Consider the following 49526-nt stretch of genomic DNA (forward strand, 5'->3'; position numbering starts at 1 on the left):
CTGAGGTGGCCTGAGGTGGCCCGTACGGCTCCGGGGCGATGGCGGTTGCGGGGGTGTGTGGGGCTCGCGCTGCCGGCCGTCTTGCGGAACCGGCGCTGCTGTTCGTCTGCGGCGGTGTGTTGGGTGGCTGCGGGGACGGGGGTCGGGTGCCGTCCGCCTGGTCGGCGCTGCCCTCGGTGGGGTGCGGTGCCCTCGGGGTTGCGGCGCTCCGGGCATACGGTCCCCGGGAATGCAGTGCCGCCCCCGGCCTGACGCCCCGCCCCCGACCTGCGGTGCCGCCCCGCCTCGGCCTGCGGTGCCCCCGGACAAGTCGGCCCGCCCCGGACCTGCGGTGCCCCCCCCGGACCTGTCGGCCCGCCCCGGACCTGCGGTGCCCCCCCCGGACCTGTCGGCCCGCCCCGGACCTGCGGTGCGCCCCGCCTCGGCCTGCGGTGCCCCCCGGACCTGTCGGCCCGCTCCCGATCTGTGGTGCCCCCGGACAAGTCGGCCGCCCGGACCCGCTGCCCCGACCTGCGGTGCCCCCCCCGGACAAGTCGGCCGCCCCGACCCGCCGCCCCGCCCCGACCTGCCGCCCCGCCTCCGTCCCGTCCCCAGGTTCGTGTCGTACTCTCCGGTGGACTAGACCTGTAGGCCCTGTGGAGGGAGTCGGATGAGTGCCGTCCTGGAGGTCATCGCGTTGGGGGGCGCGGATGCGGTGGGGGCTCAGGCGGGGGGTGCGGATCGGGTGGAGCTGGTTGCGGAGATGGCGGCGGACGGGCTGTCGCCGGCTGTCGCCACGTTCCGTTCCGTCCGGGCCGCCGTCGACATCGACGTACGGGTCATGCTGCGGCTCGAAGCGGGGTTCGGCGCCGGGGATCTGCGTCAACTGGAGCGGCTGGCCGGGGAGTTCCGTGCGGCCGGGGCCGATCAGTTCGTGCTCGGGTTCCTCGACGCGGCCGGCGCGGTCGATCTGGGGGCCGTCGAGAGGGTCGTAGGGATGCTGGACGGCTGCCGGTGGACTTTCCACCGCGCGCTGGACCACTCCGCCGACCGGGGGGCCGTGCGGGAGGTGTTGCGGGGGGTGCCGGGGCTGGACACCTACCTCACGGCGGGGTCCGCCGAGGGGGTGGCGGCGGGGCTGCCGGTGCTGCTGGAGGAGGCCGGACGATACAGCCAACAGCTCCTCGTCGGGGGCGGGTTGAGCCTGGAACACGTGCCCCGGCTGGTGGCGGCCGGAGTGGACGCCTTCCACATCGGGAGCGCGGCCCGGCCTGGGGGGTGGGGGGAGCCGGTGTCGGCGGAGGCGGTTGCGCGGTGGCGGGGGGTGGTGGACGGGGGCGTGTAGGGGAGCGGGGCTGGAACGGTGACTGGAGCGGGGGCTGGAACGGGGGACTGGAACTGGAACTGGCCTCGGCTTGGGCCGACTTGGCCGAAGCCTCGGCTTGGGCCGACTTGGCCGGCCCGCACCGAATCACCCCCTAATCACCCCACCCGCGCCGAAAAGCTCCCCCAATCACCCCACCCGCACCAAATCGCCCCCCCAATCACCCCACCTGCACCGGCAGTTCCCCCACATGCGTCACAACCAGCCCCGAAACAGCCCGAGTCAGCGCCACATACAGCCTCCGCAGCCCCGTCCGCTCGTCCGGCTCCCCCTCCACCACCGCCTGCGGCTCGTCCAGGACCACATAGTCGTACTCAAGTCCCTTGGCCAGCGAGGCCGGTACGAGGGTCAGGCGGGTCTCCTGGGTCGTCTCCGTGCCGGGGGGCAGGTGGGTGAGGCCCGCCTTCGACAGGGCCTCCTCCAGCACCGGGATCCTCGCGTCCGCCGCGATCAGGCCCACCGAACCCTCGTTGCTCAGCAACTCCTCACAGGCCGCCACGACTTGCGCCGTCTCCTCGATCGCGCGGACCTCGAAGAAGCCGGGGTTCTCGCGGACGGAGGCGACCGGGGTGAGGCCGGGGGCGATGTGGGGGAGGAGGCGGGAGGCGTAGGTGATGACGTCTGTCGGGACGCGGAAACCGGCGGTCAACTCCTCGATCACCGCCTCCGGTTTGCCCAGGTGGGCGAGGGCCTCGGCCCAACTCCTCGTCGCCCAGGGCGTCGTACCCTGCGCGAGATCGCCGAGCACGGTCACCGAACCGGTCGTGCAGCGGCGGCCGACGGCCCGGTACTGCATGGGGGAGAGATCCTGGGCCTCGTCCAGGACGACATGGCCCAGGGAGTGCGTGCGCTCGATGAGATCGGCGGCCTCGTCGATCAACACCGCGTCCGGCGAAGACCACTTGGCGGACTTCGGGGAGCGCGCCGGCTTCGCCCAGAGGATGCTCCGCTGCTCGTCGGCGGTGAGGACGCCGTCCGCGTGGGCGGACAGGAACTCCGGTTCGCTCAGCAGGCGTTGGACCAGTTTCACCGGGTCGACGGCCGGCCAGACCCCCTTCACCGCCGCCTTCACCGCGCTGCCCCGGGCCACCGCGTCCTGCACCCGGTCGTCCGGCGCCTCCCCGGCCCGCTCCATCTGCACCAGCACCGCGTGCGCGATCCGCTGCGGCAACGCCTCGCGCGCGGCGCCGTACCGGATGTCGCGGTCCAGCAACTCCCTTACGATCTCCTCCAGTTCATAGGCCGCCACCCGCCACCGCCGCGAGCCTCTGACCACCACGACCGGCTCGGCCGGCATGCTGACGTGCGCGTACACCGCCCGCCGCAGCACCTCCGCCATCCGGGCGTCGCCCTTGACGACGGCCGCCGCCGCGTCGTCCACGGACCGCACCTCGACGTGCGCGACAAGGTCGTCCACCGTCGCCTGACGTACCGTCAACTCACCCAGCGCGGGCAGCACTTGCTCGATGTAGTGGAGGAATGACCTGTTCGGCCCGATGACCAGCGTGCCGGTGCGGGCCAGCCGCTCGCGGTGGGCGTACAGGAGGTAGGCGACGCGGTGCAGGCCGACGGCCGTCTTCCCCGTCCCCGGACCGCCCTGCACGCACACGCTGCCCGCGAGCCCGCTGCGGACGATCTCGTCCTGCTCGGGCTGGATGGTCGCGACGATGTCCCGCATCGGGCCGACGCGCGGGCGCTCGATCTCCTGCTGGAGCAGCTTGCTGGTGCGGGCCGTCTCCGCCGGGTCGGAGAGGTGCTCGTCCTCGTACGCGGTGAGGTCGCCGCCGGTGTAGCCGAAGCGGCGGCGCAGGCCGACGTCCATCGGGTCCTTCTTGGACGCGCGGTAGAACGGCTGGGAGACCGGGGCGCGCCAGTCGATGACCATGGGGTCGCCGTCGCCGTCGTGCACATGGCGGCGGCCGATGTAGAAGCGTTCCCCCTCCGCGCCCTCCGCCTGCTCGGCGCCCGGCGCGTGGAGGTAGTCCAGGCGGCCGAAGAACAGCGGGGTGTCGCTCAGGTCGGCCAGCGCCTTGATGCGGTCCTCGATCTGGCGGGTCAGGACCTCCGCGTTGACCCAGTTCGCCGTCACGTCCCGGATGTCCAGCGACTCCACGTCCTGCCGCATCGCCGTGAGCGCGGAGCGGGAGGCGGAGAGGTGGGAGCGCTCGCGGGAGAGGGGGTCTTCGGCGGCGGGCAGGGGTGCGGGCTGGTGGGGGGACTGCGTGGACAAGGGGGTGCCTCCGGGCGGACGTACACGGGTGGTCGTGCGGCTGCTGCTGGGAGCCGTCCGGTTTCCGGCCGGGGCGGCGGCACTCCGGGGTGGGAGGCGGGGAGCGGAGAGTGTAGGCGAGGGGGGTGGGGGGAGGCCAACGGATTTACGGAGGTCCGCAGGATTACGGGGCTCCCCTAGGGGGCTGCCCCTGTCAGGGGGTTCCCGTACGGGCTGACCCTGTCAGGGAGCTCCCGTACGGGCCGACCCTGTCAGGGCTCCCCGTACCCCTCAAGTCGTACGCCCCCGCGCCGGAAGTCGTACGAGCGCCCCCCGAATTCGCCCCCGAGACCGATGCCCCCTTTATGTCCGGTAACGCACCATGGAGACATGAGCGCAGCGACCCTGAACCCAGTCCAGGCCCCCGGTCGTCGCCCCTCCGGAGCGACCCCCTCGGCCGCACCTCACCGGCACCGGCTGGGCGACGCCCTGCACGCGATCCGCGTGTACGCGGGCGCCGCCTTCGATGTGGTGATACTCGGCGAGTACGGCGAAGAGGCCGGCGTCCGCCGAAGGCGCTACTGACCCTCCCCGGCCAGCAGCTCGTCGGCGTCCACGATCCGGTACGCGTACCCCTGCTCGGCCAGGAACCGCTGGCGGTGCGCGGCGAAGTCCTGGTCGATGGTGTCGCGGGCGACGACGGAGTAGAAGTGGGCCTGATGGCCGTCCGCCTTGGGGCGCAGCACGCGGCCGAGCCGCTGGGCCTCCTCCTGGCGGGAGCCGAAGGTGCCGGAGACCTGGACGGCCACGGTCGCCTCGGGCAGGTCGATGGAGAAGTTCGCGACCTTGGAGACGACGAGCACGCTGATCTCGCCCTCCCGGAACGCGTCGAACAGCTTCTCGCGCTGGGCGTTGCTGGTCTCGCCCTTGATGACCGGCGCGTCCAGGTGTTCGCCGAGCTCGTCGAGCTGGTCGATGTACTGCCCGATGACGAGGATCTGCTGCCCGGCGAACCTTCGTACGATCGCCTCGGTGACCTTGCGTTTCGTGGCCGTGGTGGCGCAGAACCGGTACTTCTCCTCCGCCTCGGCGGTCGCGTACGCCAGCCGCTCGGAGTCGGTGAGGTTGACGCGGACCTCCACGCAGTCGGCGGGCGCGATGTACCCCTGCGCCTCGATCTCCTTCCACGGCGCGTCGAACCGCTTGGGCCCGATGAGCGAGAAGACGTCCGACTCCCGCCCGTCCTCGCGCACCAGCGTCGCGGTCAGCCCGAGCCGGCGGCGGGCCTGGAGGTCGGCGGTGAACTTGAAGACGGGCGCCGGCAGCAGGTGGACCTCGTCGTAGACGACCAGCCCCCAGTCCCGCGAGTCGAACAGCTCCAGGTGCGGGTAGACGCCCTTCCGCTTGGTGGTGAGGACCTGGTACGTGGCGATGGTGACGGGCCGGATCTCCTTCTTCGTCCCGCTGTACTCGCCGATCTCGTCCTCGGTCAGCGAGGTCCGCTTCACCAGCTCGTGCTTCCACTGCCGGGCGGAGACGGTGTTGGTGACGAGGATCAGCGTCGTCGACTTCGCCTGCGCCATCGCCCCCGCCCCGACCAGCGTCTTGCCCGCCCCGCAGGGCAGGACGACGACCCCGCTGCCGCCGTGCCAGAAGTTCTCGACGGCCTGCTTCTGGTACGGCCGCAGCGCCCACCCGTCCTCGGCCAGCTCGATCGGGTGCGCCTCGCCGTCGACGTACCCGGCGAGGTCCTCGGCCGGCCAGCCCAGCTTGAGCAGCGTCTGCTTGATCTGGCCGCGCTCGGAGGGGTGCACGGCGACGGTGTCGGGGTCGATGCGGGTGCCCACGAGGGGGGCGATCCGCTTGGAGCGCAGCACCTCTTCGAGCACCGGGCGGTCGGTGGAGGTCAGGACCAGGCCGTGCGCGGGGTGCTTGCTGAGCGTGAGCCGGCCGTAGCGGTCCATCGTCTCGGCGATGTCGACCAGCAGCGCGTGCGGCACCGGGTACCGGCTGAACTGCACCAGCGCGTCGACGACCTGCTCGGCGTCGTGCCCGGCGGCGCGCGCGTTCCACAGCCCGAGCGGCGTCAGCCGGTACGTATGGATATGCTCCGGCGCCCGCTCCAGCTCGGCGAACGGCGCGATGACCCGCCGGCACGCGTCCGCCTGCTCATGATCGACCTCAAGCAGCAGCGTCTTGTCCGACTGGACGATCAGGGGTCCGTTCACGGGGGCACGTCCTCTCCGCCGGGGCCTCGGGGGAGGCTGGGGGCAAACGTCCAGTGTGCCTCATGGGCGGGGGGTCGTGCGGGGCGAGCCGCGTCCCCTAAGGGTTCCGGCCCCTAAGGGCCCTGCCCCTAGGAGTCCCGCCCTTAAGGGTCCCGTCCCCTAGGGGGCCGTCGGTGGCTTACTCCTCCGCCAGTTCCGCCACCCCCGTCACCCGATGCAGCGGGTACGTGCGGACCTCGTCCGCTGTGTGGTCGTAGGCCGTGACGTAGCCGCCCTCCACGCGGACGGGGGCGATGAGGCGTTGGGTGGCGGTGCCCTCGGCGTTGACGTAGCCGATCCAGAGGGCGTCGCCGGTGAGGACGGCGGCCTGCATGGTGGCGAGGGTGTCGGCGGGGGTGGTGCGGGGGAGGGCGCCGGGGGCGGGGGCGCGGTCCGGCTCCGGGGTGTCCGCAGCCGGCGGCGGCTGCTTGCGCGGGGCCGTCGACGCCAGGTCGCCCGCCCTGATCGCCCTGATCGCCGCCGTCAGCAGGACCGGGTCGGGGAGCGGGGGGCCGTCGGGGACCGGCTCGGGGGGTGTGCGGGGCGGGGTGCGGTGGGCGTCGGGGCGGGTGATCAGTACGTCGCCGGCCGGGGACTCCGCCGCCGGCGCGTAGCCCATCGTCCGCAGGCCGTCCAGCAGCGTCGCCGGGTCCGCCTGCGCCGCCAGCACCGTCGGGGCCAGCCGGCGCAGCCGCAGCGGCGCCGAGCGGCGGTCCGCCAGGATCTCGTTCAGCAGCGCGTCGTCGTCACAGCGCACGTACGCCGACGCCACGCCGACCTTCAGATGACCGTGCCGGCGGGCCACGTCGTCGATCAGGTACGACAGCGGCTGCGGCACCGGGGTCCGGGAGTGGGCCGTGAGGAAAGCGTGCAGGTCGGAGGCGGTGCGGCCGGCGTCGAGGGCGCGGCGTACGGAGGCCGGGGTGAACCGGTAGACCGTCGCGCCGCCCTTCGACTCGACCTCCGCCAGCACCCCGAGCAGCTGCGCCAGCGGACGCTCCAGCGGGCCCGGCGCCACCGCCGTGAGGTCGGCCTGGAGGAGGACGTGGTCCAGCGGATCGGGAAGCAGCGGCGCGAGCAGCTTCGCCGCCGTCGCCGCCGCCACCGACTGTTCCGCCGGGGTGAGGGGGGTGTGGGGGGCGAAGGGGTGGTGCGGTCTGTGGTGGGCGGGGAGCTTGTCGCCTGCGGCGGAGGGGGCGAGCCCGGCCAGCCCCTGCGCCGGCCCGCCGCCTCCGAGTACGTTCCCTTGCGGCCCGCCGCTCTCGCGTACGTTCCCTGCGGTCGGCCCTTGCGACTCCGGCCCGCCGCTCCCGCGTAGGTTCCCTGCCGCCGGCCCGCCGCTGCCGCCTACGGTTCCTGCGGACGCCGCTTCCGCCTCCGGCCCGCCGGCTCGCCGAACGGCTCCTGCGGCCGGCCCCTGAGACTCCGGCCCGCCGGCTCGCCGGACGTTCCCTGCGGCCAGCCCTTGCGATTCCGGCCCGCCGCTCCCGCGTAGGTTCCCTGCGACCGGCCCCTGAGACCCCGGCCCGCCGCTCCCGAGTACGGCTCCCGCGGCCAACCCCTGCGACGCCCCGCCTCCCCCTCGAACCCCGACCCCCACCAACACCCGCCCGACCCCGGACAGTGCCCCCCTCCCCGTGACCCCCAGCAGCTCCGCCTCCGCCAGCGTCCACCGGGCCAGCTGGCCCCGCAGGTCACCGTCCCGCTGCGGGCCCCTTAGGGGGCGCTCCCAGCGCAGTCTCGCCAGGAGGGAATCGCCCGTAGGGGACACCCCCTCCGGGAGGTCCGCCAGGAGGGCCAGTACCCGGTGGCGTACCTCGGGGGCGATCGAGCGGTCCAGGCCGGGGCCTAGGGCCGAGAGGGGGTGGTCTTTGGAGTCGCGGCTGCCGACCAGACCGGACGTGCGGGTCGCCGACAGCCAGGTCCGCGCCAGCAGCGACCACCGCTCGGCGGCCGGCAGCGCCAGCCACTCGTCGTACACGGGCGTCGGCGCGTACCGCTCGTCCGCCTCGCCGTCGGAGGCCAACAGGCCGCAGGCGTAGGCGAGTTCGACCCAGAACGCGGCCATCGGCTCGGGCACGTCGAGGGCGGTGGCGGTCCGTTTCAGGTCCCGCACGCTCAGGCCCCCGGCGCGCAGCACCGCAGGACCCCCCTCGTCCCACTCCTTCAGCAGCTCCTCCACCATGGCCAGCGAGGCGTGCGCCTGGGCGGCGGCGGTGGCGTCCACAACCTGTGGATGGTGGGTGCCGGCCGCCTCGACGGCGGGCGGCAGCGGCTCGGGGGTGCGGTGCGCACGCCCCTCCCGCAGATGCAGCGCGACCTCCCTCGGCAGGACGACCGTCCCGGGCGCCGTCGGCAGCAGCAGCCCCCGGTCCAGCAGCCACCGCAGCCTCGCCGCCGGATCGGCCGTGACCTGCCCGTACGGGGGACCCCAGACCAGCCGGGCGAGCACGTCGAGGGAGTCGGCCGGGGCCTTCGCGAGGAGCGCCCGCAGCTTGCGGCGGCTGGAGAAGAGCGCGGTGAGACCGGCGATCGCGCTGACCGAGTCATGCGTGGAGGGCAGCCCGGCCCGCGCGACGATCTCCTGGATCCGACCCGGAGACATCCCCGAGGCCGCCTCCTGCACGCTGGGCCCGAGTCCCGTAGGGGACGGGTGCTGCTGGGAGGGGACCAGCAGCTCACGGGCGGTCCGCACCAGCCGCAGCTGCTTGTCGTCCCCCCACACCAGCGCCTGACCCTTAAGGAGCCCCAGGGCCCGGGGCAGCGCCGCGACGACGACGGGGTCCCGCTCGTCCCCGGCCATCAGCCCGACCAGCTCGGCGTACGACGCCGGCTCCCCGGCGACGGCCAGCGCCTCGGCGGTCTGGAGCGTGAACCGGTCCAGCCGCTCCAGCGCCCGCACGACCGACGCCCGTGTCCCCGCCCTGGTCGCCAGCTGGGTGAGGTCGGCCGGCACCGGGCTCACCAGATCGGGCCGGTCGCGCAACAGCGCGGCCAGCGAGTCGTCATCACCGGCGCGCAGCGCTTCCGCGAGGGAGCGAGGGGTGCTCATCTGGCCCACGTTAGCGGGTACGGGGGCCGAGGGGTGGCCCCTAGGGGGAGGGGCGGCGGCTCGGGAGCGGCCGGCGAGGAGTCCCGGGGGCGGCTCGGGGGCGGCTCGGGGGTGGCCCTGGAGGAGTCGCCGCTTCCCCTAGGGACGTCCTCGCCGCTTCCCTAGGGGACGCCTCCGCTCCTGCGCCCCCTCCCGAACTCCCCGCCCGGCAGACCCCCTTGGCGCGATAGCTTCTTTTCCGTGGGTATCGAGAGCGACCAAGTCGTCTACGAGTATCTGAGCCGTGTCGGGGACGTGGCCCAGCAACAGCAGCTGGCCTCCGCCACCCGTATGCGGCTGGTCTCGGAGCTGCGGGACGAGATCGACCGGCGGCGCGCGAAGACCTCCGTCGACAGTCCCGCCGCCGTCCGGCGCATCATCTCCCGGCTGGGGAGCCCGGACGACGTCGTCGCCGCGGCGGGGGGTCCGGCCGGGGCGGGTGCGCCTGGCGTCCCCGCCGCCGCGATCCCCGCCCAGCCGCTCGCGCCCGCGTCCCCTAAGGGCGATCCCTCAGCGTCCCTCCGGAAGGACCCCGCCCCTAAGGGCTCCCCTAAGGGCACCGTCCCCGAGCCCCGCGCCACCTCCGACCACCGCCCCCTAGGGGGCTTCCAGGACTGGTGGCAGAAGGACTCCGGCCTCCCCGGCGACGGCGGGCCGGGCGGCCCCGGTGGCCCCGGAGTATTCGGCGGACCGGGCGGATTCGGCGGGCTCGGCGGCCCCGGCAACCCCTTCGGCTACGACGACGAAGTCCCCGGCTTCATCGGCGGCGTGGAGATCCCCGAACTCCTCAAGCGCCCCACCCTGGAGAAGGACCCCGCAGAGGCCGAGGCTCAAGCCCCGGCGACGGAAGCCACCCCGGACGCCACCGGCACCGCCGACGACACCCCCGCCCCCCGCAGACGCCGCTTCCTCCCCCTCCCCGCCCGCGCGAGCGCCCTTACCCCCGGCTGGACCAACCCCCTCCTCCTGCTCGCCGCCGCCTGCCTCGTCGCCGGCGCGGTGCTCGGCAACTTCCTCGCCCTGCTCGCCGGTTGGCTCATCGCGTACGCCTCCCGCCGGCTCACCGACCGGGAGACCAAGTGGGCCGTCTTCTACCTGCCGGGCAGCGCGCTGGCGGCCGGGCTCGTCTGGCTGTGGGGGCGGACCGACGGGCGCTGGGGCGACCCCATCGCCGACGGGCACATGAACGACGCGATCGCACAGACCTGGCCGTGGGTGGTCAGGGGAGCGGCGGTGCTGTCCGCGCTGTTCCTGGTGTGGAGGTCACAGCGCGGCAAGTAGGCCCTGGCGGCCGGAAACCCCACGGCGGCCAGCGGCCAGGGCCCCTCAGCACCTAGGGCCTGTCCGGCGGATCCTGCTGGGGTCGCGGGGTCTGGCACGCCCTCCAGGGGGTACCCCCAGGCGTTGTCGTCGGTTGCCGACGTCCCCCAGCCTTCGGCCGGGAGGTGCCCCCACCGCGTCGCCCGCTGCGGCAGCGGCAGATGTCAGCGTCTCCTCCGCCTTGCAGCCGCACGCACCAGACCCCGCTCACGCCAGCCGGCCGACACCGTTCGCTGCCGGCTGGCCTGATCCGCCGGACAGGCCCTAGGGGCACGCCCGTAAGGCACCGCCCACACCTAAGGGCACACCCTTAAGGGGCCGTCCACCTAAGGGCATGCCCGTAAGGGCCGCTCACCTAAGGGCACGCCCTTAAGGGACCGTCCACCCAAGGGCACGCCCTTAAGGGACCGCCCGCCCAGGGCACCCCTTAAGGGATCGCCCACGGGACACAATGACCGGTATGACCTCCTCGCCCTCCTCGCCGCCCGCCCCCTCCCCCTCCGCCCCCGTCGTCGGCTTCGACCTAGACATGACCCTCATCGACTCCCGCCCCGGCATCCACGCCTGCTACACGGCCCTCGCCGCCCGCACCGGCACCCCCATAGACGCCGACCTGGTCGTCTCCCGTCTCGGTCCGCCCGTCGAGGACGAGATGGCGAACTGGTTCCCCCAGGACCGCGTCGCCGAGATGGCCGCCCTGTACCGCGCGATGTACCCGGCGCACGCGATCACCGGTACGTACGCCCTCCCCGGCGCCCGTGAGGCGATCGAGGCCGTCCACGCGGCGGGCGGCAAGGCCGTCGTCGTCACCGCGAAGCACCAGCCGAACGCCCAGCTGCACATGGAGCACCTAGGGCTGAACCCGGACGCGGTGATCGGGGATCTGTGGGCCGAGCGCAAGGCGGTGGCGCTGAAGGAGCACGGCGCCGGGATCTATGTGGGGGACCACGTAGGGGACGTCAGGGGCGCCCGTGCCGCCCGCGCGCTCTCCGTAGGGGTCACCACCGGGCCCTGTGATGCGGAGGAACTGCGCGGGGCGGGTGCGGATGTCGTGCTGGCCGGTCTGGCTGAGTTCCCGGGGTGGCTTTCGGCCTATCTGGCGGCCGTGCCCGGCAGCGGCGAGGCCCCTGCGGCCCCTTAGGCGGACCCCCGGGCCTGACGGCGGCCGGCGGCGATCGAACGCAGGACGCCCGCGCCCGCGATGAGGAATCCGACCCCCATGAGCATGCTCAATCCGAACATGTACGTCGGAAAAGGCGTCGTACCGAGGAACAGCGGGGTCACGGTGACGAGAGTGGCCGCGGCCCCCGCGAAGAACACGAGGGCACCGGCGCGGATCAGTCGGTCACCGGGAACGGCGGAATTCGTTTGGGTTTTGTCGCGCACCGGACCAGGGTAGTTCCCGTCCCGAAGGAACAGCCGGGGGACGTCTTGTCACCCGGGCACAGACCATTAGCCTTGGTACCGGCGGGTCATGGACGACCCGCTGTACTGCTGTCCAGAGCTGTTCCGCGGGTGCCGAGGGGTTCCGGGTCCAAGGGTTCCGAGGTCCAAGGACGGTTTTCAGAAGCGGTTTTACGACAGAAGCAGTTTTCCGACGAGTACGAGGACGAGGACAGACGTGCCTACCGGCAAGGTCAAGTGGTTCAACAGCGAGAAGGGCTTCGGCTTTCTCTCCCGCGACGACGGCGGTGACGTCTTCGTCCATTCCTCGGTCCTCCCCGACGGAGTCGATACGCTCAAGCCCGGCCAGCGCGTGGAGTTCGGCGTGGTCGCCGGGCAGCGCGGTGACCAGGCGCTCTCCGTCGTCGTCCTCGACCCCACCCCGTCGGTCGCCGCCGCCCAGCGCAAGAAGCCGGACGAACTGGCCTCCATCGTCCAGGACTTGACGACCGTCCTGGAGAACATCACCCCGATGCTGGAGAAGGGCCGCTACCCCGACAAGGCCTCCGGCGCGAAGATCGCCGGCCTGCTGCGCGCGGTCGCCGACCAGCTCGACGTGTAAGCGAGGGAACGGCCCCTACGGGAACGTCCCCTAAGGAAACGTCCCTTACGGGAACACCCCTTACGGGAACGTCCCCTACGGGAACACCCCTACGGGAACACCCCTACGGGAACACCCCTACGGGAATTCGAGCGCGTCCGGGCCGAGGGGCGGAAGCAGTCCCTCGGCCGCCGCGCGGGTCAGCAGCCCGCGCACCGCCGCATAGCCGGCCTCACCGAGATCCGCCGTGAACTCGTTGACGTACAGCCCGATGTGCTGGTCGGCGACGGCCGGGTCCATCTCCTGCGCGTGCTCCATCACATAGGCCCGCGAGGCCTCCGGATCGTCCCAAGCGGCCCGTACGGACGCCCTGATGGACCGCGCGAGCCGCTCCAGCCGCTCGGCGCCCAGCGACCGCTTCGCGATGATCGCGCCCAGCGGGATCGGCAGCCCGGTCGTGCTCTCCCAGTGCTCGCCCATGTCCGCGAGCTTGTGCAGCCCGTAGTTCTGGTACGTGAACCGGGCCTCGTGGATGACGAGTCCGGCGTCCACCTTCCCGTCCCGCACGGCCGGCATGATCTCGTGGAACGGCATCACCACGATCCGCCCCACCCCGCCCGCCACAACGTCCGCCGCCCACAAGCGGAACAGCAGATAAGCCGTCGACCTCTCGCTCGGCACGGCGACCGTACCCCCGGTCAGATCCACCCCCGCCTCGCGGGTGAGCACCAGCGGCCCGCACCCCCGCCCCAGCGCCCCCCCGCACGGCAGCAGCGCGTACGTGTCGAGGACGTACGGCAGCACCGCGTACGACACCTTCAGGGCGTCCAACTCGCCGCGTTCCGCCATGCCGTTGGTGATGTCGATGTCCGCGAACGTCACGTCCAGCGGAGGGGCCCCGGCGATCCGGCCGTGGGCGAGGGCGTCGAAGACGAACGTGTCGTTCGGGCAGGGCGAGTACGCGATCCGCAACGGCCCGTCGAAGGGGGTGTCACTGCTCATGCCGGTTCCAACTCTCCAGTGCGGGGCGGAGCTTCCCGAACCCCTCGGTCAGGGCCGCCAGCGCGGCGGGAACGCGCCAGGCCGAACGGTCGCGCGGGCCAACGGGGTTGGAGACCGCCCGGACCTCCAGAACCTCAACTCCGTGCGCCACGGCGGCTTCCGCGACCCCGAAGCCCTCCATCGCCTCCGCCAGCGCGCGAGGGTGGCGCGCACGCAGCAGCGCGGCCCGTGAAGCGGTACCGGTGACCGTCGAGACCGTGAGGACCACGCCGGTACGGGCCCCGGAGACGGCTGCGGCGCCGCGTACGAGGGCTGGGGGCGGGCGGTGGGTGACCTGGCCGAAGCCCAGCTCCGTGACCGGGAGGAAGCCGTCTGCGGTCTCCGCGCCCAGGTCGGCGGCGGTGATCTCGTCGGCGACGATCAGGGCCCCTAGGGGGGCGTCAGGGGCGAAGCCGCCCGCGATGCCGGCGCTGACGACCAGGCCGTAGGGGGTGCCCTTAAGGGCTGCGGCGGTGAGGGCGGTCGCGGTGGCCGCGGCGGCCAGTGCGGGGCCGACTCCGGCGGCGACAAGGTCGTAGGGACCGTCCATGTGGTGGAGGGTCAGGCCGCCCGGGATCTCGGACGTGTCGGTGGGTGTGAACGCCCGTGCCACCGCGTCCCGTTCGGCGGGGACGGCGGTGGCCACGAGGATGCGCGGTGCGCTCGTGCGGGACGTGGTCAGTCGTCCTTCTTCAGCCGGAAGGACCACAGGCCGGTCACGGACTGGCTGCTCTTCTTGCCGTCGCCCGCCTTGATGGTGACGAGCGTGGAGTCGCCCTGGGCGCCGTACTGGGCGTTGAAGAAGACGCTGCCCGGGATCGTGCGGTACGTCTTGTCGCTGTCGTCGGTGAGCGGCTGGCCGTTCATCAGGATCGTCCAGCGCTTGTCGGCGACGTCGGGGTCCACGCCGAAGCGTACGGTCGCCTCGGGGTCGACCTTGATGGACTGGATGTCGCTGTCCTTGAGGCAGGTCGTCAGGGCCGCCGTGTTCAGCGACTTGCCCTCGCCGCCGCAGGTGGCCTCCTCGCTCACCGACGACGTGCCGACGGTGATCGTCGCGCGCGGGGTCGGCTTGTCGCAGGCCGAGAGGACGAGCAGTCCGGCGGACACGGCGCCGGCGGCGGCGACGGCGCGGCGGCGTCGCACAGCAGCGGATTGCTTGGTCATGGGCGGAAGGCTATCGGGCGCGTACGCCGGTCGGCTTACGCGGGGTACGACGTCGCGGTGCGTTACGCCACGCGGGGCTGGGGTTTGCACCGCATCAGCACCGGCTCAGCACCGCCTCAGCACGGCCTCGGCGCGGCCTCAGACGACCCTCGTACGCGGCGCGCCCCCGCGCCTGGCCGCCCCCAGCAGCCCTTTCGCCGTGGTCAGCCACCCCGTCGCGACGACCGCCGCCGCGACCGCGAGCCCCAGGGGCCCGTTCAGCGGCATCGCGATCCCGACCGCCCCGCCGAACACCCACGCCATCTGGAGCAGCGTCTCCGAACGGGCGAACGCGGAGGTGCGGACGAGTTCCGGCACGTCCCGCTGGATCAGCGCGTCCAGGGACAGCTTGGCGAGCGCCTGCGAGAACCCGGCGACGGCGGCGAGGCAGGCGACGAGGAACGCGCCGAAGAAGACGGCGGAGGTGAGCGCGGCGCCGAGGACGACGGCGACGACCGTCACCACGATCAGCTCCGGCGCCTTGGAGCGCAGCGCGGACCCCACGGCCGTGCCCAGCGCGTTGCCCGCGCCCGCCGCGACGGCGACCATGCCGAGTGAGACGACGGCGCTCTGCCCGGTCAGCGGGTGCTCGCGGAGCAGGAAGGCGAGGAAGAAGGTGAGGAAGCCCGACAGCCAGCGCAGGGCGGCGTTGGCGCCGAGGGCGTGGGTGACGCCGGCGCCGACCGTACGCAGCCCGGGGCGCTTGGCGGTGCGGCGCAGGGGGCCGTGCAGATGCTCCTCGTCGGCCGCGAGGAGGGCGACGTCCTCGCCCTTGGCCGAGTCGACCTTCGGCGGCAGCGAGAAGGACAGGAACGTGCCCGCGACGAAGATCACGAAGGCGCCGTAGAGCGGCCAGCCCGGCCCGATCGCGTGCAGCCCGGCCCCGATGGGCGCGGCCACCCCGGTCGCGAGCAGCCCCCCGAGCGTGACCCGGGAATTGGCCCTGACCAGGGAGAACTTCGGCGGCAGCAGCCGGGGTACGACGGCCGAACGGACCACCCCGTACGCCTTCGAGGCGACCAGGACGCCCAGGGCCGCCGGGTACAGCTCGATGCTGCCGGTCGCGACGGCGCCGGAGAGGACCAGGGCGAGCAGGGCGCGGGCGAGCATCGCGCCGGCCATGGCGGCGCGGCGGCCGTGCGGGAGGCGGTCCAGGAGGGGGCCGACGACGGGGGCCAGGACGGTGAACGGCGCCATGGTGATGGCGAGGTAGAGGGCGACCCGGCCGCGGGCCTCGTCGGTGGGGACGGAGAAGAAGACGGTCGAGGCGAGCGCGACGGTGATCATGACGTCGCCGGCGCCGTTCACCGCGTGCAGCTCGATCAGCCGGCCGAGGCCCGACTCACCGGCGCCGTGCGCGTTGGTCGCCTTGCGGATACCCCGGGCCGTACCGCTGAACGGAGTGTTCAGGGCACGGCCGATCGAGCGGAGGAGTCCGCCGCCCCGGCTCCTGCCGGCGTCGCCTCTGCCGCTTTTGCCGATTCCGGTCGCGCCCTGGGGTGTACGCGCGGTAGCCACGCCGTTCATAGTGCCCCGAGAAAGCCCTGAGTAGTGCCGTTACCGCGCGTATGGACGCGTACTTGTCCGACCCGGGGTCCCGTCGGTGTGGGCGCGGCGGCCTTGAGCAGGTAGCGTGCGTATCTCAGCCATCCCGCACAATGGATGGCACAGGTGCGCCCGAGCACGTTTCGGACGCGGACGTCGACGCGGCCCACAGGTCCGCTCCGTTTCGCGGCCGCTGCTGCTGCCCGAGACACCGCACCCGACAGACGGCGTAGGAGAGAAGCGATACCTGTGAGCGCAGCGACCACGCGAAGCCGCACCCCCGACCGCCTGTGCGCGGAGGCCGTCGACCTCGCGCGCACCGCAGCCGAGGAGGCGGCGGCGCCGGGCGTCGTAGGCGAGCATGTCGGCCTGGTCTCGGAGGGTGACCGGGTCGTCACGCACTTCTTCGAGTGCAAGGAGCTGGGGTACCGGGGGTGGCGGTGGGCGGCCACCGTGGCGCGCGCGTCCCGGGCGAAGCTGGTGACGCTCGACGAGGTTGTGCTGCTGCCGGGGCCCGATGCGATTCTGGCGCCCGAATGGGTGCCGTGGAGTGAGCGGTTGCGGCCTGGGGACATGGGGCCGGGGGATCTGCTGCCTACGGAGGCGGAGGATCGGCGGCTGGAGCCGGGGGTTGTGGAGGGGGCGGCGGGGGCCGGCGGTTCTGGGGCTTCTGCGGCTGTTGCGGCTTCTGAGGTGTCTGCCGGTTCCGAGGCTTCTGCGGCTGTTGCGGCTTCCGGTGTTTCCGAGGCTTCCGGTGCTTCTGCGGCTTCCGGGACTTCTGAGGCTTCCGAGGCTTCCGAGGCTTCCGAGGACGATGGTGACGCCGGCGCGAACGGTGCTGTGGACGATGCCCGGCTGAACGCCGGTGACTCCGGGGACGACGAGCCGGCCCCCAACTCCCCGCTCTCGCCCGGTCTCGCGGCGCTGGTCGAGGCGGAGGACGCGGATCTCACCGCCGGTTTCTCGGCCGTGCCCGCGCGGGGGTCGATCGCGGCGGTGGCCGAAGAGCTCGGCCTGCGGCGGGCGCGGGTGCTCTCCCGGTACGGGCTGCACATCGCGGCCGACCGCTGGGAGGAGGCGTTCGGGGCGCAGACCCCGATGGCCCAGGCGGCGCCGGCGACCTGTGTGAGCTGTGGGTTCCTCTCGCCGATCGGGGGGAGTCTCGGGCAGGCCTTCGGGGTGTGCGCGAACGAGTTCTCTCCGGCGGACGGGCGGGTCGTGTCGCTCGCGTACGGGTGCGGGGGGCATTCGGAGGCGGCGGTGATGCCGGCCGCGCCGAAGCCGCCGGAACCGGTGATCGACGAGACGCTGGTGGATCCGTTCCCGTTGCGTCCTGCCGCTGATTCCGGGTCGGTGTCGGTGGGGGCCGGGGATTCGGAGTCGGCGGAACTCGGGCATTCGTAAAGGGCTGATGTGCGGGGCGTCGCTTCATGAGGTGGGGAAAGGGCTTCGGGACGGTGGTGTCCCGGGGCCCTTTTTCTGTTTTCGGTGCCGGCGCGTCTCGTCATCCCGTCACGCGAGCCCGGGTCGCCGCAGGTCAGGCCGGTGCCCGGCCCGGAATCCCGTCATCTGGGGTGGTGAGGTGGGCGGTGGGGGCGCGGGTTCGGCAGGATCTGGGGCAGCGGCAGATCGTCGTAGGGTGTTTTCCGCGGGGGAGAGAATTCAATGCGTGCTGTTCGGGATATGCGGAATGTGTTCGCCGCTCTAGCGGCGCTTTTCATCGCTTTCGCGGCCGTGGGTTTCTCGGTCGGGACGGCGTCGGCGGTTACGGGTTTCGCGCCCGGTCCGGCGGCGCTGAAGGGGTACACGAAGACGTACACCGTGCCCGCTCCGGCGGCCGAGTGTGCCGTACTGAAATTGCCCAAGGGCTGTAAGAACAAGGTGACGGTGCACCAGGATCCGGTGAAGCTGGTGCGGCCGGGGGTGCGGGCGCTCGCCCGGACCGGGGCGGCGCGGCCCGCCGCCGTCTACAACACCGGCGGCACCGCCGAGGTGTGCAGCGCGATCAGCTGCGGCGTCTGGCACGCCCGCGAGCACGCCTCGTTCAACTTCACCGGCGGCTGGGTCCGCGACGCGGGCAACAACTGCGGTGACTACGGCGGCTTCGGCGTGAGCTTCACCGTGACGTGGTGCGGGAGCTGGAACAGCGGCACGACGTCCCAGTCGGCCGGCGGCGGCCAGATGTACGACGGCGAGAACGTCCTGGTATCGGCCCTGGTCAAGGGCTTCCCGGAGAGCGTGAACTATCAGATGCGGATCTGGTGCAACGTGGATGGGGTCATCACGTTCAAGTAGGGGCCGGTGAAGCGAAGGGGCTCCTTGCGGGGCCCTTTCCGCGTGTCCGGCCCGGTGGCCGCCAGGTCGGTCAGTGGAGCCAGACCAGGACCGGAATCCGGATCTGCCGTTCCTCGCGGATCACGGCGTACTCGATGATGACCGGTTCGCCCGCGACCTCCAGCGAATACCGGACCCCGAGGTCGTCCATCGGATCGCCGGGTGGCTCGCGGTCCGCGTCGACAGCGGCACCCGCCTCGGCCCCCAGAGCGAGCAGGAAGTCCAGGATCTTCGCCGAGAGGTCCGCGAGAGGTCCGGGGGCATGTCGAGCATGACGTCTGCCGGGATCTCGTCCGTCCACACGGTCCAGCCGCGCTGTGACGGGTGGGTCATCCGGTCCGCCTTTTCACCTGCTCCAGCAGATCCTCGACGGAGACCAGGCGGCGGCCGTTCATGGCGTTGGTCCGGCTGATGTCGGCGCCCGGGGCCCGGTTGAGCATGGCGGTCTTCCACCAGCGGTTCATGACGGCAGGGACGTCGTCCTGTTCGGTGGCCAGGACCTCGCCGTAGAAGAGGGCGCGCTGTTCGCCGGTCAGGGCGTCGCCGATGGCGTTGATGGTGTGCGGGACAGCCGGGATACGGCGGTCCGCCGGGTGTTCGGGCTGGGCACTCACGGCGCTTCTCCTTCGGGCTGGTGCGTCAAGTGTCCTACGGGGCGGGTGATCGTGGTGTGCGGTCGGCAGTCCCGGCAGAGGGTGCCTGGGGGGACCGGGGTGCGGGAGGGGTAGGGGTGTTCGCATTCGGGGCAGAGGGTGGGTTGGCGGCGGCCTGGTGGCGGGGGTGCCGGCGGCCATGCCGGATCTGCCGGATCTTGCGGGGCTGGCGGCCATGCCGGATCTTGCGGGGCTGCTGGTCCTACGGTGCTCGCGGGTGGTGGCTGGGGTGCTCGGCGGGTTCCCAGCCTTGGCAGGGGCGGGAGTTGGGCCGTGAGGCGGTGGGCCAGGAAGGCTGCTGGGCGGTGCAGGGGTTCGTGGGGGAGGTCGGCGGTCAGGGCTCGGCGTACGGCCGTGAAGGAGAGGTCGCGTTCCAGCCATGCGGCGGCGCCGGGGGCGAGGTGTTCCACGTCGGCGGCGGAGAGGAAGAGACGGGGGTCGAGGCGGTGCAGGCCGGCCAGGACGTCGGCGGCTTCCTGGAGGAGGGCGGGGGCTTTGCAGGAGGGTTGTGGGACTGGGGGGAGGGTGTTCTTGCGGGGCGGTGGGGGGAGGGGTGGGGTGCTGGGGCGTACGGGGCTGGCGGGGTCGCCGTTGTTGCTGTTGGGGTGGGTGCTGTTGGAGTCGTTGCGCTCGGTGTGGCTGTCGCCGCTGTTGGAGTGGGCGTCGGTGGAGTCGTCGCCCTTGGCGTGATCGTCGCCGGAGTTGCCGCCTTCGGTGTGGGCGTTGCTGCTGGCGTGATCGTCGCCGGAGTTGCCGCCTTCGGTGTGGGCGTTGCTGCTGGCGTGATCGTCGCCGGAGTCGTCGCCCTCGGAGTCGCCGTTGCTGCTGTTGGCGTGACCGTCGCCCGAGTTGCCGCTCTCGGTGTGGCTGTCGCCGCTGTTGGCGTGGGCGCTGTTGGAGTCGTCGCCCTTGGCGTAACCCTCGCCGGAGTCGCCCCCCTCGGCGTAACCGTCGTCGCTGCTGAAGCGGGCGTCATCGGAGTCGCCGTCCCCGATGCGACCGTCCCCGCCGTGAGCCTCGGCGAAGTTGCCGCCGCCATGTCCGGTGCCGTGCCTGTTGCTGATGCCGCGCCTGCCGCTGCCGCAGGACTGCCCGCTGCCCTCTCCGTGCCGGAGGCCATGCCCGCCCCCGCTGCCCTCTCCGTGCCGGACGGCGTGACCGTAACTCTGCCCGCCCCCGCCCCCGTTGCCCTCCCCGTCGGTGTGGCCCCCGCCCCTCCTCGGCTGATTGCAGGACACCGTCCGCGTGATGATCTGCCCGCCCTGCACCCGCTCCCGCACCCGCCGCAGATACCCATGCGCCTCCAACTCCCGCAGCGCCGCGGCGATTCGGGTCACGCCCTCGGGGAAGCGGCCCGCAAGTGCCTTGATCCCGGCCGGAGTTCCCTCGGGCAGCGACTGGATGTGGGTGGCGAGGCCGATCGCCAGCAGGGACATCACGGGGTGCTGGGCGAGATGGTTGCCGATGACCGTGAAGTGGGCGGTATGGCGGGAGTTGTCGTGGGTCAGACCCGCGTTCGGATGCCGCCGGATCGGGTGCTTGTCCGCGCCGGGACGGGACTGCGGGCGCATGGGGACGGTAGGGTTTTGAACGTCCATCGGGAAGGTGAAGCTTCCTGTGTGGTGGGCCAGCGGGAAGGTGAAGCTTCCTTGTTGGTCAGGCCCTCGCAGTGGGATGCCAGTCCCCGCGAGGGCCGTCGTATGTCTGGGGTGGTGAGGCCGAGCGTAGGGCATACAACCCGCCCCCAATCCACCCCTGTTGGTGATGTTCACCCGGGAGAGTGAGAGCGCCGGAGCCGCTGCCGACCTGGGGAGGAAAGGTGGGGTTTGGTTTGGTTTCTTTCCCTCACGGTTCTTCGTAAAAGAAACGTCCCCCGACACCGAGTCCCGGTTCCCCAAGTCCCGGTTCCCCGGATCCCGGTTCCCCGAGTCCCGGTTGCCCGGGTTCCGGTGCGGGCACGGCCGGGGACGACCGGATCACCGGGAACCCGCGACAGCGCCGGAGACCACCCGTCCGGTCACGGCGTCGATCACGACGTCCTCCTTGCCGCTGCCCACGAACCAGACCGGCCGCCACACCCCCCGCACCCGCTGGGCAAGGAGCAGCGCGGATTCAGCCGGCAGACCGGTCGTGTTGCGCGCGATGCTCTTGGCTTCGCCCTTGTCGACAGTGGCCGGTGGCAACGCCGGGTCGTCGACGGGGCTGGACGTGAACCCGATGACGCGCGCTGTCGTGGTGATCGTCAGGTCGAGCCGCATGGGCATCAACACGCCGTGGGAATAGCGCCGGTACGTCACCAGATAGGCCCGCGTCGGCCCGTCGCCCATGGGCCGGACCGACCGTTCGCTCCCGGCGACGCTCTTGGGAAACCATTTCGCGGTGAACTTGTCGGCGGCAGAGGCGACTTGGGTCTCGTCGAGGGTGCCTTCGTCTCCCCGGGAGTTCGACGACCAGGCGCGTTCCAGGCTCTTCTGCGGCCACCATCCTGTGATGCCGCCCCGGTTGCTCTCGGCGGTGACTTTCAGCCGGTCGCCCGACTTTTCGGTGCTGGTCTCCCGGACCCGCGTGTCACTTCCGAAGACGTCGGAAGCCGCTGTGGCGATCCACTCGACGGCCTCGACCGAGGACTCCGTGAAGTCGTGCCGCCGGTCGTCCAGGGTCACGATGTCGACAGGTTCGATCCAGGAGTGGAAGAAGGCCGTCATCGAGACCGCGCCGACGACGGCGACCGCGGCCCCCCAGAGCAGGTCACGTGCGGGGCGGCGGACCGGCTCCCGGCGCAGGCGCAGGAAGAGGGCGCCCGCGAGGCAGCCGAGCACCGCGCCGGTCGCGTTGGCGGCGACGTCTTCGAGGCTGCATGAGCGGTGCAGGTGCAGCACCGACTGGGCGAGTTCCACGGCTCCGCTCAGGCAGCCGAACCCCGCCGCGACGGTGACCGGTCGTCTGAACAGCACGACGGCCAGTGCCGCGCCGGGCGCGAAGAGGGCCATGTTGAGCAGGGAACTCGGTGAGGTGAACAGGTGGACGGGGACGCCGGTGTCGCACTGCCCGGCCGCCAGGCCGCCGCTGCCCGGCAACAGGGTCACGGTCGCGACGCCGGTCAGGCAGATCGCCAGCGCCGTCCGCGGCCGCCACGGCTTGTTCCGCGCCTTGGCGATCAGGGCTGTCGGTGCCCCCACGATGACGGCGAGGACCAGAAAGACGGCGACCAGGCCGGGGACGGCCGCGATGGACGCGTTAAGCACAAGGTGATCCTTTGGAATGCGCGTGGCCGGAGCGCTTCGTACGCGCCCCGGCCACTTGAGGAACCGGCTAGCAGATGTTGAGGTTCGGGGTGTAGTAGTTCCCCGTACGGGCCTTCATGTAGCCGGCGACGGAACACCCGCCCGCGTCGGACTTCTTCTTGCCGCCCCAGTTGCGCGACACGGTCTGACCGGCGGAGACCGGCCTCTGCTCGTCCAGGAAGAGCTTGGTGTCGGTGACCAGCGCGAGCTGGATCGTGACTTTGCTGCCACGCGTCTTCTTGTACGAGGTCTCGGTGTAGTACAGGGAGCAGTTGTTACTCACGAGGCATCCGTCGTCCCCGTTGATGGCCAGCGTCTTCTCCAGCATCCCCGATTCCCCCCTCTTGGCCGGGCGGATCGTCGCCGAACGCGAGATCAACGGGACTCACGGTAGGTGAGCGGATCTCAGCATGCGGGCGGATTACTGATTTTCCTCAAATAGTATCGTTTCTGCTGTCGTTGCCGCCTGCCGCAGCCACCCGTGCGCCCCCAACTCCCTTGCCGCCGGAACCCCGCCACGCCGACTCCGGTACAGGCAGCGCGACTTCGGCCCAGACCGTCTTGCGTGGGCGCGGCCCCTCGTCGACCCCCCAAGCAGTGGTGAGTGCCTGGACGATCGTGAGGCCGCGACCCGACTCGGAGTCGTGCGGCGGGAGTTGGGGGAGGGGGAGCCGTTCCGCGCGGGTGTCGGCGACCTCGATGCGGAGGGTGCTGCCGAAGTCCTGGAGGTGGAGCAGGAAGTCCCGGCCCCGGATATGTCCGTGCAGGAACGCGTTGTTGGCGAGTTCGGCGATGACCTGGCGGGCGGGGTCCAAGGGGAGGTCCCAGGACCGGAGTTGCTCCGTACCGAGGAGTCGGGCCAGGCGGGCGCCTCGGCGGGTGGGGGAGAGCTGGACGCTGAAACTCCGGTGGGGGGTGGGGAGTTGGCGTGGCTTTGAGGGCGGGGGAGTTTTCTGGTTCACGCCACTCAGCGTGGCCGGATGCGCTTACCTTTTCAGTCAGGTCGCGGCTACGTAGAGCGACTGTCCAATCGCTGTCCAATCGTGTCGTGCTGGTCGAGGCGGGGTGCGGGGTAGTGGCGGCGGGTACAGAGTCGTGCGACCGAGGGGTGAGGATGAGTGCTGACGGTGACGCGGACAGGCTGGCGGCCGAGGAGGACGAGCCGGGCTGGGAAGTCGATCCGGACGACGAGTGGGGGAAGCAGGTACTCGTCAGCGTAGGAAGGCAGTTGAAGCTGCGGCGCGAGGCGAAGGGGATTCGGGTCGCCGAGTTCAGCAGGTCGATCGGGTACAGCGAGGACATGGTGTACAAGATCGAGTCCGGAGCGCGTATCCCGAAGCAGTCCTACCTCGACAGCGTCGACGAACTCCTGGAAGCGAACGGGCTTGTCTCGGCGATGTGGGAGGACGTGAAGAGGGTCCGGTATCCGAAGGAGATCCGGAACCTCACGAGGTTGGAGGCCAAGGCGGTGGAGTTGCAGTCCTACGGCAGCCACGCCCTCCACGGCCTGCTCCAGACCGATGACTACGCGAGGGCGTTGCTGAAGACATGGCGCCCCCTGCTCTCGGATGGCGAGCTGGAGTCGGCGCTGACCAGCCGCATGGTGCGCAAGTCAATCTTCGAACGCTCGCCCGCCCCGCAACTCAGCTTCATCCTGGAGGAGATGGCGCTGAAGCGCCCGATCGGGGGCATGATGGTGTGGCGCAGGCAGCTCGAACACCTCCTGGGCGTAGGGCAATTGCGCAACGTCGAGATTCAGGTGATGCCGATAGAGCGTTGGGACCACCCGGGGGTGGGAGGGCGCATTCAGGTACTGAAGTTCGCGGACGGTACGGCGGTCGGGCGGATGGATACCAGGTTCGGCGGCCGCCCTGTGGACGATCCGAAACAACTGATGATCGTCGATATGAGCTATGGCATCATCCGGGGCGAGGCCCTGACCGTCCAGGAGTCACGGGTCTTCATCGAACGACTGCTGGGAGAGACATGATCCGCAAGTCCACGACCGGTGACTCCTCCGGGCTGGCGTGGTTCACGAGCAGCTACAGCGACACCAGTAACCCGAACGACTGCGTCGAGGTCGCCCTCAACTGGTTCACGAGCAGCTACAGCGACACCAACAACCCCGCTGACTGCATCGAGGTCGCCAACACCCCCAGCACCATCCACATCCGCGACACCAAGTACAGCCGCTACACCGACGACACCCCCACCCTCGTCCTCACCCCCCGCACCTGGACAGACTTCCTCACCTACGCCGCACAGTGAACGAAGGGGCCCACCCAAGGGCCCCTTCGCGCGTAGCTGCCCCGTCACCTCAGGCGCCGTCAGACCCCCCGGCCGCCCAAGCCCTCAACACCCCCTCCACCCCCTCCCCGATCTCCTCGATCTGCTCATCGCTGAAGCAGTTCGGGCTGTACGGGAGGTCGATCTGGAGCCGGCCCTCGAACACGAAACTGCACGCCATCACGGCGCCCTGCCCCGTCTCCGGGAAGTAGTCGTCGAGTGCGGCGATCGCCCGCTGGTCGGTCAGGCGCAGGCCTGCGGGCAGGCGCGGGGCGGGGATGGTGCCGACGTTGGTCGACAGGGCGGACGAGACCATCAGCTCGGGATGGTCCGCCATGTGCTTGATGACCTGCGCCTGTTGCGCGTACTCACCCCTCCGGACGAACCCGCGCGCATGATCGGTGATCGCGTCGGCGAGCAGCAGCGGATCGGTGTCGTGGTCCACCGTCACCAGCGCCGTGCACGAGGTGACGGCCGGGGTCAGGGCCTCGGGCGCCAGCTTGGGGCGCAGCTTGCGGCGCAGGTCGACCGGGTACGAGCAGCCCAGGACCAGGGGGCCCGGAGCGCCCCCGAGCCGACGGCGGACGGCCAGCAGGGTCGCCGCGCTGACCAGGCCGTGGGCTGACGTACCGGCCTCCCGCAGGCGCCCGTTCAGCCGCTCGGTGGTGTCGGCGTCGAGCAGGACGCGGCGGACGCGTACGGTCCCGGCGGGGTGGGCGCCGTTCTCCGCCTCGTAGGGCAGGACGGAGACGGGGTGGCGGCGGACCTCGGCGGCGAGGCGGTCCGCGTACGCCTTCACCTCCTCGGTGGCGGCCGGGGGCAGGAGTTCCGACACGGGAGGGGGGAAGTCGTGGGGTCGGCGTTCGGGGGCCGGGCGCTGTTCGACCAGGTCGGTGTAGGTGTCCCAGATGCCGGCCTGGAGGGCGAGGATGCTGCGGCCGTCGCAGACCAGGTGGTCGGCGGCGAGGAAGAGGATGTGTTCGGCGCCGCTGGTCAGCAGCCGTGCCCGGACCAGGGGGCCGTCCGGCGGCAGCAGGACGTTCCACTCCGCGTCGAGCGCTCCTGGGGTGTTCGGCGCGATGTCGAGGACGGGTTCCTCGTCGGGAGGCAGCGGTCTGAAGGCGGGGCGGCCGTCCTCGGTGACGACCCGGGAGCGCAGTGACGGGTGTTCGGCCACCTTGGCGGCGAACGCCTCGGCGAGCAGCTTTTCGTCCAGGTCACCGTGCGCCATGGACGCCAGCATGACCCGGGTGCGCGGCATCAGGTAGAAGGATTCCAGCGGGCACAGTTCACGGCCGGCATGTGAAGATTCGGCCGAAAGGGAGTGGGGGGTGTACATGATCCAACGGTCCCTGAACCGGCCGTCGTTCAGGTCATCGGCGAGCAAAGGATCATGACCCCCCGGTGAACATCAGGAGCAGCTCCGCCGCCGCCTCCACATCCCCCGTGAGGTTCCGGTCCGCGACGGACGGATCGAGCCGCGCCGCCGCCCGCGCGTAGAACTCCCCCAGCTCCCCGGCCGGTACGACCCCTCGCATCCGCAACGCCCGTACCGCCGCCACGAGTTCGCACCCAAGCACCAGACCGAAGTGCTCCACCGACTCCCGCAGCCGCCGCGCCCCGGTGGACGCGAAGCTCGCGTGCTCCTCGACGCCGCGCGAGATCACCGCGTGCCCGAGCGTCACCGGCTGGGCGGCGCCCCGGAGTTCGGCCAGCGCGGACTGGGCGGCGTACTCGGTGATCATCACGCCGCTGCTGCCGTCCAAGTCCTCGGCCAGGAAAGGCGGCAGGCCCGTGAAGGCCGGTTCTACCAGGATTCCCAGGCGAGTTGTGGACAGCTCCGCCGTCGCCAGCAGGCCCAGCCGGAACTGGTCCGACGCCAGGGCGAGACGTGCCAGATGGAAGCCGCCGTGGTGGTGGTAGTCGTCCGACTCCACGTCCAGCAGAGGGTTTTCGGAGGCGGCGTTGATCTCGACGTACAGCACCTCGTCCAGCGCCGACCACGCGTCGAGCGCCGCGCCGTGCACCTGGGGCAGGCAGCGCAGGCCGAACGGGTCCTGGACCAGCGGGGGTTCCCAGTCCGCCGGTGCCAGCAGCTCCCGCATCCGTGCCGCGAGCCGCTGCGCGCCGGGGTGCGGGCGGCGGTCGTGCACGGCGGCGGCGTACGGCTCGGTGGAGCCGCGTACGGCGGTCAGGGTGAGCGCGGCGACCAGCGGGACCTGGTCGAGCAGGCGGCCCAAGTCGGTGGCGGCCAGGGCCGATTGGGCGATCGTCAGGGCGCCGCTGGACATCAGGGGGAGCGCGTCCCAGCGGGTCAGGGTCAGGGGAGCGGGAGTTGGACCCGTCCCGCCGCGCCAGGGGCGTTCGCCCGCCAGGGTCAGGCCCAGCTCGCCCAGCGCGGAGAGGTCGCCGGTGCCGATCGCGCCCAGGGCGTGCACCGTCGGCAGATGGCCGCCCGCGAGCGCCTCGGCGAGGGTGTCCAGGACCGCGACGTCGATCGCCGAGCCCGCGCCCAGCAACTGGTTCAGCCGCACCGCGAGCATCGCCCGCGTCTCGTCGTCCGGTACGACCGCCCCGACGCCGCCGCTGTGACTGCGCAGCAGCCGCATCCCGAAGGTGTCGGCGGTCCCCTGCTGCGGAACCGTCGTCGTCCGGTTGGCGCCCACGCCCGTCGTGTAGCCGTAGACCCGGCGGCGGGCGGTGATCCGTACGGCGCTCTCGCGGGCCTCGGCGACCCGGCGGCGGGCCTTGGCGTCGAGGCGGGGGGTGGCCGCGCCCCGGGCGAGGGCGGCGACGTCGGACGGGGTGAGCGAGCGGCCGTCCAGGGTCAGGGCCGGGGCGGGCATCAGTGGGCCCACTCTTCGGCGGTGAGGGTGTCCCGGGTCTCCGGCGCCCACGCCATGCTGACGACCGTACCGAGCAGCAGGACCAGGGCCAGCCAGCCCATCGACCAGCCGACGCCGAGGCTGTCCAGGCTGACCGGCAGGACGAACGTGCCGATCGCGGAGGCGATGCGGCTGGTGCCGTTGAGGAAGCCGACGCCGGAGCCGCGCAGCGCCGTGGGGAACAGCTCCGCCGGATAGACCTGGGTGATGTTGGAGGCCGCCGACATCACGAAGGTGTAGACGAGGAACGGCACCATCAGCACCCAGCCGGAGGCGCCGCTGAACACGGCCATCGCCCCGAGGCTGACCGCGAGGATCGCGAACGTGACGATCGTGAACGGGCGCCGTCCCATCCGCTGCACCGGCCACAGCCCGATCACCCCGCCCAGCAGCAGCGCGATGTTGAGCACCAGGTTCTGGGTGTCGGCGTCCGAGATCCGCAGGGTGCCGAGGATCTGCGACATGAAGGTGTAGATCGCGAAGTACGGCAGCACCTGGGCGCTGTAGAACAGCACGCCGAACCATGTTTTCGTCGCCTGCCCGGGGGCGAAGAGTTCCCGGTAGCGGGCGGCCGGTTTGGGCGTCGTCGCGAGCTCCTGCGCGGTGACGGTCTGGCCGAGGTACGTGCGCCGGATCTCCGCCGCCTCCTCGGTGCGGCCCCGGGAGGCCAGCCAGCTCGGCGACTCGGGTATCCCGATCCGCAGCAGCAGCACCAGCAGGGCCGGCAGCGAGCCGCTGGCCAGCAGCCAGTGCGCCGCGTCGTCGCTGATCGGGAGGTAGGTGCCGAGGATGTTGGCGACGACGTAGCCGACCGTCCACAGCACGGTCAGCGAGCCCAGCAGGACGCCGCGCAGCCGGCGCGGGGCGAACTCGGAGAGCAGCGTCGGGCCGACGGCGTAGTCCGCGCCGAGGCCGAAGCCGATCACCAGGCGCAGCAGGAACAGGGTCATCGGGTCGTGCGCCCAGAACTGGGCCGCCGAGGCGATCGCGATGAGCACGAAGTTGTACAGGTACAGCTTCTGCCGGCCGATCATGTCGGCGACCCGGCCGAGCAGGATGCTGCCGAAGAACAGGCCGATCAGCGCCGAGGCGCCCAGCAGGCCCTGCCACACGCCCGACAGGTTCATGGTCGTGGTGAGCACCGGCAGGACCGCGCCGATGATGCCCAGGGCGTAGCCGTCGGAGAAGTTCGCCCCGAATGTGGTCGCCGTCACCCGCAGATGGAATCCGGTGAGGGGCTCCGTCGCCGCCTGGTCCACCGCGGCCGAAGCCGGCGCCCCTTGTGTCGTCGCACCTGATGCCATGCCTGTCTCCCGGCGGCTGGTGGTGTTGAGGTGGCGACAGAATGCATGAATTAATTCGCCCAAGCAATAGGTCTATGAATATTCACATTCAATCCTGGAGTGCGTGCCCACGACACCGGGGCGGTACGGTCTCCTCACGCCGATGAGGAGAGTGAACGTGAGCAACTTCGTGCGGCCCGCAGCGGAGGGGGCCGACCCCTTCGGCACGGCACGGCTGCGGCGCGGTGTCCTGGACGCCTGGGCCACCAGCCCCGCCCGCTTCCGGGAGGACGCCAACGCCGAGGAAGACCTCGTGCTCGGCGGGTACCGGGACCGGCTCGTCGTCGAACTCGCCCAGAACGCCGCCGACGCCGCCGCCCGCGCGGGTGTTCCCGGGCGGCTGCGGCTCACGCTCCGCGAAGGTGTCCTCGTCGCCGCGAACACCGGTGCGCCGCTGGACGCGGCGGGGGTGGAGTCGCTGTCCACCCTCCGCGCCTCCGCCAAGCGGGACACGCCGTCCGTCGGCCGCTTCGGCGTCGGCTTCGCGGCGGTGCTCGCGGTCACCGACGAGCCGGCCGTGGTCGGGCGGCACGGGGGCGTGCGCTGGTCGCTCGCCGAGGCCCGCGACCTCGCCGCCGGCGTCGCGCGGCACAGCCCCGGCCTCGGCGACGAGATCCGCCGCCGCGACGGCCACGTCCCGGTCCTGCGCCTGCCGTACGCCGCCGAGGGCACGGCTCCGGACCCCTACGACACGGCCGTGATCCTTCCCCTAAGGGACAGCGCCGCCGCCGATCTCGCGGCCCGCCTCCTCGACGCCGTCGACGACAGCCTCCTCCTCACCCTCTCCGGCCTGGCGGAGGTCGTCATCGAGAACGGGGACGCCGCGCCCCGCACCCTGCGCCGCCGCACCGACGCCGCCTTGACGGTCGTGGAGGACTCGCGGGACGGCACGACGGCCTGGCGCACCCTCTCCGCGCACGGCGCCACCGCCCCGGAGCTGCTGGCCGACCGCCCGGTCGAGGAACGGCTGCGGCCGCACTGGTCGCTGACGTGGGCGGTGCCGGTGGACCCCCAGGGGGAACCCGTAAGGGCCCGCACCGCACCGGTCCTGCACGCCCCGACCCCGAGCGACGAGCCCCTAGGGGTACCGGCGCTGCTGATCGGCTCCTTCCCGCTGGACACGGCACGGCGCCGGACGGCGCCGGGTCCTTTGACGGACTTCCTGGTCCAGCGGGCGGCCGATGTGTACGCCGAGCTGCTGGCGGGGTGGCGGCCGGTGGGGGTGGGGGTCATCGATCTGGTGCCCGGACCTTTGGGGAAGGGGGAGCTGGATGGGGCGCTGCGGCTGGCGATCTTGGAGAGGCTGCCGGGGACGGCGTTTTTGCCGCGGGCGGTGGGGGTGGGGGCGGCTGCTTCGGCGGCGGGCGGTGGCGAGACGGCCGGTCCGGCGTTCGGAGTTGCGGAGGGGTTGCACGCCGTTGCTGCCGACTCCGGCTCCGCTGCCGCCAACTCTGGCTCTGCTGCTGCCGATTCCGGTTCGGCTGCTGCCGGCTCCGGCTCCGCCAACTCCGGCTCGCCCAGCTCCGGTTCCCCTCTCTCCGATTCCCTCCGGCTTCCCGAGGAAGACCCCGAACCCCTCGACGCCCTCCCCCCAACCCTCCGCCCCCGGGACGCCGAAGTCGTCGAAGGTGCCGGGTCCGACACCGTCCAGGTGCTCGCCGAAGTTCTCCCCACCCTCCTCCCCGTCGGTCTCGAACGCCGGGTCGAGCTGCGGACGTTGGGGGTCGTGCGGCTTTCGCTCGCGGACGTCATCGACCGGCTCGCCGGGCTGGAGAAGGACCCCGGCTGGTGGTACCGGCTCTACGACAGCCTCGCCGGGGTCGACCCCGACCGGCTCTCCGGGCTCCCCGTCCCCCTCTCCGACGGGCGTACCGCCATCGGCCCCCGTCAGGTGCTGCTCCCGCTCCCCGACACCGCCACCGACCCCGAGACCCTCGCCCGGCTCGGACTGAAGGTCGCGCACGAGGACGCCGCGCACCCCCTCCTGGAGAAGCTCGGCGCCCTCCCCGCCTCCCCGCGCGCGATCCTCACAACTCCCCAGGTCCGCAACGCCGTTGCCGCCTCCCTGGACGAGGACGGCGGCGCCTGGGACGACGACGCCCCGGACGCCGAGGAACTGGCGGAGACGGTCCTCGCCCTCGTGCGTGAAGCCGGACTCGAACCCGGCGACGAACCCTGGCTCGGCGCCCTCGCCCTCCCCGACGAGGACGGCGAACTCGCCCCCGCGGGCGAACTCGTCCTCCCCGGCAGCCCGTTCGCACAGGTCATCCGCGAAGGCGAACTCGCCGAGGTCGACCCCGAGTTGGCCGACAAGTGGGGCGCACAGCCGCTCACCGCCTGCGGAGTGCTCGCCGACTTCGCCTTGGTCCGCGCCACGGACGTGGTCCTCGACCCCGACGAACTGGAGCCCCGCGAGGGGGACTTCGCCGAACCGGACGACGCCGGGCTGCTGGACGCCGTCGACGTGTGGGCGGAGGACATCCTGGACCGCTTCCCCGACTCCCCGGTCCCGCCGGTCGCCACGGAACTGATCGCCGTGCGCGACCTGGACCTCGTCGACGAGGACAAGTGGCCCGAAGCACTGGCCCTGTTGGCGCAGCCGCCACTGCGCGACGCCCTCATCCAGCCGCTGCGCGTCCTCCTCCCCGACGGCACCCACGAGATCGTCCGTTCCTACACCGCCTGGTGGCTGCGCGGCCACCCCGTCCTCGACGGCCGCCGCCCCGCCGGCCTCCTCGCGGCCGGCGGCGACCCGCTGCTGCGCGGTCTGTACGACGAGGCCGACGCGACCGGGTTCGACGACGAACAGGTCCTGCGGGCCCTGGGAGTCCGGACCTCCGTACCCGCCCTCCTCGACGAGCCCGGCGGCGCCGCCGAACTCCTCGACCGGCTCGCCGACCCGGAGCGCGACGTCAGCGGAGCCCAACTGCACGGGCTCTACAGCGCCTTGGCCGACCTCGACCCCGAACAGGTCACACTGCCCGAGGAGTTGCGGGCGGTCGTCGACGGGGACGTCGAGGTCGTGGACGCCGCCGACGCCGTCGTCGTCGACTCCCCCGACCTGCTCCCCTTCACCGGCGGCACCCCGCTGCTGCCCGTACGGCCCGCGCGGGCCGCCGAGTTGGCGGAGCTGTTCCAGGTGCGGCGGCTGAGCGAGTCCGCCACCGGGGAGGTCGACTCGGAGGGCACCGAGCACGACGTGCCCGAGTCGGTCGCGGTGCTGCTGGGGGCGCGGACGCCCACGTCGTACGTCGAGCACGACGAGCTGATCGTCGGCGGGGTCGGCATCGACTGGCGGCTGAGCGACGACGGGGTGCTGCACGCGGCGACCCTGGAGGGGGTCGCGGCGGGGCTCGCGTGGGCGGCGGGGCAGTGGCCCCGGCGGTTCGAGGTGGCGGCGCTGCTGGAGGATCCGTCGCGGACGGGGGAGCTGGCGCGGGACCGCTGGTTCGACTGAACAGCGGGTCCAGAAAAAAAGTTCACCAATACTCTTCAACCTTCTACAACTTTTCGCATCCCCCGTGGGTCTGATCAGCGAGTCAACAGACTCGTTGATCATTCATCCCAACTGGGGAACGCACATGCGCATTCGCGCCACCGCCACGGTCGCCGTTCTGGGCGCCGTGGCCCTTTCCGCCCTCGCCGTCCCTGCCGCGCAGGCCGCTCCGGCCGCCGCAGGACCGAAGGTGACCTTCTCCAACCTCAAGTTCAACAAGGGCGCGGCGATCGTCGCCGGGGCGACGGGCAAGCTGTCCGTGCCCGTCACCTACACCGTGACCAAGCCGGCGAACCTGAGCACCGACTCCTTCGAGACCGGGCCCCTGATCTACCGCGGCGCGACGGTCAGCAAGCCGTCCGACATCTTCATCAGTGACGAGCCGGGCACCTGCAAGGCCGCCTCGACGACCGTCCTGAACTGCACCGCGACCCTCGCGTTCAACATATCCGCCGGCGACCTCATCAATGAGGAGGCCGGTGCGTGGAAGGCCGGCGGGCTCGCCGTCGACGAGAAGAACCCCACCTGGCAGGGTGACCTCGGCGCCGTCAAGCTGCTGCGCTCCGCCAAGCTCGCCACCGCCACCGTGAGCGCGAAGACGGTCAAGAAGAACGCGACCGTCACGCTCAAGTCCACGCTGACCCGCGCCAATTGGGACACCAACAAGTACGGCGTGTACGGCACCCAGTCCGTGCAGCTCCAGTACAAGAAGTCCGGCGCCACCGCCTGGACGACCCTGAAGACCGTCAAGACGACGGCCAAGGGCGCCCTCAGCACCACGGCCAAGGCCACCGCCAGCGGCTACTACCGCTACAACTTCACCGGCAACTCCGTGACGTCGGCGACCGCTTCGGCCGCCGTCTACGTCACCGTCCGCTAGAACTAAGCCGGCCAGCGGCGGTCGACCCACCTCCACGCGAGTTCGAGGACGGCCGCCGCCACCACGGCGATCCCCACGGCGATCCACGGCATGGTGGTCCCCACCAGCTTCAGCGCGAAGAAGTGCTGGAGCCAGGGGACCGCCAGCACCACGACGAACGCCAGCCCCATCGCCATCACCAGCAGCACCCGCCACCACGTGTACGGTCGCGCGATCACCGCGAGCACCCACATCGAGACCAGGAACAGCGTGAGCGTCGCCGCACTGGTCTCCGCGTCCAACGCGTCGGCGCCCGTGTAGTGGTGACGGGCGATCAGATACGACACGAAGGTCGCGACCCCGGCGATCACCCCGCCCGGGATCGAGTACCGCATCACCCGCCGTACGAAGTGGGGCCGCGCGCGTTCCTTGTTGGGGGCGAGGGCGAGGAAGAACGCCGGGATGCCGATCGTCAGCGTCGACAGCAGGGTCAAGTGCCGTGGCAGGAACGGGTATTCGACCTGCCAGCAGACCACGAGCAGGGCGAGCAGCACCGAGTACACGGTCTTCACCAGGAACAGCGTCGCCACCCGGGTGATGTTCCCGATGACCCGCCGGCCCTCCGCGACCACCGAGGGCAGCGTCGCGAAGCTGTTGTCGAGCAGCACGATCTGCGCGACCGCCCGGGTGGCCTCGGAACCGGAGCCCATCGAGACGCCGATGTCCGCGTCCTTCAGGGCGAGGACGTCGTTGACGCCGTCGCCGGTCATCGCGACGGTGTGCCCGCGTGACTGGAGGGCGGCGACCATCTCCCGCTTCTGCTGCGGAGTCACCCGCCCGAACACCGTGCCCTCGTCCAGCGCCTTCGCCATCTCCTCCTGCCCGGAGGGGAGCCCGCGGGCGTCGACGGCCGTGCCGGTCAGCCCGAGCTTTCCGGCGACCGCGCCGACGGACACCGCGTTGTCGCCGGAGATGACCTTCGCCCGGACGTTCTGCTCGGCGAAGTAGCGCAGGGTGTCCGCCGCGTCGGGGCGCAGCCGCTGCTCCAGGACGACGAGGGCGGCCGGTTCGAGGCCGGCGGCCACCTCGGGGTCGTCCAGCTCACGGCGGGCGCGGGCCAACAACAGGACGCGCAGGCCCTGTTCGTTGAGGCGCTCGGTCTCCGCCAGCGCCGGGTCGGCCGCGTCCAGCAGGACGTCCGGGGCCCCCAGCAGCCAGGTGCTGGTCTCGCCGTTGCCCTCGCTGAGGCTGGCGCCGCTGTACTTGCGGGCCGAGGAGAAGGGCAGCGACTCGGTGCAGCGCCAGTCGGCGGCGTCCGGGTAGGCGTCGATCACGGCCTGGAGGGAGGCGTTGGGGCGCGGGTCCGACTCGCCCAGGGCGCCCAGGACTTGGCGGACGTACCCCTCCTCCTGGCCGTCCAGGATCCGGAGTTCGGTGACGTCCATGCCGCCCTCGGTGAGGGTGCCGGTCTTGTCGAGACACACGGTGTCGACCCGGGCCAGGCCCTCGATCGCGGGCAACTCCTGGACGAGGCACTGCTGTCGGCCCAGCCGGATCACCCCGATCGCGAACGCGACCGACGTCAGCAGGACCAGACCCTCGGGGACCATCGGGACGATGCCGCCGACCGTGCGGGCGACGGAGGACCTGAAGTCGTTCTCCTTGACGATGAGTTGGGTGATGACAAGGCCGATCGCGGCCGGGACCATCATCCACGTCACGTACTTGAGGATCGTCGAGATACCCGTCCGCAGCTCCGAGTGGACGAGCGTGAACCGGGAGGCCTCCTCGGCGAGTTGGGCGGCGTACGCCTCGCGGCCCACCTTCGTCGCCCGGAACGCGCCGCCGCCCGCGACCACGAAACTGCCCGACATCACCGGATCGCCGGGGCGTTTGACGACCGGGTCGGCCTCGCCGGTCAGCAGCGACTCGTCGATCTCCAGCCCGTCGGTCTCCGCGCAGACGCCGTCCACGACGATCTTGTCGCCGGGGCCGATCTCTATCAGGTCGTCCAGGACGATCTCCGAGGTGGCGATCCCGACGGCCGCCCCGTCGCGCCGGACCGTCGGCCGCGCCTCGCCGATCACCGCGAGCGAGTCCAGGGTCTGCTTGGCCCGCCACTCCTGGATGATGCCGATCCCGGTGTTGGCGAGGATCACGAACCCGAACAGGCCGTCCTGGATCGGCGCCACCGCCAGCGTGATCAGCCAGAGCACGCCGATGATCGCGTTGAACCGGGTGAAGACGTTCGCCCGGACGATCTCCCCGAGCGAGCGGCTGCTGCGCACGGGGACGTCGTTGACCTCGCCGCGCGCGACGCGTTCCGCGACCTCGGCGGTGGTCAGCCCGCCGGGGCGCGGGGCTGGGGCGGGCGGAGCGTCGTCCGCCGCGTCGGGATGGGCCATGCCGTCGGTGTGGGCCATGCCCTCGACGGTACGTGCCAACGGGGTGGATCACCCGCCGAGGAGGCGGAAGATCAGACTGAGGGAGGAGGCGGGTAATGCCCTGGTTGTAGCGGGCCTGTACTACACAGGGCCGTCTGCCGCGGTCCGCGCCTGGAGTGCCGCGTGGCGTTTGATCGCCGCGTCGCGCCGGCGGACGATCCACGTGCCGAGCAGCCCGAGGCCGGTGCCCGCGAGGCAGGTCCACAGCCACAGGAGGCGGCCGTGGTCGGCGTACCAGCCGTAGAACGGCAGCTGAGCGAGGAAGAGGACGAACCACACGATCGTCCCGCCGGTGATGGTCGCGACCACGGGCCCCTCCAGGGGCTCCGGCGCCTCGTGCTTGGGGGTCCACTTCGCCATGCGGTCAGTTTACGAGCCGGTCACATCTACCCGCGAAGATAGGTGCACCGGCTGCTATATGTTCATACTGAAACCGACTACATGTGACCACTTCTCTTCGTAGGAACCACCAAACGATGTCTTCCCCGACTCCCGGCGCCCTCGACCGCTACTTCAAGATCTCCGAACGCGGCAGCACGCTGTCCCGGGAGATCCGGGGCGGTCTCGCGACCTTCTTCGCGATGGCGTACATCATCGTGCTGAACCCGATCATCCTCGGCAGCGCGAAGGACATGTACGGCCATCAGCTGGACAACGGCCAGCTCGTCACCGCGACCTGTCTCTCCGCCGCGCTCACCACGCTCCTCATGGGCGTCATCGGCAACGTCCCGATCGCGCTCGCCGCGGGGCTCGGCGTGAACTCGGTCGTCGCGCTCCAGCTCGCGCCCCGGATGTCCTGGCCGGACGCGATGGGCATGGTCGTCCTCGCCGGTCTCGTGGTCATGCTGCTGGTGGCGACCGGCCTGCGCGAGCGGGTCATGAACGCGGTCCCCTTCGGTCTGCGCAAGGCGATCAGCATCGGTATCGGTCTGTTCATCATGCTGATCGGCCTGGTCGACTCCGGCTTCGTCAGCCGCATCCCCGACGCCGCCCACACCACCGTCCCGGTCCAGCTCGGCGGCGACGGCCACCTCGTCGGCTGGCCGGTTCTCGTCTTCGTGCTCGGCGCGCTGCTGACGCTGGCGCTGATCGTGCGCAAGGTGCCCGGCGCGATCCTCATCTCGATCGTCACCATGACGGTCCTGGCGATGATCATCGACGCCGTCGCGAAGGTCCCGTCCTGGGGCCTGACGACCCCGAAGTGGCCCGGCAACCCCGTCGCCAGCCCCGACTTCGGGCTGCTCGGCAAGGTCAGCCTTTTCGGCGGGTTCGACAAGGTCGGCGTGCTGACCGGCATCCTCTTCGTCTTCACCGTCCTGCTGTCCTGCTTCTTCGACGCCATGGGCACGATCATGGGCATCTCCGACGAGGCGAAGCTCACGGACGCCGAAGGCCAGATGCCCGGCATCAACAAGGTGCTCTTCGTCGACGGCATCGCGGTCGTCGCGGGCGGCGCCACCTCCTCCTCGGCCACCACCTGCTACGTCGAGTCCACCGCCGGGGTCGGCGAGGGCGCCCGGACCGGTTTCGCCAACATCGTCACGGGCGCGCTCTTCGCCGTCGCGCTGTTCCTCACGCCGATCGCGACCATGGTCCCGTCCCAGGCCGCCACCCCCGCGCTGGTCGCGGTCGGCTTCCTGATCCTGTCCGGCTCGGTCAAGGAGATCGACTGGGCCGACCACACCATCGCCGTCCCGGCCTTCATCACGATGCTGATGATGCCGTTCACCTACTCGATCACCAACGGCATCGGCATGGGCTTCATCGCCTTCACGGTCCTGCGGCTCGCCGCCGGCCGGGCCAAGGAGATTCCGGTGGCGATGTATGTGGTGTCGGCGGTGTTCGCCTTCTACTACCTGATGCCGGCGCTGGGTCTGACCTGAGCCGGTGGGGTCTCTCAGGCGACTTCGGTGCCCTAGGTGAGCCCGTAGAACTTCTCTGTCTCCTCGACGGCGGCGTGGAACCGCTCGTCGAAGTCGTCCCGAATGAGCGTCCGGACCACATAGTCCTGGACGCTCATTCCTCTTCTGGCGGCGTGTACCTTGAGCCGTTCGAGCAGCTCGTGGTCTATCCGCAGGCTGAGCACGCTTGTCCCCATGCGTACGAGGGTCGCGGCACGGCTTCGGGTCGCGGGAGACCTTCGGCGGAGCTGTCACCCGGATGAGTGAAACGGGGGATCGCGGCGTTTCGGCTGGTCTTTAGCGAGAGTAATGAGGTAGGCTAAGGACATGCCGGACTTCGACCACTCCGACGACACCTTCAATGCCGACACGGCCGCTGAGGACGCAGCCGCCGTGAACGCCCTCCGATCCGCGGTGATGCGGCTCTCCCGCCGTCTGAAACACCAGCGGGTCGACGAGTCGCTGAGCCCGACCGAGATGTCGGTGCTCGGCACCCTGTCGCGCTGTGGCAGTGCCACCCCCGGTGAACTGGCCCGCAAAGAGCATGTACAGCCGCCGTCGATGACCCGCATCGTCGCCCTGCTCGAAGCCAAGGGGCTGGTCCGCCTGGAGCCGCACGCCGAGGACCGGCGCCAGAAGGTCGTCACCCAGACCGAGCAGGCCGAAAGCATGCTGGAACAGTCCCGTCGCAAGCGGAACGCTTTCCTGGCGGGCCTGGTCGAGGATCTCGACGACGAAGAGTGGGCCAAGCTCAGAGCCGCCGCGCCGGTACTGGAGAAGCTCGCGCATCTGTAAGGCAGTCCACAAGAGGAGGCGACCCGCATTGAGTTCGGGACCCGGAGCAGAATCCGCACCCGCGCCGATCATCCCTACTAGTTCAGAAGAAGCTGCCGCTTCAGAGGCGGCGGCTGCGGAGAGTGCGCGGTCCGAGTCCCGTAAGCCCTCGGGGTCCCGTAAGTCCCCTAAGTCCTCTAAGTCCTCGATGTTCAGTTCGCTGAAGGTGCGCAACTACCGGCTCTTCTTCGCGGGGCAGGTCGTCTCCAACATCGGTACCTGGATGCAGCGCATCGCCCAGGACTGGCTGGTTCTCAGCCTCACCGGCTCCGCGACCGCCGTCGGCGTCACCACGGCGCTCCAGTTCCTGCCGATGCTCCTGTTCGGCCTCTACGGCGGAGTCCTCGCCGACCGCTTCCCCAAGCGCCGCATCCTGCTGATCACGCAGACCGCGATGGGCCTGACCGGCACAGCGCTCGCCCTGCTCACCCTCTCCGGACACGTCCAGGTGTGGCACGTCTACGTCGCCGCCTTCGCCGTCGGCCTCGCCACGGTCGTCGACAACCCCGCCCGCCAGTCCTTCGTCTCCGAGATGGTCGGCCCCGAGCAGCTCCAGAACGCCGTCAGTCTGAACTCCGCGAACTTCCAGTCCGCGCGCCTCGTCGGCCCCGCCGTCGCGGGCGTCCTGATCACCGGCGTCGGCACCGGCTGGGCCTTCCTCTTCAACGGCCTCTCCTTCATCGCCCCCCTCGCCGGCCTCCTCCTCATGCGCGCGCGTGAGCTGTACCCCGCCAAACGCGCCCCGCGCGGCAAGGGCCAGCTGCGCGAGGGGCTGCACTACGTCGCCGGCCGCCCCGACCTGATCTGGACCATCGCCCTGGTCGGCTTCATCGGGACCTTCGGCTACAACTTCCCCGTCTACCTCTCGGCTTTCGCGGACGACGTCTTCCACGCCGGCGCCGGCGCGTACAGCCTCTTCAACATCCTCATGGCCGTCGGCTCCCTCGCCGGCGCCCTCCTCGCCGCCCGGCGCGGCACATCCCGGCTGCGCATACTCATCGCCGCCGCCATCGCGTTCGGCGCCGTCGAGGTGGCCGCCGCGTTCGCGCCCTCGCTCTGGCTGTTCGCCCTGTTCATGGTCCCGATCGGGATGTTCGGGATGACCGTCAACGTCACCGCCAACACCGGCATCCAGATGTCCACCGACCCCGAGATGCGGGGCCGGGTGATGGCGCTGTACATGATGGTCTTCCTCGGCGGGTCCCCGGTGGGGGCGCCGATCGCCGGGTGGATCACCGACGCGTACGGGGTCCGGGCCGGGCTCGCGGTCGGCGGGGCGATAGCCCTGCTGGCGGCCGTCGTGATCGGGCTGGTCCTGACGAGGGTCGGCGGATACCGGTTGTCGTTCGGCTGGAACGGGGGGCATCCTCGGGTGCGGTTCCTGCCCAGGGAGGGCAGCCGAGAAGGGGAGCTGGCGCCCGCGGCCTAAGGGAGCCGTCGCTCCAGGAGTTGGCCCGGCCAGTCGGCGCCGACGGTGAAGGTGTGGGTCGGGGTGAAGCCGTTGGCCTCGTAGTAGGCGACCAGCTTGCGGTCGTCGCCGGCGTAGCAGTCCACCCGGAGCAGGGCGATGCCCCGGCTCCGGGCGAGCTCGGCCGCGTGGGCGAGGAGGGCCGCGCCGGTGCCGTGGCCCTTGAAGCGGCGGTCCGAGGCCAGCCAGTGGATGTACAGCTCGGGCTCGCCGGGCGGTGGGACGAGGGCGCTGAGGTAGGGGCCGGGGGCGCCGGTGAGGGTGAGGGTCGCGGCCGGGACGCCGTCCGCCTCCGCGATGAACACCTCGCCCTCCGCCATGTACCGCGTCACCGACTCGACGGTCTTCGGGTTCGCCGACAGCGGCTGCGACCCCCACTGCCCCGTCCGCCCCTGCGCGGTCAGCCACTGCACGCCGCTGTCCAGCATGGCGAGGATCACGGGGAGGTCGTCGGGGGCGCCCGCTCTGATCGTTATGTTCATGCCGGACATCATGCGGGGCGGGACAATCGCCGGCATGAGACTTTTTGCCGCCGTGCTGCCCCCGGAGGCCGTGGCCGCTGAACTCGCGCTCACTGTCGAGGAGTTGAGGGCGCTGCCCGGTGCGCAAGAGCTGCGCTGGACCGGTCGTCCGGGCTGGCACTTCACGCTCGCCTTCTACGGCGACGTCGACGACTCCCTCGTCCCCGCGCTGGCGGAGCGGCTGGCGGGGGCGGCGCGGCGGGCGGGGCCTTTCGAACTCGCCGTGCGCGGGGGCGGGCAGTTCGGGCACGGCAGGGTGCTGTGGGCCGGGGCCGGCGGGGATCTCGGCGCGCTGCGGGTGCTGGCCGGGCGGGCGGAGGCGGCGGGGCGCAAGGCCGGCGTGGACACGGCGGAGCACCGGCACTACCGGCCGCATCTGACGCTCGCGCGCAGCAGGGAGGCGGTGGCGGCGGACGCGTTCACCGCTCTGCTCGGGGAGTTCGCGGGGGCGGCCTGGCGGGTGGCGGACCTGGCGCTGGTCCGCAGTGAGCTGCCGCGTTCGGGGGTCGCGGGGGAGCGGGCCCGGTATGAGGTGGTCGGGCGCTGGGCGCTCGGCGGGGGCGGTTAGGCTCGACGGGTGGACCCTAAGACCAGGAACCGGATCATGGCCGGTGCGCTTGTATTGATGTTCGCTGTGGTCGCCGTGGCGGCGGCGGTCGGGAGGTAGGGGGCGGACGGGGCTTCTCGCGGGGGGCTGCTGGGGAGGGGTGAGCTTCTTTGGCGGTGGCGGTTTTCGGCGGGGCGAGCCGTCTTCGGCGGCGCTTTTCGGCCGGGTGGGCCTCTTTGGCGGGCGGCGGTTTTCGGCCGGGCGAGCCGTTTTTGGTGGCGGCGCTCTTCTGCGGGGCGGGCCTCTTTGGAGGGGCGAGCTGTTTTGGGCGGCGGCGTTTTCCGGCGGGGCGAGCTGTCTTCGGCGGCGGCGCTCTTCTACTGGGCGAGCTGTCTTTGGCGGTGCCCTTCTGTCGGGCGGGCCTCTTGGTCGGTGGCCTTCTTCTGTCGGGCGAGCCTCTTTAGCGAGTGGCCTTCTCCGGAGGGGTGAGCCGGGGTGGCGGGGTGGCTGCTGTGGAGGGGTGAGCCGCTTCGGCGGGCCAGGCTTTCTGGCTCTGCGGGGCGGGCCCGGTCGGTCCGCCGCCGGTGATCCGGGTCGGTCTGCCGGCGGGCGGCCCCCTTCTGTCGGGCGGGCCTCTTTGGCGGGCGGCCCCCTTCTGTGAGCCGGCGTGGGTCAGCCCCCCGCCGGGGACGGGGTCTGGTCGGGGGCCTCGGTGTCCGTGCGGATCGAGAATGCTGTTTCGCCGGCGATCGCGATCAGGGTGTCCTTGAACAGCAGGGCCGTCGGGGTCGTCGATTCCGGGGAGTCGCCGGGGGCGTCCAGTTTCTCCGTCGTCCAGTCGACGCCGCCGGTCGGGCGGTCCAGGGCGATGGTTCTGCCGTAGCGGTTGACCAGGAGCAGGCTGTCGTACTTCGGTGAGAACACCGGCTTCGAGAGGTTCTCGACCGCCGTGTCCTGCTCCCACACCCGGGTGCCGTCGGACACGTTGTGGGCGGTGACCGTGCCGTCGGGGCGGACGAAGTAGAGGGTGGCGCCGATGAGGGTGACCGTCCCGCGCGGGGTCTCCTTCAGCGGGACCCGGGTGACGGCGCCCGCGGCCGGGTCGACCTTCAGCAGCGCCGGGTACGGGGTGTCCAGCGGGTCGGTGAAACCGCTCGCGGCGAGCTTCGGCTCGGCGAACAGGAGCTTTCCGCCGCTGACCCCTAGGGGTACGGCCCCGTTGGGGAGCGTCGCGATCTCGTGCGGGGTGCCGTCGGCCGGGTCGAGGCGGAGCAGGCTCCAGTTTCCCTTAGTGGGGTCGTCGGCCCGCGCGCACAACCCGTAGGGGGCGCCCCCGAGAGCGAGCGGGGTGCAGTGGGTGCCGGAGGCCGACGCCGACTTCGTCGTCCACAGCACCTCACCCGTCTTGGAGAGGGCGATCAGCCGCGCGTCCCCCGGGCTCACCGCGAGGGCGCCGCCGGAGAAGACGACGGCCGGTTCGACCTCCTCGATCCCGTGCGCCCACAGCCGTTTCCCGGTCCCGGCGTCCAGCGCGAGCAGCTGCCAGCGGACGGTGTCGGAGTCGGGCTTCTCGTAGATGTACAGGACGCCGTCGCGCAGGCCGACGGGCCGGGCCGTCTGCGGGCTCACGCCGTAACGCCACAGGACCTTGCCGGTGGCGGGGTCGAGCTTGGCGACCGTGAAGCCGACTCCCGCGCAGTACAAGGAAGTTGGGGTGGCTGTGTTGCCGACTCCCGTGCTGGTGGCGGTACTTGGACCGGCGTCGGTCAGGCAGCCCCAGTCCGAGTTGGACACCAGGCGGTCCGTGTCGACGGACGCCACCGGCTGGTTGAGGTCCGTGCGCCAGGGGTGCCAGCCGGTGGGGAGGGCGGGGGCGGGGGAGTTCTGGAAGGAGGCGACGGAGGGGGTGCTGGAGGTGACCCACCACACGGTGCTCGCCGTGCCGCCGGAGAGGACGGCCAAGGCGAGGGCGAGGACGGTGAACCGGCGTCGTCTGCGGGGGGTTTCACCGGCGGGCGGGGTGGTGTCGTCGGTGCCGCCGGCGTCGGCGTGCGTGGTGTCGTAGGGGCCGAGGGCGTGTGGCTGACTGGCCTTCGTCGCGGGGGAGTTGGCGGGGAGCGTGGCCGACGGCAGCGGCGGGTCGTCCGGGAGGGCGGCGAACTCGGCGTACAGCTCGGCCAGTTGGGGGCGAGAGGCCGGGTCCTTGGTGAGGCAGCGTTCGACGATCGCCCGTAGTGGCTGCGGGACGCAGCTCAACTCGGGCTCGTTGTTCATGACTTGGTAGCCCGTGAGGTACGGGCTCTCGCCGTCGAAGGGGCGGTTGCCGGTGGCGGCGTAGGCCAGGAGCGAGCCGAGGGAGAAGATGTCGGAGGCGGCGGTGACGTCCCGGGGGGAGACGAACTGCTCCGGGGACATGAAGGGCGGGGTGCCGATCAGGCGGCCGGTGACGGTCAGGAGCTGGCTGTCGGCGGCGCGCGAGATGCCGAAGTCGATGACGCGCGGCCCGTCCCCGGCCATCAGGACGTTGCTCGGCTTGAGGTCGCGGTGCACGACCCCGGCCTGGTGGATGTCGCGCAGCGCCTCGGTGAGGCCGAGCGCGAGCACCCTCAACTCCCGTCCGCCGAGCGGTCCTTCGCCGGTGACCAGCTCGGCGAGGGTGCGGCCGGGCACGTACAGCGTGGCCATCCACGGGACCTCGGCCTCGGGGTCCGCGTCGACCACCGGCGCGGTGAACGCCCCGCTGACCCGGCGGGCCGCCGCGACCTCCTGCCGGAAGCGGGCGCGGAACTCCTCGTCCTGCGCGTACTGCGCGTGCACGACCTTCACCGCGACCTGCCGCCCCGACGCGGACCGCGCGAGGTGGACGACGCCCATGCCGCCGCTGCCGAGCCGCTCGACGAGCGTGTAGCCGCCTGTCACCGCGGCGGCGGGGCCCGATCCACCCGTGCTCGGCATTCCCGGTCGCCCTTCCCGTGTACGTACGTCCTTCGAGGTCCGGGGGCCCAGCCTAGGGGACGGGGGTGGAGGGGGTGGGTGCCCCTAGGGGGCTGGGGGTGAGGGTTCGCCCTTAGGGGGGCGGCTGCCCTTAGGGGACGGCTGCCCCCTAAGGGACAGCTCCCGGTTCGCTTCAGGCGCCGTCCCCTAGGGGAGCCCCGGTCCACCGCTGGGCGCCGTCCCCTAAGGGAGTCCCGGACCTACCAGGCGAACGCCTCCGGGGACGGCCCCGGCCCCGGGAAGATCTCGTCGAGGCCGGTCAGCAGGTCCTCGTTCAGCTCGGCCGCCACCGCGCGGACCGCGGAGTCCAGCTGTCCGGCCGTACGCGGGCCGATGATCGGGCCGGTGACGCCGGGGCGGGTGAGCAGCCAGGCCAGGGCGGTCTCGCCGGGGTCGGCGCCGTGCTTGGCGAGGAGGTCCTCGTACGACTGGAGCTGGGCGCGCTTCGCCGGGTCGGCGAGGGTGTCGGCGGCGCGGCCGGTGGCGCGACGGCCGCCCTCGACCTCCTTCTTGATGACACCGCCGAGCAGCCCGCCGTGCAGCGGGGACCAGGGGATGACGCCGAGGCCGTACTCCTCGGCGGCCGGGAGGACCTCCATCTCGGCGCGGCGTTCGGCGAGGTTGTACAGGCACTGCTCACTGACCAGGCCGAGCGAACCGCGGCGCGCGGCGGTCTCGTTGGCCTGCGCGATCTTGTAGCCGGGGAAGTTGGAGGACCCGGCGTACAGGATCTTGCCCTGCTGGACCAGGACGTCGACGGCCTGCCAGATCTCCTCGAACGGGGTCTGGCGGTCGACGTGGTGGAACTGGTAGACGTCGATGTGGTCGGTGCGCAGCCGCTTCAGCGAGGCGTCGACCGCGCGGCGGATGTTGACCGCCGAGAGCTTGTCGTGGTTGGGCCAGGGGGCGCCCTCGGGCGCCATGTCGCCGTACACCTTCGTCGCGAGGACGACCTTCTCGCGGCGGCCCTCGCCCTTCGCGAACCAGTTGCCGATGATCTCTTCCGTGCGGCCCTTGTTCTCGCCCCAGCCGTAGACGTTGGCGGTGTCGAAGAAGTTGATGCCCGCGTCGAGCGCCGCGTCCATGATCGCGTGGCTGTCGGGCTCGTCGGTCTGGGGGCCGAAGTTCATGGTGCCGAGGACGAGGCGGCTGACTTTGAGACCGGTGCGGCCGAGCTGTGTGTACTTCATGGACGTAGCCAACGGCGTGGAGTGGACTCGAATCAAGGGCTTCGCGGGGGTGGGTCGGGGCGCTCTCTGGTGGTTAGTGCTTTCGTGTGGTTAGTATCGGGGGAGCTTGAAAGTTCAAGCTGGATCTCGTTCGAGCTGGACTCGTTCCGGAGGAGTCACCGTGTCCCCCACCACGTCCGCCCGCAGGGCTCTCGTCGCCGCGCTCGCCGCAGCCGCGCTCACCGTCGGGGTCGCCGCGCCCGCGCTGGCCTCTTCTGGTCATGGCGGCCGGCCTGCCGCTGTCGCGTCCCCGTTCCGGCTGGCGTACCAGAAGGAGGTCGCCGCGAAGGTGCTCAAGGGGGTGTTCGAGCAGGGGGACGGCTCGGTCGTGGACCGCTATGTCCGGCCGGACTACATCCAGCACAACCCCTCCGCGCCCGACGGCGCCGCCACCCTGAAGAACCTCGCCGGGGCGCTGCACCAGCAGTTCCCCGAGCTCCGGTACGACATCAAGAGGGTTATTTCCGAAGGGGACTTGGTCGTCGTCCACTCCAACGTGGTCCTGACGCCCGGGACCAAGGGCAGCGCCGTCTTCGACATCTTCCGCTTCCAGGGCGGGAAGATCGCCGAGCACTGGGACGTCGTACAGAACGTCCCGGAGGCGTCGGCCAACGGCAACGACATGTTCTCGACGGTGAGTTGGCCGCGCACCGAGCAGCCCGGACCGGCGTGGGCGACCTCGTACAACAAGCGGCTCGTGGCGAAGGCGTTCGGGGAGTTGCTGGTGAAGAAGGACGTCAGCGCCGTCGACCGGTACTGGCGCGGCGACTACCAGCAGCACAATCCCAACATCCCCAACGGCGCCGACGGCGTGAAGGCCGGCCTCGGCGCCTACTTCGCCCAGTTCCCCCAGCTGCGGGTCGAGCCCAAGAGGGTTGTCGCGGAAGGGGACTTGGTGGCCGTCCACAGCCACTACATCCCGGCCCCCGGCGAGCGGGGCCAGGCGATCGTCGACCTGTTCCGGGTGCGGGGCGGGAAGATCGTCGAGCACTGGGATGTCGTGCAGGACGTGCCGGAGAGTTCGGCTAACGGCAACACGATGTTCTAGAGCGGGAGTTGGGGTGCCCCCGGGGCGGCGCACGACCGGCCTCGGGGGAACTCGGCTGTTCTGAGGGTGAGTTCGAGGGGCGTCCCGGTCAGATCGAGGTCCCTGCCGAAGTCGGCCCGCAGCGTCTGGGTGTACTTGCCGTGGGCGGGCGCGGTGTGTACGTGGCAGCGGCCTTGGTGGGGGTCGGCGATGAGGTAGACGGGGACTTCGGCGGTGGCGTAGGCGGTGAGTTTGGGGCCGTAGTCGTGGGCGGCCGTACCCTTGGAGACGACTTCGGCGACGAACTCGACGTCCTCGTAACTCCACTGCTCACGCGCTGACTTGGCCGCGGTTTCGGTCAGCAGGGTCAGGTCGGTCGCGAATCCGTTGAGGTGGCCCGGGTAGTCGACCCGGACGTCCGACAGCACGCGTTTCAAGGGGTACTTGGCCCGCAGCTGTTCGCAGAGGTCCATGACGATCTCCCAACGGGCCTCCTCCTTCGGCGTCATGTGGACGCAGCCCTCGATGATCTCGACTTTGTAGCCCTCGGGGGCGGGCATCTTTTCGAGCCGGTCGAACCACTCGTCGAGCCGGCTCGTGTTGTTGCTCTCGGTCATCGCCGGCGGTCAGTCGCGGGGGAAGCCGTCGGTCTTGAGGATCAGGTCGACGACCGTGCCGGTCAGGTCGACGTCCTTGCCGAAGTCGACCCGCAGCATCTTGGCGTAGGCGCCCGCCGCCGGGTCCGTATAGACGTTGCAGCGGCCCTGGTAGGGGTCGGCGATGAGGTAGACGGGGACTTCGGCGGTGGCGTAGGCGGTGAGTTTGGGGCCGTAGTCGTTGGCGGCCGTGCCCTTCGAGATGACCTCGGCGACGAACTCGACGTCCTCGCAACGCCAGCGGCCGTTCTGCCTCTTGGCGGAGTCGCGCATCTTGACCACGTCCGGGCAGAAGCCGTTCTTGTCACCGGGGAAGTCCACGCGGACGTCCGAGAGGACGGTGACGTCCATCCCGAACCGGTCTTCGAGGGCTCGTACGATGCGCCGGACGATGGCCCAATGGGTGTCTTCCTTCGGCGCCATGCAGATGCTCCCCTCGACGATGTCGACCGTGTATCCCCCGGGGACGGGCATCCTCTCGAGCTGCTCGAACCACTCGTCGAGCTGACTCGTGCCGCGATCCTGAGCTGTCGCGATCCCGTTGCCGAGGACGGTCATCGTGGCACTCCTCCCGGCTGCCCGCGTCCAGGTGCAGCCGTGCGGTACAACGATACGTACGGTGATCAGGTCACGCACGGGCCCTCGGGGGCCGTACACCTGTGCCCCGGTCAGCCCCTGCCCCCCTCGTACTCCTCGCCCAACCCCCACTCCTCGTACATCGCCTCCGCGAACGCCCCCGCCAGCCGGTGCTCGCCGCTCGTGTTCGGGTGCGTGCCGTCGTACGTGTCCAGGTCGATGTCGTATCCGCGCGGGATCGAGGCCAGGAGGAGGGAGGAGTTCGGTTCGTCCAGGTCCAGGGTGGCTTTCTCCAGGAGGGTGTTGAAGAGGTCGACCTGTTCGGCGAAGTCGGGGTCGGCGGTGGCTCGGATGTTGGGGATGACGGGGAGGATGACGATGCTGATGCGCGGGTTGGTCGTTCGGGCGGCTTTGATGAAGGAACGAACGTTCTCCGCCGTTTGTTCCGCGTTCGTGTAGAAACCCAGGTCGATCAGACCCAGGGACACCAGCAGGACGTCCGCCCGGTGCGCGCGCACCGCCTCCCCGATCAGCGGGGCCATGTGCATCCACCCCTCGCCCCAGCCGGCGAGGTGCCCGGAGGGGAACTCCGGGTCGGCGTACGCGTACGAGACGGGGGCCTCGGCCTCCTTGTCGTACAACGTCTCGCGGGGGCCGACCAGCGTGAAGGGGCCGCCGTAGGTGGCACACAGGTGCCGCCAGAGCCGGTACCGCCACGTGTGGTCGCCCGCGCTGCCGATCGTCATGGAGTCACCGACGGGCATGAACCTGAGCATCCGCTCATGATGGACGATCACAGCCCGTGGCGGGATGTGAACCCCGACACCTAGGGGAGCCGGTCCCGTAAGGGTGCCCCTGAGAGGGCCGGCCCCTAAGGGTTCCCCAGCCCCAGCACCTAGGGTTCCCGTCCCTTAAGGGGAAGCCCCCTAAGCCCTCTGAGGCCCCGTCCCTTAAGGGCCCCGCCCGCAAGATGGCACGCTGGACCCATGCGCCGACCGTTCGTCCTCCTCGCCGCCGGCCCCCTCCTCGCCGGAGCCCTCGCCACCGGAGCCCTCGCCGCCCCCGCCTCCGCAGCCGACGGCGGGTTCACGATCAAGGACTCCCGCATCACCGAGTCCAGCGGCCTCGCCGCCTCCCGTCTCCACCCGGGGGTGTACTGGACGCACAACGACAGCGGCTACGGCCCCCAGATCTACGCCGTCGACAGCGCCACCGGCGAGACGGTCGCCACGGTCACCCTCAGCGGCATCGGCACCCCACGCGACGTGGAGGCGATCTCCATCGGCCCCGACAACCAGCTCTACGTCGGCGACATCGGCGACAACTTCGACGGCCGCTGGCCCTACGTCTGGATCTACCGGCTCCCCGAGCCGAAGGAGCTGAAGGACCAGACGGTCCGCGCGACGCAGTACATCGTCAAGTACACCGACGGAGGCCGCGACGCCGAGTCGATGGCCGTCCACCCGAAGACCGGCCGGGTGTACATCATCGACAAGAAGGAGGAGGGCGGCCACCTGTACGAGGGCCCCGCCCAGCTCTCCCCGACCGGCACCAACACCTTCCGCCCCATCGCCCCGGTCGACCTCTGGGCCACCGACGCCGCCTTCTCCCCGGACGGCCAACACCTCGCCGTACGCGGCTACTTCGGCGGCATCGCCTACGACTGGAACGACGGGAAGATCGAGAAGACGGGCCAGCTGGACGTCCCCCTCCAACGGCAGGGCGAGTCCCTCACCTACTCCACCGACGGCACCGAACTCCTTTACGGCAGCGAGGGTTCACAGAGCGGCGTCGTCGCCCGCGACGCCCCGGGTGCGAGCAAGTCCCCCGCGAAGGAAGGCAGTTCGGCCGCCTCCGGGGAGAGTGACGCTGCCGGCGACGGGGTCACCAAGGGCGCCGTCGCCATCGCCCTCGTATGCGCCGCTTTCTTCGGCCTGCGACGGCTGCTGCGGCGCAGCTGATCCCCCCTCCGCTCAGGAAGTGGCGTCGTACGTCTTGACGGGCCGATGGGACCGGTCTTCTCTGGGAGGTGCGGGAGTGGGAGCGCTCCCACTCGTTCCGGCCCGCGCCTGCCAAGAGGTTCGCGAGAGCTTTCCGAGAGACATCTCGCGTGCCTAACAAGTCAAGCCGCTGCGGCCAGAGCCACTGAATGACCGGAGGTGA

42 protein-coding genes and 2 pseudogenes are annotated in these 49526 nt (G+C 71.3%); 17 read left to right on the forward strand and 27 right to left on the reverse strand.

Translation table 11 applies throughout. The features are described 5' to 3' along the window. Positions 1-649: 649 nt before the first annotated feature. A complete protein-coding gene (locus tag ACYUD3_RS36070) occupies positions 650-1324 on the forward strand; it encodes a copper homeostasis protein CutC (RefSeq protein WP_470979861.1) in 675 nt (224 codons plus the stop codon). Positions 1325-1523: 199 nt separating this feature from the next. Here ACYUD3_RS36070 and ACYUD3_RS36075 read toward each other — a convergent pair whose 3' ends face one another. Beyond that, entirely contained in the window at positions 1524-3488 is a 1965-nt protein-coding gene (locus ACYUD3_RS36075) for a HelD family protein (protein WP_470979976.1), read from the reverse strand. Between the two features lie 474 nt (positions 3489-3962). On the opposite strand from ACYUD3_RS36075, the gene ACYUD3_RS36080 reads away from it, so the two are divergent. Continuing rightward, entirely contained in the window at positions 3963-4157 is a 195-nt protein-coding gene (locus tag ACYUD3_RS36080; RefSeq protein WP_470979864.1) for a hypothetical protein, read from the forward strand. Here the strand turns inward: ACYUD3_RS36080 and ACYUD3_RS36085 are convergent. Both ACYUD3_RS36085 and ACYUD3_RS36090 read right to left on the reverse strand, forming a co-directional pair. Beyond that, the gene (locus tag ACYUD3_RS36085; RefSeq protein ID WP_470979867.1) at positions 4151-5800 is read right to left on the reverse strand and encodes a DNA repair helicase XPB; all 1650 of its coding nucleotides are present in this window, start codon (positions 5798-5800) and stop codon (positions 4151-4153) included. The two genes, ACYUD3_RS36080 and ACYUD3_RS36085, sit on opposite strands and share 7 nt — an antisense overlap. A 178-nt stretch (positions 5801-5978) precedes the next feature. Next, positions 5979-8891, reverse strand: a complete 2913-nt coding sequence (locus ACYUD3_RS36090; protein ID WP_470979870.1) for a helicase-associated domain-containing protein — start codon at positions 8889-8891, stop codon at positions 5979-5981. A 240-nt stretch (positions 8892-9131) separates the two neighbouring features. On the opposite strand from ACYUD3_RS36090, the gene ACYUD3_RS36095 reads away from it, so the two are divergent. Then, the gene (locus ACYUD3_RS36095) at positions 9132-10211 is read left to right on the forward strand and encodes a hypothetical protein (protein WP_470979873.1); all 1080 of its coding nucleotides are present in this window, start codon (positions 9132-9134) and stop codon (positions 10209-10211) included. Between the two features lie 499 nt (positions 10212-10710). Beyond that, positions 10711-11391, forward strand: coding sequence for an HAD family hydrolase (locus ACYUD3_RS36100; RefSeq protein WP_470979876.1), 681 nt, complete (start codon positions 10711-10713; stop codon positions 11389-11391). On the opposite strand, the gene ACYUD3_RS36105 is transcribed toward ACYUD3_RS36100, so the two are convergent. Then, the gene (locus ACYUD3_RS36105) at positions 11388-11636 is read right to left on the reverse strand and encodes a hypothetical protein (protein ID WP_470979879.1); all 249 of its coding nucleotides are present in this window, start codon (positions 11634-11636) and stop codon (positions 11388-11390) included. The genes ACYUD3_RS36100 and ACYUD3_RS36105 overlap by 4 nt on opposite strands. Before the next feature lie 235 nt (positions 11637-11871). On the opposite strand from ACYUD3_RS36105, the gene ACYUD3_RS36110 reads away from it, so the two are divergent. Continuing rightward, positions 11872-12255, forward strand: coding sequence for a cold-shock protein (locus ACYUD3_RS36110; protein ID WP_470979882.1), 384 nt, complete (start codon positions 11872-11874; stop codon positions 12253-12255). Positions 12256-12372: 117 nt separating this feature from the next. Here the strand turns inward: ACYUD3_RS36110 and ACYUD3_RS36115 are convergent, their stop codons facing one another. The 4 genes from ACYUD3_RS36115 to ACYUD3_RS36130 all read right to left on the reverse strand — a co-directional run bounded on the left by ACYUD3_RS36115 (position 12373) and on the right by ACYUD3_RS36130 (position 15999). Continuing rightward, a complete protein-coding gene (locus ACYUD3_RS36115) occupies positions 12373-13236 on the reverse strand; it encodes a 1,4-dihydroxy-6-naphthoate synthase (RefSeq protein WP_470979884.1) in 864 nt (287 codons plus the stop codon). Continuing rightward, the gene (locus tag ACYUD3_RS36120; RefSeq protein ID WP_470979887.1) at positions 13226-13984 is read right to left on the reverse strand and encodes a futalosine hydrolase; all 759 of its coding nucleotides are present in this window, start codon (positions 13982-13984) and stop codon (positions 13226-13228) included. Before ACYUD3_RS36120 ends, ACYUD3_RS36115 begins: the two co-directional genes overlap by 11 nt. After that, entirely contained in the window at positions 13954-14421 is a 468-nt protein-coding gene (locus tag ACYUD3_RS36125; RefSeq protein ID WP_470979979.1) for a DUF2771 domain-containing protein, read from the reverse strand. The genes ACYUD3_RS36120 and ACYUD3_RS36125 overlap by 31 nt, the downstream gene beginning before the upstream one ends. Before the next feature lie 159 nt (positions 14422-14580). Continuing rightward, positions 14581-15999 (reverse strand): MFS transporter, encoded by a 1419-nt coding sequence (locus ACYUD3_RS36130; RefSeq protein ID WP_470979890.1) that lies wholly within the window; start codon positions 15997-15999, stop codon positions 14581-14583. Positions 16000-16275: 276 nt separating this feature from the next. Here ACYUD3_RS36130 and ACYUD3_RS36135 point away from each other — a divergent pair, with 276 nt between their 5' ends. Together ACYUD3_RS36135 and ACYUD3_RS36140 are read left to right on the forward strand one after the other, a co-directional pair. Beyond that, positions 16276-17430 carry a DUF3027 domain-containing protein gene (locus ACYUD3_RS36135; RefSeq protein ID WP_470979893.1) on the forward strand — a complete coding sequence of 385 codons (1155 nt, stop codon included), beginning with the start codon at positions 16276-16278 and terminating at the stop codon, positions 17428-17430. A gap of 330 nt (positions 17431-17760) precedes the next feature. After that, complete coding sequence (locus ACYUD3_RS36140) at positions 17761-18321, forward strand: hypothetical protein (protein WP_470979896.1); 561 nt, start codon at positions 17761-17763, stop codon at positions 18319-18321. Positions 18322-18391: 70 nt separating this feature from the next. Here the strand turns inward: ACYUD3_RS36140 and ACYUD3_RS36145 are convergent, their stop codons facing one another. The 7 genes and pseudogenes from ACYUD3_RS36145 to ACYUD3_RS36175 form a co-directional block, all read right to left on the reverse strand. Next, entirely contained in the window at positions 18392-18661 is a 270-nt protein-coding gene (locus ACYUD3_RS36145) for a hypothetical protein (RefSeq protein ID WP_470979899.1), read from the reverse strand. Between the two features lie 28 nt (positions 18662-18689). Continuing rightward, positions 18690-18974 carry a hypothetical protein gene (locus tag ACYUD3_RS36150; protein ID WP_470979903.1) on the reverse strand — a complete coding sequence of 95 codons (285 nt, stop codon included), beginning with the start codon at positions 18972-18974 and terminating at the stop codon, positions 18690-18692. Then, positions 18971-19543: pseudogene (locus ACYUD3_RS36155) on the reverse strand (hypothetical protein); the annotation flags it as partial. The pseudogene ACYUD3_RS36155 and the gene ACYUD3_RS36150, both read right to left, overlap by 4 nt. Positions 19544-20227: 684 nt before the next feature. After that, positions 20228-20611: pseudogene (locus ACYUD3_RS36160) on the reverse strand (helix-turn-helix domain-containing protein); the annotation flags it as partial. A gap of 378 nt (positions 20612-20989) precedes the next feature. After that, entirely contained in the window at positions 20990-22258 is a 1269-nt protein-coding gene (locus tag ACYUD3_RS36165) for a VanZ family protein (protein WP_470979906.1), read from the reverse strand. A 67-nt stretch (positions 22259-22325) separates the two neighbouring features. Beyond that, the gene (locus ACYUD3_RS36170; protein ID WP_470979909.1) at positions 22326-22625 is read right to left on the reverse strand and encodes a hypothetical protein; all 300 of its coding nucleotides are present in this window, start codon (positions 22623-22625) and stop codon (positions 22326-22328) included. Between the two features lie 106 nt (positions 22626-22731). After that, the gene (locus tag ACYUD3_RS36175; RefSeq protein ID WP_470979912.1) at positions 22732-23259 is read right to left on the reverse strand and encodes an ATP-binding protein; all 528 of its coding nucleotides are present in this window, start codon (positions 23257-23259) and stop codon (positions 22732-22734) included. A 152-nt stretch (positions 23260-23411) separates the two neighbouring features. Between ACYUD3_RS36175 and ACYUD3_RS36180 the strand changes: the two genes are divergently transcribed. Then, entirely contained in the window at positions 23412-24287 is an 876-nt protein-coding gene (locus ACYUD3_RS36180) for a helix-turn-helix domain-containing protein (RefSeq protein WP_470979982.1), read from the forward strand. Then, the gene (locus ACYUD3_RS36185) at positions 24284-24565 is read left to right on the forward strand and encodes a DUF397 domain-containing protein (RefSeq protein ID WP_470979915.1); all 282 of its coding nucleotides are present in this window, start codon (positions 24284-24286) and stop codon (positions 24563-24565) included. The genes ACYUD3_RS36180 and ACYUD3_RS36185 overlap by 4 nt, the downstream gene beginning before the upstream one ends. Positions 24566-24614: 49 nt before the next feature. Here the strand turns inward: ACYUD3_RS36185 and ACYUD3_RS36190 are convergent, their stop codons facing one another. From ACYUD3_RS36190 to ACYUD3_RS36200, 3 genes are read right to left on the reverse strand one after another with little or no spacing between them, the layout of a single operon-like run. Beyond that, positions 24615-25922 (reverse strand): phthiocerol/phthiodiolone dimycocerosyl transferase family protein, encoded by a 1308-nt coding sequence (locus ACYUD3_RS36190; protein ID WP_470979918.1) that lies wholly within the window; start codon positions 25920-25922, stop codon positions 24615-24617. Positions 25923-25974: 52 nt separating this feature from the next. After that, positions 25975-27429 carry an aromatic amino acid ammonia-lyase gene (locus tag ACYUD3_RS36195; RefSeq protein ID WP_470979921.1) on the reverse strand — a complete coding sequence of 485 codons (1455 nt, stop codon included), beginning with the start codon at positions 27427-27429 and terminating at the stop codon, positions 25975-25977. Next, positions 27429-28772, reverse strand: coding sequence for an MFS transporter (locus ACYUD3_RS36200; protein WP_470979924.1), 1344 nt, complete (start codon positions 28770-28772; stop codon positions 27429-27431). The genes ACYUD3_RS36195 and ACYUD3_RS36200 overlap by 1 nt, the downstream gene beginning before the upstream one ends. 157 nt (positions 28773-28929) lie before the next feature. Here ACYUD3_RS36200 and ACYUD3_RS36205 point away from each other — a divergent pair, with 157 nt between their 5' ends. Then, the gene (locus ACYUD3_RS36205) at positions 28930-32268 is read left to right on the forward strand and encodes a sacsin N-terminal ATP-binding-like domain-containing protein (RefSeq protein ID WP_470979927.1); all 3339 of its coding nucleotides are present in this window, start codon (positions 28930-28932) and stop codon (positions 32266-32268) included. Between the two features lie 124 nt (positions 32269-32392). Next, positions 32393-33187, forward strand: coding sequence for a hypothetical protein (locus tag ACYUD3_RS36210; protein ID WP_470979930.1), 795 nt, complete (start codon positions 32393-32395; stop codon positions 33185-33187). 2 nt (positions 33188-33189) lie between these two features. On the opposite strand, the gene ACYUD3_RS36215 is transcribed toward ACYUD3_RS36210, so the two are convergent. Together ACYUD3_RS36215 and ACYUD3_RS36220 are read right to left on the reverse strand one after the other, a co-directional pair. Continuing rightward, positions 33190-35571: an HAD-IC family P-type ATPase gene (locus tag ACYUD3_RS36215; RefSeq protein ID WP_470979985.1), complete on the reverse strand. Its 2382-nt coding sequence runs from the start codon at positions 35569-35571 to the stop codon at positions 33190-33192. Between the two features lie 120 nt (positions 35572-35691). After that, positions 35692-35970 carry a DUF2530 domain-containing protein gene (locus tag ACYUD3_RS36220; RefSeq protein ID WP_470979933.1) on the reverse strand — a complete coding sequence of 93 codons (279 nt, stop codon included), beginning with the start codon at positions 35968-35970 and terminating at the stop codon, positions 35692-35694. A gap of 116 nt (positions 35971-36086) precedes the next feature. Between ACYUD3_RS36220 and ACYUD3_RS36225 the strand changes: the two genes are divergently transcribed. Further along, positions 36087-37493 (forward strand): NCS2 family permease, encoded by a 1407-nt coding sequence (locus ACYUD3_RS36225; protein WP_470979936.1) that lies wholly within the window; start codon positions 36087-36089, stop codon positions 37491-37493. A gap of 32 nt (positions 37494-37525) precedes the next feature. Here ACYUD3_RS36225 and ACYUD3_RS36230 read toward each other — a convergent pair whose 3' ends face one another. Further along, positions 37526-37708 carry a ribbon-helix-helix protein, CopG family gene (locus ACYUD3_RS36230; RefSeq protein ID WP_470979939.1) on the reverse strand — a complete coding sequence of 61 codons (183 nt, stop codon included), beginning with the start codon at positions 37706-37708 and terminating at the stop codon, positions 37526-37528. Positions 37709-37838: 130 nt separating this feature from the next. Here ACYUD3_RS36230 and ACYUD3_RS36235 point away from each other — a divergent pair, with 130 nt between their 5' ends. Both ACYUD3_RS36235 and ACYUD3_RS36240 read left to right on the forward strand, forming a co-directional pair. Then, on the forward strand, positions 37839-38306 hold the full coding sequence (locus tag ACYUD3_RS36235; protein WP_470979942.1) for a MarR family winged helix-turn-helix transcriptional regulator: 468 nt from the start codon (positions 37839-37841) through the stop codon (positions 38304-38306). 187 nt (positions 38307-38493) lie between these two features. After that, positions 38494-39774 (forward strand): MFS transporter, encoded by a 1281-nt coding sequence (locus ACYUD3_RS36240; protein ID WP_470979945.1) that lies wholly within the window; start codon positions 38494-38496, stop codon positions 39772-39774. Here ACYUD3_RS36240 and ACYUD3_RS36245 read toward each other — a convergent pair. Continuing rightward, complete coding sequence (locus ACYUD3_RS36245; protein ID WP_470979948.1) at positions 39771-40295, reverse strand: GNAT family N-acetyltransferase; 525 nt, start codon at positions 40293-40295, stop codon at positions 39771-39773. The genes ACYUD3_RS36240 and ACYUD3_RS36245 overlap by 4 nt on opposite strands. A 34-nt stretch (positions 40296-40329) precedes the next feature. Between ACYUD3_RS36245 and thpR the strand changes: the two genes are divergently transcribed. Continuing rightward, positions 40330-40902, forward strand: coding sequence for an RNA 2',3'-cyclic phosphodiesterase (gene thpR / locus ACYUD3_RS36250; protein WP_470979951.1), 573 nt, complete (start codon positions 40330-40332; stop codon positions 40900-40902). Between the two features lie 651 nt (positions 40903-41553). Here thpR and ACYUD3_RS36255 read toward each other — a convergent pair. Further along, positions 41554-43836 carry a protein kinase domain-containing protein gene (locus ACYUD3_RS36255; RefSeq protein WP_470979953.1) on the reverse strand — a complete coding sequence of 761 codons (2283 nt, stop codon included), beginning with the start codon at positions 43834-43836 and terminating at the stop codon, positions 41554-41556. 239 nt (positions 43837-44075) lie between these two features. Beyond that, entirely contained in the window at positions 44076-45065 is a 990-nt protein-coding gene (locus ACYUD3_RS36260) for an aldo/keto reductase (protein WP_470979956.1), read from the reverse strand. A 160-nt stretch (positions 45066-45225) separates the two neighbouring features. On the opposite strand from ACYUD3_RS36260, the gene ACYUD3_RS36265 reads away from it, so the two are divergent. Further along, complete coding sequence (locus ACYUD3_RS36265; RefSeq protein WP_470979959.1) at positions 45226-46152, forward strand: nuclear transport factor 2 family protein; 927 nt, start codon at positions 45226-45228, stop codon at positions 46150-46152. Here the strand turns inward: ACYUD3_RS36265 and ACYUD3_RS36270 are convergent. The 3 genes from ACYUD3_RS36270 to ACYUD3_RS36280 all read right to left on the reverse strand — a co-directional run bounded on the left by ACYUD3_RS36270 (position 46149) and on the right by ACYUD3_RS36280 (position 48139). Then, complete coding sequence (locus tag ACYUD3_RS36270; RefSeq protein WP_470979962.1) at positions 46149-46748, reverse strand: Uma2 family endonuclease; 600 nt, start codon at positions 46746-46748, stop codon at positions 46149-46151. The two genes, ACYUD3_RS36265 and ACYUD3_RS36270, sit on opposite strands and share 4 nt — an antisense overlap. A 9-nt stretch (positions 46749-46757) precedes the next feature. Next, a complete protein-coding gene (locus tag ACYUD3_RS36275) occupies positions 46758-47345 on the reverse strand; it encodes a Uma2 family endonuclease (RefSeq protein WP_470979965.1) in 588 nt (195 codons plus the stop codon). Positions 47346-47455: 110 nt separating this feature from the next. Then, positions 47456-48139: a GDSL-type esterase/lipase family protein gene (locus ACYUD3_RS36280; RefSeq protein ID WP_470979968.1), complete on the reverse strand. Its 684-nt coding sequence runs from the start codon at positions 48137-48139 to the stop codon at positions 47456-47458. A gap of 210 nt (positions 48140-48349) precedes the next feature. On the opposite strand from ACYUD3_RS36280, the gene ACYUD3_RS36285 reads away from it, so the two are divergent. Next, positions 48350-49324: a YncE family protein gene (locus tag ACYUD3_RS36285; RefSeq protein WP_470979971.1), complete on the forward strand. Its 975-nt coding sequence runs from the start codon at positions 48350-48352 to the stop codon at positions 49322-49324. The last annotated feature ends 202 nt before the right edge of the window (positions 49325-49526 follow it).

This window comes from Streptomyces sp. AMJ-169 (assembly GCF_055597585.1).

Excerpts from the sequence above, each read along its gene's own strand:
- ACYUD3_RS36185 (WP_470979915.1), top strand. The coding sequence starts at position 24,284 with ATGATCCGCAAGTCCACGACCGGTGACTCCTCCGGGCTGGCGTGGTTC.
- ACYUD3_RS36235 (WP_470979942.1), top strand. The coding sequence starts at position 37,839 with ATGCCGGACTTCGACCACTCCGACGACACCTTCAATGCCGACACGGCC.
- ACYUD3_RS36215 (WP_470979985.1), bottom strand. The coding sequence starts at position 35,571 with ATGGCCCATCCCGACGCGGCGGACGACGCTCCGCCCGCCCCAGCCCCG.
- ACYUD3_RS36240 (WP_470979945.1), top strand. The coding sequence starts at position 38,494 with ATGTTCAGTTCGCTGAAGGTGCGCAACTACCGGCTCTTCTTCGCGGGG.
- ACYUD3_RS36255 (WP_470979953.1), bottom strand. The coding sequence starts at position 43,836 with ATGCCGAGCACGGGTGGATCGGGCCCCGCCGCCGCGGTGACAGGCGGC.
- ACYUD3_RS36090 (WP_470979870.1), bottom strand. The coding sequence starts at position 8,891 with ATGAGCACCCCTCGCTCCCTCGCGGAAGCGCTGCGCGCCGGTGATGAC.
- ACYUD3_RS36070 (WP_470979861.1), top strand. The coding sequence starts at position 650 with ATGAGTGCCGTCCTGGAGGTCATCGCGTTGGGGGGCGCGGATGCGGTG.
- ACYUD3_RS36220 (WP_470979933.1), bottom strand. The coding sequence starts at position 35,970 with ATGGCGAAGTGGACCCCCAAGCACGAGGCGCCGGAGCCCCTGGAGGGG.
- ACYUD3_RS36280 (WP_470979968.1), bottom strand. The coding sequence starts at position 48,139 with ATGCTCAGGTTCATGCCCGTCGGTGACTCCATGACGATCGGCAGCGCG.
- ACYUD3_RS36190 (WP_470979918.1), bottom strand. The coding sequence starts at position 25,922 with ATGTACACCCCCCACTCCCTTTCGGCCGAATCTTCACATGCCGGCCGT.
- ACYUD3_RS36195 (WP_470979921.1), bottom strand. The coding sequence starts at position 27,429 with ATGCCCGCCCCGGCCCTGACCCTGGACGGCCGCTCGCTCACCCCGTCC.
- ACYUD3_RS36260 (WP_470979956.1), bottom strand. The coding sequence starts at position 45,065 with ATGAAGTACACACAGCTCGGCCGCACCGGTCTCAAAGTCAGCCGCCTC.
- ACYUD3_RS36075 (WP_470979976.1), bottom strand. The coding sequence starts at position 3,488 with ATGCGGCAGGACGTGGAGTCGCTGGACATCCGGGACGTGACGGCGAAC.
- ACYUD3_RS36115 (WP_470979884.1), bottom strand. The coding sequence starts at position 13,236 with ATGAGCAGTGACACCCCCTTCGACGGGCCGTTGCGGATCGCGTACTCG.
- ACYUD3_RS36100 (WP_470979876.1), top strand. The coding sequence starts at position 10,711 with ATGACCTCCTCGCCCTCCTCGCCGCCCGCCCCCTCCCCCTCCGCCCCC.
- ACYUD3_RS36245 (WP_470979948.1), bottom strand. The coding sequence starts at position 40,295 with ATGAACATAACGATCAGAGCGGGCGCCCCCGACGACCTCCCCGTGATC.
- ACYUD3_RS36225 (WP_470979936.1), top strand. The coding sequence starts at position 36,087 with ATGTCTTCCCCGACTCCCGGCGCCCTCGACCGCTACTTCAAGATCTCC.
- ACYUD3_RS36285 (WP_470979971.1), top strand. The coding sequence starts at position 48,350 with ATGCGCCGACCGTTCGTCCTCCTCGCCGCCGGCCCCCTCCTCGCCGGA.
- ACYUD3_RS36275 (WP_470979965.1), bottom strand. The coding sequence starts at position 47,345 with ATGACCGTCCTCGGCAACGGGATCGCGACAGCTCAGGATCGCGGCACG.
- ACYUD3_RS36270 (WP_470979962.1), bottom strand. The coding sequence starts at position 46,748 with ATGACCGAGAGCAACAACACGAGCCGGCTCGACGAGTGGTTCGACCGG.
- ACYUD3_RS36200 (WP_470979924.1), bottom strand. The coding sequence starts at position 28,772 with ATGGCATCAGGTGCGACGACACAAGGGGCGCCGGCTTCGGCCGCGGTG.
- ACYUD3_RS36170 (WP_470979909.1), bottom strand. The coding sequence starts at position 22,625 with ATGCTGGAGAAGACGCTGGCCATCAACGGGGACGACGGATGCCTCGTG.
- thpR (WP_470979951.1), top strand. The coding sequence starts at position 40,330 with ATGAGACTTTTTGCCGCCGTGCTGCCCCCGGAGGCCGTGGCCGCTGAA.
- ACYUD3_RS36230 (WP_470979939.1), bottom strand. The coding sequence starts at position 37,708 with ATGGGGACAAGCGTGCTCAGCCTGCGGATAGACCACGAGCTGCTCGAA.
- ACYUD3_RS36210 (WP_470979930.1), top strand. The coding sequence starts at position 32,393 with ATGCGCATTCGCGCCACCGCCACGGTCGCCGTTCTGGGCGCCGTGGCC.
- ACYUD3_RS36180 (WP_470979982.1), top strand. The coding sequence starts at position 23,412 with ATGAGTGCTGACGGTGACGCGGACAGGCTGGCGGCCGAGGAGGACGAG.
- ACYUD3_RS36080 (WP_470979864.1), top strand. The coding sequence starts at position 3,963 with ATGAGCGCAGCGACCCTGAACCCAGTCCAGGCCCCCGGTCGTCGCCCC.